The 57,122-nt window shown below is 45.5% G+C and carries 57 protein-coding genes (2 of these 57 running past the window's edge); 32 read left to right on the forward strand and 25 right to left on the reverse strand.

What is annotated here, in order from left to right:
- A protein-coding gene (locus tag L3V37_RS08960) for a type II secretion system protein N (protein ID WP_237306178.1) crosses the window boundary here: on the forward strand, positions 1–234 show its 3' portion. 528 nt of this gene lie to the left of the window's left edge; 234 of the gene's 762 nt are visible here — the last part of the coding sequence; the start codon falls outside the window, past its left edge; its stop codon occupies positions 232–234.
- Between the two features lie 291 nt (positions 235–525).
- Here the strand turns inward: L3V37_RS08960 and cysQ are convergent, their stop codons facing one another.
- From cysQ to L3V37_RS08980, 4 genes are all read right to left on the reverse strand, one after another.
- The gene (gene cysQ, locus L3V37_RS08965) at positions 526–1,353 is read right to left on the reverse strand and encodes a 3'(2'),5'-bisphosphate nucleotidase CysQ (protein ID WP_005379308.1); all 828 of its coding nucleotides are present in this window, start codon (positions 1,351–1,353) and stop codon (positions 526–528) included.
- Positions 1,354–1,397: 44 nt separating this feature from the next.
- On the reverse strand, positions 1,398–1,967 hold the full coding sequence (nudE, locus tag L3V37_RS08970) for an ADP compounds hydrolase NudE (protein WP_005379309.1): 570 nt from the start codon (positions 1,965–1,967) through the stop codon (positions 1,398–1,400).
- Between the two features lie 176 nt (positions 1,968–2,143).
- Positions 2,144–2,728: a Fe-S biogenesis protein NfuA gene (nfuA, locus tag L3V37_RS08975; protein ID WP_005379313.1), complete on the reverse strand. Its 585-nt coding sequence runs from the start codon at positions 2,726–2,728 to the stop codon at positions 2,144–2,146.
- Positions 2,729–2,825: 97 nt separating this feature from the next.
- Positions 2,826–3,551: an amidophosphoribosyltransferase gene (locus tag L3V37_RS08980; RefSeq protein WP_042522603.1), complete on the reverse strand. Its 726-nt coding sequence runs from the start codon at positions 3,549–3,551 to the stop codon at positions 2,826–2,828.
- Positions 3,552–3,635: 84 nt separating this feature from the next.
- On the opposite strand from L3V37_RS08980, the gene bioH reads away from it, so the two are divergent.
- Positions 3,636–4,403 carry a pimeloyl-ACP methyl ester esterase BioH gene (bioH, locus tag L3V37_RS08985; protein WP_237306179.1) on the forward strand — a complete coding sequence of 256 codons (768 nt, stop codon included), beginning with the start codon at positions 3,636–3,638 and terminating at the stop codon, positions 4,401–4,403.
- A gap of 124 nt (positions 4,404–4,527) precedes the next feature.
- The gene (locus L3V37_RS08990; RefSeq protein WP_005379316.1) at positions 4,528–4,992 is read left to right on the forward strand and encodes a hypothetical protein; all 465 of its coding nucleotides are present in this window, start codon (positions 4,528–4,530) and stop codon (positions 4,990–4,992) included.
- Positions 4,993–5,096: 104 nt separating this feature from the next.
- On the opposite strand, the gene L3V37_RS08995 is transcribed toward L3V37_RS08990, so the two are convergent.
- On the reverse strand, positions 5,097–7,418 hold the full coding sequence (locus L3V37_RS08995; RefSeq protein ID WP_017820698.1) for a Tex family protein: 2,322 nt from the start codon (positions 7,416–7,418) through the stop codon (positions 5,097–5,099).
- 229 nt (positions 7,419–7,647) lie between these two features.
- On the opposite strand from L3V37_RS08995, the gene L3V37_RS09000 reads away from it, so the two are divergent.
- From L3V37_RS09000 to envZ, 5 genes are all read left to right on the forward strand, one after another.
- Positions 7,648–9,528 carry a RimK/LysX family protein gene (locus L3V37_RS09000; RefSeq protein ID WP_237306180.1) on the forward strand — a complete coding sequence of 627 codons (1,881 nt, stop codon included), beginning with the start codon at positions 7,648–7,650 and terminating at the stop codon, positions 9,526–9,528.
- 117 nt (positions 9,529–9,645) lie between these two features.
- Positions 9,646–10,137: a transcription elongation factor GreB gene (gene greB / locus L3V37_RS09005; protein ID WP_237306181.1), complete on the forward strand. Its 492-nt coding sequence runs from the start codon at positions 9,646–9,648 to the stop codon at positions 10,135–10,137.
- A gap of 105 nt (positions 10,138–10,242) precedes the next feature.
- Positions 10,243–10,638 (forward strand): DUF1090 domain-containing protein, encoded by a 396-nt coding sequence (locus tag L3V37_RS09010; RefSeq protein ID WP_237306182.1) that lies wholly within the window; start codon positions 10,243–10,245, stop codon positions 10,636–10,638.
- A gap of 129 nt (positions 10,639–10,767) precedes the next feature.
- Positions 10,768–11,487, forward strand: a complete 720-nt coding sequence (gene ompR, locus L3V37_RS09015; RefSeq protein ID WP_005379333.1) for a two-component system response regulator OmpR — start codon at positions 10,768–10,770, stop codon at positions 11,485–11,487.
- A 102-nt stretch (positions 11,488–11,589) separates the two neighbouring features.
- Positions 11,590–12,882: a two-component system sensor histidine kinase EnvZ gene (envZ, locus tag L3V37_RS09020; RefSeq protein WP_017820700.1), complete on the forward strand. Its 1,293-nt coding sequence runs from the start codon at positions 11,590–11,592 to the stop codon at positions 12,880–12,882.
- A gap of 71 nt (positions 12,883–12,953) precedes the next feature.
- Here envZ and L3V37_RS09025 read toward each other — a convergent pair whose 3' ends face one another.
- The 13 genes from L3V37_RS09025 to L3V37_RS09085 all read right to left on the reverse strand — a co-directional run bounded on the left by L3V37_RS09025 (position 12,954) and on the right by L3V37_RS09085 (position 29,007).
- Positions 12,954–14,342 carry a uracil-xanthine permease family protein gene (locus tag L3V37_RS09025; RefSeq protein WP_237306184.1) on the reverse strand — a complete coding sequence of 463 codons (1,389 nt, stop codon included), beginning with the start codon at positions 14,340–14,342 and terminating at the stop codon, positions 12,954–12,956.
- A gap of 233 nt (positions 14,343–14,575) precedes the next feature.
- The gene (recG, locus tag L3V37_RS09030; RefSeq protein ID WP_237306185.1) at positions 14,576–16,657 is read right to left on the reverse strand and encodes an ATP-dependent DNA helicase RecG; all 2,082 of its coding nucleotides are present in this window, start codon (positions 16,655–16,657) and stop codon (positions 14,576–14,578) included.
- Between the two features lie 253 nt (positions 16,658–16,910).
- Entirely contained in the window at positions 16,911–17,594 is a 684-nt protein-coding gene (gene trmH, locus L3V37_RS09035; protein WP_237306187.1) for a tRNA (guanosine(18)-2'-O)-methyltransferase TrmH, read from the reverse strand.
- Positions 17,595–17,646: 52 nt separating this feature from the next.
- The gene (spoT, locus tag L3V37_RS09040) at positions 17,647–19,767 is read right to left on the reverse strand and encodes a bifunctional GTP diphosphokinase/guanosine-3',5'-bis pyrophosphate 3'-pyrophosphohydrolase (RefSeq protein ID WP_005394948.1); all 2,121 of its coding nucleotides are present in this window, start codon (positions 19,765–19,767) and stop codon (positions 17,647–17,649) included.
- Between the two features lie 39 nt (positions 19,768–19,806).
- Positions 19,807–20,079, reverse strand: coding sequence for a DNA-directed RNA polymerase subunit omega (gene rpoZ, locus L3V37_RS09045; RefSeq protein WP_005379346.1), 273 nt, complete (start codon positions 20,077–20,079; stop codon positions 19,807–19,809).
- A 181-nt stretch (positions 20,080–20,260) separates the two neighbouring features.
- Complete coding sequence (gmk, locus tag L3V37_RS09050) at positions 20,261–20,884, reverse strand: guanylate kinase (RefSeq protein WP_237306188.1); 624 nt, start codon at positions 20,882–20,884, stop codon at positions 20,261–20,263.
- A gap of 484 nt (positions 20,885–21,368) precedes the next feature.
- Entirely contained in the window at positions 21,369–22,583 is a 1,215-nt protein-coding gene (locus L3V37_RS09055) for a lipopolysaccharide assembly protein LapB (RefSeq protein WP_237306189.1), read from the reverse strand.
- Between the two features lie 11 nt (positions 22,584–22,594).
- Positions 22,595–23,227 (reverse strand): energy transducer TonB, encoded by a 633-nt coding sequence (locus L3V37_RS09060; RefSeq protein WP_005394943.1) that lies wholly within the window; start codon positions 23,225–23,227, stop codon positions 22,595–22,597.
- A gap of 4 nt (positions 23,228–23,231) precedes the next feature.
- Positions 23,232–23,639, reverse strand: a complete 408-nt coding sequence (locus L3V37_RS09065) for a biopolymer transporter ExbD (RefSeq protein WP_005379359.1) — start codon at positions 23,637–23,639, stop codon at positions 23,232–23,234.
- Positions 23,640–23,664: 25 nt separating this feature from the next.
- Positions 23,665–24,192 carry a MotA/TolQ/ExbB proton channel family protein gene (locus L3V37_RS09070; protein WP_005379363.1) on the reverse strand — a complete coding sequence of 176 codons (528 nt, stop codon included), beginning with the start codon at positions 24,190–24,192 and terminating at the stop codon, positions 23,665–23,667.
- Between the two features lie 9 nt (positions 24,193–24,201).
- On the reverse strand, positions 24,202–25,563 hold the full coding sequence (locus L3V37_RS09075) for a MotA/TolQ/ExbB proton channel family protein (RefSeq protein ID WP_054574186.1): 1,362 nt from the start codon (positions 25,561–25,563) through the stop codon (positions 24,202–24,204).
- Between the two features lie 3 nt (positions 25,564–25,566).
- A complete protein-coding gene (locus tag L3V37_RS09080) occupies positions 25,567–26,331 on the reverse strand; it encodes a DUF3450 domain-containing protein (RefSeq protein WP_237306190.1) in 765 nt (254 codons plus the stop codon).
- A gap of 72 nt (positions 26,332–26,403) precedes the next feature.
- Complete coding sequence (locus L3V37_RS09085; protein ID WP_237306191.1) at positions 26,404–29,007, reverse strand: TonB-dependent siderophore receptor; 2,604 nt, start codon at positions 29,005–29,007, stop codon at positions 26,404–26,406.
- Positions 29,008–29,827: 820 nt separating this feature from the next.
- On the opposite strand from L3V37_RS09085, the gene L3V37_RS09090 reads away from it, so the two are divergent.
- The 6 genes from L3V37_RS09090 (at position 29,828) to L3V37_RS09115 (ending at position 36,102) form a co-directional block, all read left to right on the forward strand.
- Entirely contained in the window at positions 29,828–30,853 is a 1,026-nt protein-coding gene (locus tag L3V37_RS09090; RefSeq protein ID WP_005379368.1) for an ABC transporter permease subunit, read from the forward strand.
- Between the two features lies 1 nt (position 30,854).
- On the forward strand, positions 30,855–31,898 hold the full coding sequence (locus L3V37_RS09095; RefSeq protein WP_005379369.1) for an ABC transporter permease: 1,044 nt from the start codon (positions 30,855–30,857) through the stop codon (positions 31,896–31,898).
- A 38-nt stretch (positions 31,899–31,936) separates the two neighbouring features.
- Complete coding sequence (locus L3V37_RS09100) at positions 31,937–33,763, forward strand: extracellular solute-binding protein (protein ID WP_237306192.1); 1,827 nt, start codon at positions 31,937–31,939, stop codon at positions 33,761–33,763.
- Between the two features lie 9 nt (positions 33,764–33,772).
- Positions 33,773–34,630 (forward strand): ABC transporter ATP-binding protein, encoded by an 858-nt coding sequence (locus L3V37_RS09105; protein WP_237306193.1) that lies wholly within the window; start codon positions 33,773–33,775, stop codon positions 34,628–34,630.
- A gap of 35 nt (positions 34,631–34,665) precedes the next feature.
- Complete coding sequence (locus L3V37_RS09110; RefSeq protein ID WP_005379372.1) at positions 34,666–35,505, forward strand: ABC transporter ATP-binding protein; 840 nt, start codon at positions 34,666–34,668, stop codon at positions 35,503–35,505.
- Positions 35,506–35,676: 171 nt separating this feature from the next.
- Entirely contained in the window at positions 35,677–36,102 is a 426-nt protein-coding gene (locus L3V37_RS09115; RefSeq protein WP_047103769.1) for a phosphate-starvation-inducible protein PsiE, read from the forward strand.
- A 54-nt stretch (positions 36,103–36,156) separates the two neighbouring features.
- On the opposite strand, the gene L3V37_RS09120 is transcribed toward L3V37_RS09115, so the two are convergent.
- Positions 36,157–37,023, reverse strand: a complete 867-nt coding sequence (locus L3V37_RS09120) for a YicC/YloC family endoribonuclease (protein ID WP_005384776.1) — start codon at positions 37,021–37,023, stop codon at positions 36,157–36,159.
- 184 nt (positions 37,024–37,207) lie between these two features.
- On the opposite strand from L3V37_RS09120, the gene rph reads away from it, so the two are divergent.
- A complete protein-coding gene (gene rph, locus L3V37_RS09125; RefSeq protein WP_017634994.1) occupies positions 37,208–37,924 on the forward strand; it encodes a ribonuclease PH in 717 nt (238 codons plus the stop codon).
- A gap of 104 nt (positions 37,925–38,028) precedes the next feature.
- Entirely contained in the window at positions 38,029–38,670 is a 642-nt protein-coding gene (gene pyrE / locus L3V37_RS09130; protein WP_005384778.1) for an orotate phosphoribosyltransferase, read from the forward strand.
- An 84-nt stretch (positions 38,671–38,754) separates the two neighbouring features.
- Here pyrE and L3V37_RS09135 read toward each other — a convergent pair whose 3' ends face one another.
- From L3V37_RS09135 to coaBC, 3 genes are all read right to left on the reverse strand, one after another.
- On the reverse strand, positions 38,755–39,705 hold the full coding sequence (locus L3V37_RS09135) for a Kdo(2)-lipid IV(A) acyltransferase (protein WP_237306194.1): 951 nt from the start codon (positions 39,703–39,705) through the stop codon (positions 38,755–38,757).
- A 6-nt stretch (positions 39,706–39,711) separates the two neighbouring features.
- Positions 39,712–40,302 carry a nucleoid occlusion factor SlmA gene (slmA, locus tag L3V37_RS09140; RefSeq protein ID WP_005379386.1) on the reverse strand — a complete coding sequence of 197 codons (591 nt, stop codon included), beginning with the start codon at positions 40,300–40,302 and terminating at the stop codon, positions 39,712–39,714.
- 171 nt (positions 40,303–40,473) lie between these two features.
- Positions 40,474–41,673 carry a bifunctional phosphopantothenoylcysteine decarboxylase/phosphopantothenate--cysteine ligase CoaBC gene (gene coaBC, locus L3V37_RS09145; protein WP_017820705.1) on the reverse strand — a complete coding sequence of 400 codons (1,200 nt, stop codon included), beginning with the start codon at positions 41,671–41,673 and terminating at the stop codon, positions 40,474–40,476.
- A 193-nt stretch (positions 41,674–41,866) separates the two neighbouring features.
- Here coaBC and L3V37_RS09150 point away from each other — a divergent pair, with 193 nt between their 5' ends.
- From L3V37_RS09150 to L3V37_RS09185, 8 genes are all read left to right on the forward strand, one after another.
- The gene (locus L3V37_RS09150; protein WP_017820706.1) at positions 41,867–43,540 is read left to right on the forward strand and encodes a methyl-accepting chemotaxis protein; all 1,674 of its coding nucleotides are present in this window, start codon (positions 41,867–41,869) and stop codon (positions 43,538–43,540) included.
- A 114-nt stretch (positions 43,541–43,654) separates the two neighbouring features.
- On the forward strand, positions 43,655–44,329 hold the full coding sequence (gene radC / locus L3V37_RS09155) for a DNA repair protein RadC (RefSeq protein ID WP_237306195.1): 675 nt from the start codon (positions 43,655–43,657) through the stop codon (positions 44,327–44,329).
- A gap of 302 nt (positions 44,330–44,631) precedes the next feature.
- A complete protein-coding gene (gene rpmB, locus L3V37_RS09160; RefSeq protein WP_005384783.1) occupies positions 44,632–44,868 on the forward strand; it encodes a 50S ribosomal protein L28 in 237 nt (78 codons plus the stop codon).
- Between the two features lie 13 nt (positions 44,869–44,881).
- The gene (gene rpmG, locus L3V37_RS09165; RefSeq protein WP_004410866.1) at positions 44,882–45,052 is read left to right on the forward strand and encodes a 50S ribosomal protein L33; all 171 of its coding nucleotides are present in this window, start codon (positions 44,882–44,884) and stop codon (positions 45,050–45,052) included.
- Positions 45,053–45,328: 276 nt separating this feature from the next.
- Positions 45,329–45,805, forward strand: a complete 477-nt coding sequence (locus L3V37_RS09170; RefSeq protein ID WP_025998646.1) for a hypothetical protein — start codon at positions 45,329–45,331, stop codon at positions 45,803–45,805.
- Between the two features lie 102 nt (positions 45,806–45,907).
- A complete protein-coding gene (mutM, locus tag L3V37_RS09175; RefSeq protein ID WP_237306196.1) occupies positions 45,908–46,717 on the forward strand; it encodes a bifunctional DNA-formamidopyrimidine glycosylase/DNA-(apurinic or apyrimidinic site) lyase in 810 nt (269 codons plus the stop codon).
- A gap of 86 nt (positions 46,718–46,803) precedes the next feature.
- Positions 46,804–47,286, forward strand: a complete 483-nt coding sequence (coaD, locus tag L3V37_RS09180) for a pantetheine-phosphate adenylyltransferase (protein ID WP_017820709.1) — start codon at positions 46,804–46,806, stop codon at positions 47,284–47,286.
- A complete protein-coding gene (locus tag L3V37_RS09185; protein ID WP_237306197.1) occupies positions 47,273–48,208 on the forward strand; it encodes a glycosyl transferase family 90 in 936 nt (311 codons plus the stop codon). The genes coaD and L3V37_RS09185 overlap by 14 nt, the downstream gene beginning before the upstream one ends.
- A gap of 31 nt (positions 48,209–48,239) precedes the next feature.
- On the opposite strand, the gene L3V37_RS09190 is transcribed toward L3V37_RS09185, so the two are convergent.
- Genes L3V37_RS09190 through L3V37_RS09200 form a run of 3 tightly spaced genes read right to left on the reverse strand, consistent with a single transcriptional unit; the run spans position 48,240 to position 50,883 of the window.
- Positions 48,240–49,028: a glycosyltransferase family 2 protein gene (locus L3V37_RS09190; protein WP_053808663.1), complete on the reverse strand. Its 789-nt coding sequence runs from the start codon at positions 49,026–49,028 to the stop codon at positions 48,240–48,242.
- Complete coding sequence (locus L3V37_RS09195) at positions 49,025–49,792, reverse strand: glycosyltransferase family 2 protein (protein WP_005395793.1); 768 nt, start codon at positions 49,790–49,792, stop codon at positions 49,025–49,027. Before L3V37_RS09195 ends, L3V37_RS09190 begins: the two co-directional genes overlap by 4 nt.
- Before the next feature lie 35 nt (positions 49,793–49,827).
- On the reverse strand, positions 49,828–50,883 hold the full coding sequence (locus L3V37_RS09200) for a glycosyltransferase family 9 protein (protein ID WP_237306198.1): 1,056 nt from the start codon (positions 50,881–50,883) through the stop codon (positions 49,828–49,830).
- A 107-nt stretch (positions 50,884–50,990) separates the two neighbouring features.
- Between L3V37_RS09200 and L3V37_RS09205 the strand changes: the two genes are divergently transcribed.
- The 8 genes from L3V37_RS09205 to L3V37_RS09240 form a co-directional block, all read left to right on the forward strand.
- The gene (locus L3V37_RS09205; protein ID WP_005395798.1) at positions 50,991–51,398 is read left to right on the forward strand and encodes a diacylglycerol kinase; all 408 of its coding nucleotides are present in this window, start codon (positions 50,991–50,993) and stop codon (positions 51,396–51,398) included.
- 11 nt (positions 51,399–51,409) lie between these two features.
- Positions 51,410–52,120, forward strand: coding sequence for a 3-deoxy-D-manno-octulosonic acid kinase (locus L3V37_RS09210; protein ID WP_237306199.1), 711 nt, complete (start codon positions 51,410–51,412; stop codon positions 52,118–52,120).
- 144 nt (positions 52,121–52,264) lie between these two features.
- Positions 52,265–53,329: a dTDP-glucose 4,6-dehydratase gene (gene rfbB / locus L3V37_RS09215; RefSeq protein WP_237306200.1), complete on the forward strand. Its 1,065-nt coding sequence runs from the start codon at positions 52,265–52,267 to the stop codon at positions 53,327–53,329.
- Positions 53,329–54,195 carry a glucose-1-phosphate thymidylyltransferase RfbA gene (gene rfbA / locus L3V37_RS09220; RefSeq protein ID WP_237306201.1) on the forward strand — a complete coding sequence of 289 codons (867 nt, stop codon included), beginning with the start codon at positions 53,329–53,331 and terminating at the stop codon, positions 54,193–54,195. Before rfbB ends, rfbA begins: the two co-directional genes overlap by 1 nt.
- Entirely contained in the window at positions 54,196–54,609 is a 414-nt protein-coding gene (locus L3V37_RS09225) for an FdtA/QdtA family cupin domain-containing protein (protein WP_005489486.1), read from the forward strand.
- Positions 54,596–55,117, forward strand: coding sequence for a GNAT family N-acetyltransferase (locus tag L3V37_RS09230; RefSeq protein ID WP_017634982.1), 522 nt, complete (start codon positions 54,596–54,598; stop codon positions 55,115–55,117). Before L3V37_RS09225 ends, L3V37_RS09230 begins: the two co-directional genes overlap by 14 nt.
- Entirely contained in the window at positions 55,117–56,226 is a 1,110-nt protein-coding gene (locus L3V37_RS09235) for a DegT/DnrJ/EryC1/StrS aminotransferase family protein (protein WP_237306202.1), read from the forward strand. Before L3V37_RS09230 ends, L3V37_RS09235 begins: the two co-directional genes overlap by 1 nt.
- Positions 56,226–57,122, forward strand: partial view of a glycosyltransferase family 2 protein gene (locus L3V37_RS09240; protein ID WP_130544843.1) — the 5' portion only. The gene runs 36 nt beyond the window's last position; only the first 897 of its 933 coding nucleotides appear in the window; the start codon lies at positions 56,226–56,228; the stop codon falls past the right edge of the window. Before L3V37_RS09235 ends, L3V37_RS09240 begins: the two co-directional genes overlap by 1 nt.

Raw genomic sequence — 57,122 nt, forward strand, 5'->3', positions numbered from 1 at the left:
GTAATTGCCAATATAAACTGTCAGGATAGTGTATTGACGGCAACTGGTGAGCAGAGCAGCGAACAAGTCTCTGCGGCGTTCTCAGCAGAGCTGATGCCTAATCAACGATACTCAACCAAAGCGTGGTTCAAACCTGGAGCAGAGTTCCCATCCAGCATGGGGGAGCAATTGAAATGGTTGGGTAAGCCGAATGCTCAAGGTCAATATGAGTTTAATTACCAAGGGCGCTTCTAACCAATCGTGACAAAATCCAATATCTTAAAAGAGCTGCTATTGTGCAGCTCTTTTTGCTTTTGGATCATCGTAAGCTAAAACCTCTATTCGCTGTACATTCGATCTTGATTGGGAATGAGTGAAAGTTTAAAGCCTTGATTTTTTTCTTTCGTTCAGCTTTGCAAGCAATTGGAACATAGTAGGCCAAATACTCCAAGTGCTGTACAGAAGGTCAAAAAGAAAAGGCCACGAAGATATTCGTGGCCTTTCTATTGCTAGAATTTTGTGCTCTAAATTTTACCGATAGGGCGCTTAATCTTTGCGTTGTAAAATCTCATTCCAAGGTAAATCCGCATCACCAAGAACAATAAAGTTTGGGTTTTCTAGTGTTTCCCGCTCGTTATATGACAGCGGTTCTAATTGCGTGCTGAGAATACGTCCGCCAGCTTCTTCAACAATGCATTGTGTCGCAGCGGTGTCCCACTCACCTGTTGGACCTAGTCGGAGATAGCAATCTACCGCCCCTTCCGCGACGAGGCATGCTTTCAATGCTGCAGAACCGAGCGGTATTAAGTCGTAATTCCAGGCGCTACTCATACGGTTAGTAATACGATTGATGTCTTGGCGACGACTAATAGCAATTGCGATGCTTTGCTCTGGCTGTTCGTGTTTGTGTGTATGGATTTTGACACTGTCCGACATGTCGGGAATTTTCCAGGCGCCTTTGCCATTATAAGCGTAGTAAGTCACGCCAGATACAGGGCCGTAAACGACGCCCATGGTTGGTCGATTGTTGTCGACCAACGCAATAATAGTGGCAAAGTCACCACTGCGAGCGATGAATTCTTGAGTACCATCAAGAGGGTCGACTAACCAATAACGTTCCCACTGAGCGCGTTGCTCTAAGCTTATGTCTGCGTCTTCTTCTGACAACACGGGAATGTCAGGCGTCAGATCACTCAAGCGTTCAGTGATGAACTTGTGAGCTGCAATATCTGCACTTGTTACGGGAGTTTCGTCACTTTTGGTGTAGGCCTCGTATTGCTTCTTTTCATATATTTCGAGGATCATTTGCCCAGCACTGCGGGCAATCTCGATGACTTGAGGAAGTAGGTGAGATAGATCTTTTGTCATTGGCATAAGTGATAGTCCTTACTCACAGTGTTATTCGGTTCTAATGACCGTTATTGGTTATGCTTGTGAGTGGTGTTTGGTAAGTGTTTCAGTGCCAACATTAGCGCTGTGATGCTTCGTGCTTCACAGAAATCCATGTGAGTTAATAACTCTTCGGCTTGCGCAAGTGGCCAACGCACAATTTCCAGTGGTTCAGGCTCATCGCCTTCTTGCTTCTCTGGATAAAGCGCCTGTCCTAAAAATAGAGTCATTTTGCTCGAAAAGTAAGATGGCGCGAGGATAACTTGTTTCAACGGGGTTAACTGATTACAGCCAAAGCCGATTTCTTCTTTTAACTCACGATCCGCAGCTTGGTGTGGTGTTTCTCCTGGGTCAATCAGCCCTTTTGGGAAACCTAGCTCGTAACGTTCAGTTCCAGCGGCGTATTCACGCACCAGTAATAAATCGCCTTGTTCTGTTACAGGGACTACCATTACAGCATCTCGTCCACTTGGCTTCATACGCTCATAAGTACGGTGCTCACCATTGGAAAAACGAAGGTCGAGCGCTTCCACAGCAAACAGTTTGGATTTTGCAACCGTCTGGCATGAGAGTATCTCTGGTGGGGTTCGTTTCGGCATGACGCTGGCTCCTTGGTGTCGTTGGCGTTTACGAGATGCGTAAGATTCTTAATATATGAGAACTCCGCCTGAGTTTCTAGCGGATTTTACGAGTCGAGCTAAGCATCTCAGCATCACCTCAGTATCGATACAAAAATGGGAGACCGAAGCCTCCCATTTTCTGACAGTGTTTACTCTTAGTAGTAAGAGTGATCACCACGGTCATGTTCTGTTGCATCACGAACTGCGGTTAGTTCACCAATGAACTGGTTTAGCAGTTCTTTCTCGATGCCTTCTTTAAGTGTTACGTCAACCATAGAACAGCCATTACAACCGCCACCAAATGCAACAATCGCAACACCGTCTTCAGTGATCTCAACCAAGTTTACGTGACCACCGTGGCCAGCAAGTTGTGGGTTCACTTGAGTTTGGATAACGTACTCAACGCGCTCAACCAGTGGTGCGTCGTCCGCAACTTTACGCATTTTAGCGTTAGGTGCTTTTAGCGTTAGCTGAGAGCCCATTTTATCGGTAACAAAATCGATTTCAGCGTCTTCAAGGAATGGCAGGCTTAGCTCATCCACGTAAGCTGAAAAACCGCTGTAAGAGAGTTCAGTGTCGGTCGATTCTACTGCTTCTGGTGGGCAGTAAGACACGCCACACTCAGCGTTTTGTGTACCTGGGTTCACAACGAAAATACGAATGTTAGTGCCTTCAGGTTGTTGACCTAAAAGGTTAGCGAAATGCGTTTGCGCAGTTTCTGTAATAGTAATATTTGACACGACGAATACCCGAGTAAATTTGTAGGTTACTGCTGCTATTCTACTCTTGTTGACGTATGGGTCTAGTCTTTTTGATGCTAAGGCATGGCGAAGCGATCTAGAGAGAACGAGGAGCAGGTGTTCTGCAGATGCAGTAAATATCGATGCTTTCTACGCCAACTTCAAGTAGTAAATGACATAATTGTCGGACGGTACTGCCTGTGGTGACTACATCATCGACGATGGCAACATGGGAAGAGTGAGGTTGCTTATTGAGAATAAACGCGCCTTTTAAGTTTTGTTCACGGCTTGTTTTGGTATTACCACGCTGTGATTGGGCGAGCTTTACTCGACGAAAGACCTTCGCATCAAAATTAGTCTGCAATTGCTTGGCGAGGTGTCGGGCTAAAACATCACTTTGATTAAAACCCCGGCGCAGGTAACGCTGCCAGTGCAATGGCACACTGGTAATGATTGGAGCTGGCGTGGTGATGCGCTGTGCCAGTTGCTCGGTTAATGCTTTTACATGCCAAGACTCTCCGTGATCTTTAAAGCGTTGTACTTCCCGCGAAAGGGGAAAGTCGTAATCGCCTAACGTGTATAGCCTTTGCCATGGCGGTGGCTTTGAAAGACATTCACCACAAATACTATCCGTACTCATTTCTTCTTTCTGTAATGATAAACCGCAGCGTTGACATCGTTTTACCGGAGTTAGGTATTTTAAACAGTGCTCGCACCAGCGCAGAGTATTTGTGTGGCTTGGTGTTTGAATAGGGAACCGACACAGGCCGCATTGACTGCTCAATACGCGATGCATGATGTTTTGCCAGTGATGAGATAACATAGCGTTTATTCATGGTGATATTTTACTCAGCCTAACGCTTGGCTGAAGCCGTAGGGAATAAAATAAGTGGGAGAGATTGAGAGCATGAGCACGAAATTACACTGGCAGTCATTTGGTCAGGGACCAGATTTGGTGTTACTTCATGGGTGGGGCATGAATGGTGCGGTATGGCAGCAGACAGTCGAGTCTCTTCAACCTTATTTCCGAGTTCATGTGGTTGACCTTCCGGGGTACGGACATAGCGCCGAATCTCATGCTGAAGATTTAGACCATATTGCTAACTTGGTGGTGCAAGGTGCGCCAGAGAAAGCGATTTGGCTTGGTTGGTCCCTCGGAGGTTTAGTGGCGACGCATGTGGCATTAAATATGCCCGAGCGCGTGGCTAAGTTGATTACGGTTGCCAGCTCACCTAAATTTGCCGCAGAAAAACCGTGGCGTGGCATTCAACCGAATGTACTGAGTGCGTTCACCTCTCAGTTGCTAGAAGATTTCTCACTGACCATTGAGCGCTTTATGGCGTTGCAAGCGATGGGCAGCCCATCAGCGCGTAAAGACGTTAAACAGCTCAAGCAAGCGGTACTATCGCGCCCTCAGCCAAACCCTGAATCGCTGTTGGTTGGGCTAAACATCCTTGCTGATGTGGATATGCGCGATGCGTTGACGTCTCTTGCTGTTCCAATGTTGCGTCTTTATGGCCGTTTAGATGGGTTGGTGCCAATTAAAGTAGCTAACGATTTAAGTGAACAGTTGCCTCATACCCAGCAGTTTGTTTTTAATCAATCCTCTCATGCGCCTTTTATCACCGAACATGACGAATTTTGTGTTCAAATCCGAGAGTTTGCTCACGATTGAGCAAGTACGAGCGGAAATACCTCAAGTTGTTTAAAAAGTGGTCGATATAAAGGCTGGTGAGGTTTTATTAGCCAATAAAGCTAAGCCATATTGACGAGTTGGGCGACTCTGAGGAGGGTTCGCAATGATTGTGTCACCGACCAACGTAAGTGTGCCACTGATCGCCCCATCCGTGAATGTGCAGACGGAACAAGCAGCTCGCGACAATAAAGTCCGAGAGCCTGTAACGCCAACGGTCGCATTGGCCAAAACCAATGCAGAGCGAAAAGTAAAAGGTGACGACAAGCGCCGACGTCAGTCTTCTTGGGATCCTTCAGAGCATCCTGATTATGATATGGAAACGGAAGTCGACACGCGTTATCAAGAAGAGCCGGAAGATACACTAGAACGGCTTTTTAGTTTGCTTGCGCTCAAATCGTATAGTGAAGACCAGGGGAAAGGCTACGCGATCCGCTTTCGCTTACCAAAGCGCATTTTGGATGCTGCGATCAATGAAGGATTAATGGAAAAGCGCAGGAAGGTGATCAAGTTTCATTATGGTCATGCAGTCGCTCCCCATACCCCGTCAGAAGTGATAGCAGTATTATGACGACTCAATATCCTACTCAAACAAAAACGCTCCAAGCAGGTTGACTGATTGGAGCGTTTTCTTTTTAGTTATGAAAGCTCGTTAGCGGTGAAGCCTAGGTAAGATTACTTTTTCGCTTTAGCAAACGCTGCAGCAAATGCACCGCCCATCGCGCTGTTCGATGACGAATCATCACGGCGAGGCTGACGACGCTGCGGTTGGTCATTACGACGTGGCGCTGCTGATGAGCGTTGGCTGCGGTTGTCTTGACCCGGTTCGTCGTTCATACGCATCGATAGACCAATACGCTTACGCTGCACGTCAACTTCCATCACTTTCACTTTGACTATGTCGCCCGCTTTCACCACTTCACGTGGGTCAGACACATAACGATCTGTCAGTGCAGAAATATGCACAAGACCATCTTGGTGAACGCCGATATCAACGAAGGCACCGAAGTTGGCTACGTTAGACACCACGCCTTCTAGAATCATGCCCGGTTCCAAGTCAGATACCGAGTTTACACCTTCTGCAAACGTCGCCGTTTTGAATTCTGGACGTGGGTCACGACCCGGCTTATCCAGCTCTTTGATGATGTCTGTAATGGTTGGAACGCCGAAGTTATCGTCGGTGTAATCGACGGCATGCAGACCTTTAAGGAAGCTTGAATCACCAATCAGTGCTTTGATATCTTTGTTGTTCTTCTCAGAAATCGCTTTGACCACTGGGTACGCTTCTGGGTGAACCGCAGACGCATCAAGAGGGTTCTTACCATCCATAATACGCAGGAAGCCCGCACACTGCTCGAACGCCTTAGGACCTAAACGAGGTACTTTCTTCAAGGTTGTACGTGCTTCGAAGCGGCCGTTCTCATCGCGGAAGTCGACAATGTTCTGCGCGATGGTGCTTGATAAGCCGGCTACGCGCGTCAGTAGCGCCGCAGAAGCAGTGTTCACATCAACACCAACCGCGTTTACACAATCTTCCACAATCGCATCTAGGCGTTTTGCCAACATAGATTGGCTTACATCGTGCTGGTATTGACCCACACCAATAGATTTAGGATCAATTTTCACGAGTTCAGCCAATGGATCTTGCAAACGACGTGCAATCGACACTGCACCACGCAGTGATACGTCCATATTCGGGAACTCTTTTGCTGCAAGCTCAGACGCTGAGTAAACCGATGCACCCGCTTCACTTACGATGATCTTCTGAACTTTCAGGTTGCCACGTTTGATGACGTCTGCGACAAAGCTGTCGGTTTCACGTGAAGCCGTGCCGTTACCAATCGCAATCAAATCTACGTTGTACTTACGCACCAACTGATCAACGATTTGTGCTGACTTGTCGTATTGTTTTTGTGGTGGGTGAGGGTAGATGGTTTCGGTGGCAAGCACTTTACCTGTTGAGTCGACAACCGCGATTTTTGAACCTGTACGCAGACCTGGATCTAGACCAAGTGTTGCACGAGGGCCAGCCGGTGCTGCCATCAACAAGTCTTTTAGGTTAGTGGCGAATACTTCAATCGCTTCGATTTCAGCGCGCTCTTTCATTGCGCCCATTAGCTCGGTTTCCATGTGCATCGATACTTTGATGCGCCATGCCCAGCTGATCACTTGCTTACGCCAGGTATCCGCAGGTGCGCTGCTAAGTGTCACGCCATAATGGTCGGCGATAATCGTTTCGCAGTAAGACTGACGAGCGCCTTCTTCCTGTTCTGGATCAGCATTCATTGCCAATGTCAGGAAGCCTTCGTTACGGCCACGCAACATCGCCAGTGCTCGGTGCGATGGCACTTTGCTTAGGGGCTCGTTGTGGTTGAAGTAATCTTTAAACTTCTCGCCTTCTTGCTCTTTACCTTCAACGACTCGTGAGACCAGTTCCGCATTGCGATTTAAGTGGTTGCGAATTTTTTCCAGTAAGTTTGCGTCTTCTGCGATGCGCTCCATGATGATCGCGCGAGCGCCATCCAATGCAGCTTTGGTGTCTGCGATGCCTTTGTCTGCATCAAGGTATTTGCTTGCTTCGCTTTCTGGCTCGGTTTGTGGGTGATTCCAAAGCTGATCTGCGAGCGGCTCAAGACCAGCCTCAATCGCGATCTGACCTTTCGTACGACGCTTGGGTTTGTAAGGTAGGTATAAGTCTTCAAGACGAGTTTTGCTGTCTGCCTGCGCGATCTCTTGTTCTAGCTCTGGCGTCAGTTTGCCTTGCTCTTGGATTGATTTGAGGATGGTTTGACGGCGATCATCCATTTCACGAAGGTAAGACAGACGGCTGTCCAAAGTACGCAGTTGGGTATCATCAAGGCCCCCCGTCACCTCTTTGCGGTAACGTGCAATAAAAGGGACAGTGTTGCCATCATCAATTAGGGTGACAGCGGCGTTGACTTGCTCTGGGCGAACATTCAGTTCTTGAGCAATCATGCGACAGATAGCTTGGCTCATCCGTGTTTTCTCTTTTAATTCAGTTTTGGTTGTATAGAACATTGGGGTCGTTCGAAGAATTTGCAATGTTTTAAATTAACGAGGCAAAAATTTACCGGGCGCTGGTGGACATCAGTCAGATTTATGTCAAAACTGTAATTAAATTGAGAACTTATATCCGCAGTTATCGACTAACCTAATTCCACGGTTGTTGATATCACTAAATGTACCTCGGCTTATACGGATAATCATGATGAAAAAAATGTCTTTGGCGTTAGCGCTTACGAGTGCCTTACTTGCCGCCCCGCTTAGTTGGGCGCAGTCTATCTCAGGAACCACACAAGCTCCCGTTTATCAGCTCGATAACAAATTGGTACTAGGGCGTGTGGAGAGCGTCTACTACGGTGATATTCCAGAACTAAAAGCAGTGCCATTTATTGGCAAGATTGATACTGGTGCAGATACGACATCGATGCATGCAGAAAATATTCATGTAAGCAGTGCGCACCCTAAATTTAAGCACCTAAAAGATAACAAGTTGATGTGGGCGGTCATAAATGAACTTGGTGGTACCGAAATAAATTATGAAGGGGATAAGTTTAAATCTTACCAAATGAAAGTGAGATACACCCTTCAGCATCCATACACCGGTAAAGTCATTGAAATTGAAGATGACTTGGAAAGAGTGAGCGCGATTCGCAGTCGAACAAGCAAAAAGCCCATCCTACGCCCGACAATAAAAATGCCGATGACAATCGCTGGTCACACCGTTGATACGGAAGTGAACCTGACCAAGCGTACGCAATTCTCTTCTCCTATCTTGATTGGTAAAACCTATCTCGATGATAACGCATGGGTCTTTGCTGGTTACGATTATCTTCAAGAGCAGCCAAGCGCAAGAATGATTGGCAAAAAAGAGACGGTTGAAGTCGAAGGTGTGCCATATAAGATCAGCATCTCAACTTCTAGCCGTTATACCAACGTCCATGCACTGGACATCAAGGTAGACAAAAAGCGTAACGAAGTCTCTTTTATGTTAGAGGGCGAGAATGGCAAGCGTCACCCAATGACATTACCCTTGGTACGAATGCTGAAAACGACCAAAAGCGAGCGTCCTTTAGTCTATTTACCCGTCAAAGTCGGCGAAAATGAAACTCAACGTTGGTTGGTGTATCTGCGTGATCGCAGTAAGTTCAGTTCGCAAATTCGCTTAGGTCGGGACGTTGCGAGTCAGCACTTTGTTATTGATACGGACAGAGAAAATCTATTGGGTGGCGTAGAAAAAACGTTCAAAAGCGCACTCAAATCAAAACCTCTTGTCGTTTCACCAGAAGAACAGGTCACCATTGATGGTTATACCGTCCCTGCTTACCCCACTTTTACTGTGAAAACGCCATTACTGCGTGTAAATGGGTTTGAAGTAACAGAAAAAGGTAAGGATGAGTCCGTCACGTTTTATTTAATGAACGATGAGGGGAAAGAAGAAAAAATCACCAAACCAGTGTTGAAAAAGCTCAAGGTTGGCAGCGCGGTGCGCCCTGTTGTTGAAGGAGACTTTCTTCTCGGTAGGAAAGACACATCAATGAAGTTTGCGCTCGATGTGCTTGATGAGGGTGACACTCAACCCTTTTTCGTCTTTGGTCATGACATAGCCAAGGGTGGTGTGTTGCTGAACACTCGCGCAGACCATCTACTAGATGCAAGGCCACTTTTCAAAGCTGGCCATATCGAAGTGGCTGAAGTTGAGGGGATGTCTTTCCCTGTGAAGTTAGACACGGGTGCAGATGTAAGCTCAATCAATGCTAAGAACATCAAGCAGTTTAAGAAAGACGGCAAAGACATGGTGAGCTTTACCTATGAGAACGATCTTGGCATGAAACAGGCGTTTACCAAGCCTGTTGTTGATGTCATGCGTATTAAAGCTAAGAAAGGCGAGAAAGCGAACGTACGCCCTGTGGTTGAAATGCATGTTAAGCTTGGCGAATTAGAGAAGAAGATCCGAGTCAACTTACAGGACCGAGGTCGCTTCCATTACAGCATGATTTTAGGTAAAAACTTCCTAAAACATGGCGCGGTTGTTTCGAGTGATACGAATTACATCGTGACGCAAAAACCGGATTACGAAAAGTAACACTCTGGCCGCCTTATCACCTTGATACCCAAAGCCTGAACAACATTGGATCTTTGGGTATATCATCTCCTTAATGCTGCCAAAGAGCAGCATTTTTTAGTTGAGATAGGAGTTAATTTGAAAACTAAGCTGATTACACGAGAAGGTTACAACAAACTCAAACAAGAGCATGATTACCTTTGGAATGAAAAGCGCCCGGAAATCACCAAGATCGTCACTTGGGCTGCGAGCCTGGGCGATCGCTCAGAAAATGCGGACTACACCTTCAATAAACGTTTACTCCGTCAGATCGACCGTCGTGTCCGCTTCCTTCGTAAATTCCTGCCAGAAGTCACGATCGTTGACTATTCTCCGCAACAAGAAGGCAAAGTCTTTTTTGGTGCATGGGTGGAAATAGAAAATGAGGCAGGAGAAGTGAAAAAGTTTCGTATTGTCGGGCCTGAAGAGATTTATGGCGATGCGAAAGACTACATCTCTATCGATTCACCTATGGCGCGAGCGATGTTGAAAAAACAAGTGGATGAAGAGTTCACGGTACGCACCCCAGAAGGTGAAAAAGAGTGGTTCATCAACTCAATTGAATACACTCAACCGACCTCGGAAGACTGAGGCTTTATCACCGATTCAAGTCTTATGAAGTTCACTAGATGTGACTTGGGTCTCAACGTCAGAATATTTGGTATAAAGGCATGGTGCCTTTCTCGGAGAAGTAAAATGAACAAAGCAGTCATGTGTAGTGCTGCACTAACAATAGGTTTCTCACTTTCAGTTTTTGCTCAAGATGAAGTGAAAGGCTGTGACGCTAAAGAGTTAGCGGTAGAGCAGCAGCTCGAGTATGCAAAAGCGCAAGGTAATAAACATAGAATTAAAGGCTTGGAGCAAGCACTTTCCGCTATCCAGAATGAATGCTCGGAAGGTGAGCTGCGCCAAGAGCTGCAAGCAGAAGTGGAAGAAAAGATTAAAGAAGTTGAGGAGCGAGAGGAAGAATTAGTCGAAGCTCAGCATTCAGGTAAAGCAGACAAAATTGAGAAAAAACGTCACAAGCTGGCTGAGGCACAGCAAGAGCTGCTTGAGGCCAAACGTGAACTGGAATGGAATTATGGTCAATAGTAGGTGCTGAAAATACCTGCTAGAGAGAGAATAAAGCGCTTAAGATAAAAAGAGTAACAATTTGCTTGAGCACGTTAGGAAAAACAGTGATACATTTTCGACAATAGACGCTTCTGAAAGGATGTTTCAATGCAAGAAAATCATAAAATTTTAGTGGTTGATGACGATGCTCGTTTACGTGCTCTATTGGAGCGTTACCTTTCTGAGCAAGGTTTTCAGGTACGAAGTGTCGCCAATGGCGAACAGATGGATCGCCTACTAACGCGCGAAAACTTTCACTTAATGGTGCTAGACCTAATGTTGCCAGGTGAAGACGGTTTGTCGATTTGTCGTCGTCTACGCCACGCGAACAATATGTTGCCAATCTTAATGCTCACCGCGAAAGGTGATGAAGTGGACCGCATCGTAGGTCTTGAGGTAGGGGCGGATGATTATTTGCCAAAACCGTTTAACCCACGCGAATTGTTGGCTCGCATCAAGGCCGTATTACGCCGCCAAACTGTAGAGTTGCCGGGTGCACCAAGCACGGAAGAAAAAGTGGTGGAGTTCGGGGAGTTCCGACTCAATCTAGGCACTCGCGAGATGTTCCGCGGTGACGAGGCAATGCCACTCACCTCTGGAGAGTTTGCTGTCCTAAAGGCGCTCGTGATGAATGCACGTGAGCCAATGTCACGAGACAAATTGATGAACATGGCGCGTGGCCGTGAATATTCTGCAATGGAACGCTCTATTGACGTACAAATCTCACGCTTACGTCGCATGTTAGAAGACGATCCGAGCAAGCCGCGCTACATTCAAACTGTGTGGGGCCTAGGTTATGTTTTCGTCCCAGACGGCAAAGAGGTGTAATCTCTTCACTCCATAGCCAGCACTTGGCTATAGCAACTTCAGCCTTCATTACCTTCCCTTTGAAGGCTGAAATTTCGCGATTAGGACCATTAGGAACGTTCCATGCGCATCCGAAGTTCACTGACACAATCTATTCTGCTGTTCATCTCTTTGCTTCTCGCGAGCCAAGTTTTCTCTTACTACGCCGTTTTTAACTACGCGTTGATGCCGAGTTTGCAGCAGTTCAATAAAATTCTCGCCCATGAGCTCAATTTAGTGCTTGATGATGAAGGACCTTTAAAGTCTGATGCACCGTTAAGGCGTCAATTATTGGAAAGACTAGGGGTGACGGTTCATAGTCTCGACAGCGATAAGGCGATTGAATTCCATCACGCAATGTCGATTGATTTGATGTCTGAAGAAATGAGCCAAGAGCTGGGTTCGCCTACAGAAGTACGCTTATTGCTTGGCGATGAAAGTTACATTTTGTGGATGCACATCGAAAAGTTGCCGAACTCCATCATTCGTATTCCGTTATCTGAGCTGCAAGAAGAAGATTTTGCACCGCTGTTTCGTAACAGTTTGATTATGGCGCTGCTGATCATTGCTGGTGGTTGGTTGTTTATTCGTTTGCAAAACCGTCCACTTTTGGCTTTAGAGAGAGCCGCGAAAGACGTCGGTCGAGGTGAGATCCCGCCCCCCTTAGCAGAGAAAGGCGCATCGGAGATTCGCTCTGTAACTCGAGCCTTTAATCAAATGTCGAAAGGTATTCAAGAGCTAGAAGAGGACCGAGCCTTATTAATGGCGGGGATTAGCCATGACTTACGAACACCTCTGACGCGTATTCGCCTAGCGACAGAAATGATGTCTCCTGAGGACAGCTATCTTGCTGAGGGGATCATTAGCGATACGGAAGAATGTAATGAGATCATCAGTCAGTTTATGGATTATCTCAAACCGGTGAACCAAGAATCGTTTGAAGCGGTTGATATCAGTACGATTGCCAGTGACGTCGCCAGTTCTGAAGGTGGCTATGAGGTTGAAATTGAAACAGATCTTAATCTTAACTTGCCGCCAGCCAAAGGAAGTGCGATTGCGATTAAGCGGGCGATCAGTAACTTAGTTGTGAATGCGCTACGTTATGGTAATGGCTGGGTCAAAATCAGCACTGGTGTGACAGCAGATAAGCAGCTAGTGTGGATTTCAGTAGAGGACAACGGACCGGGTATTGAGCATTCTCAAATCGCGAGGTTATTTGAACCCTTTACGCGTGGTGACACCGCTCGCGGTAGTGAAGGCACTGGGCTAGGGTTGGCGATTGTGAAGCGTATAATCAGCCAACATTCAGGCTCTGTGGTGATGCGTAATCGCAGTGAAGGCGGTTTAATCGCTCAAATCAGCTTTCCTACCAAGTAAGTCGATGGCCTGCACCCTTTAAACAAAAAGCCCAACCTAAATAGGTTGGGCTTTTCTTATTCTCAATAATCTTAAGACTCTTTCACTTCCTGAGGAAGTTCATCTTCGTCTTCCAGTTTCTCTGGCAGAAGTAGATTTAAAATGATCGCTGTGATGCCACCTGCTGCAACACCAGTTGAGAAAATACTCTTAATAAATTCTGGCATAAATTGCAGGATCTCTGGTTTTTGTGCGATACCAAGTCCCATTGAGAAGGATAAGGCCATGATCAGAATTGCGCGGCGATCGAGCTCAACACGAGAGATAATACGCACACCAGCGGCAGCAATCGTACCAAACATGACAATCGTTGCGCCGCCAAGTACTGGCTCAGGAATCAGCTGAACAAAGCTAGCGACGCCAGGAAACAAGCCAAGAATCACTAACATGCCTGAAATAAAGTAACCCACGTAGCGGCTCGCGACTCCTGTTAGCATGATGATGCCGTTATTCTGGCTAAACGTTGAGTTCGGGAAGCTGTTGAAAACGGCTGCGATTGCAGAGTTTAAGCCGTCTGCTAACACACCGCCCTTAATGCGTTTCATGTACACTGGGCCTTTTACTGGCTCACCAGACACTTCAGATGTTGCGGTAATATCACCGATGGCCTCTAGTGCGGTAATAAAGAAAATCAGTACCAGCGGAATGAACAGAGACCAGTCAAACGATAAGCCATATTGCATTGGTACGGGCAGTGCTACGATCTCGGTTGCGCCTAGCTGAGAAGTATCTACCATCCCCATAAAGTACGCCATGATGTAACCCACTAGCATCGCAATCACGATTGAAGCCACACGGAAGTATGGGTTTTTCGAGCGGTTTAAAATCACAATTAATCCAAGTACCGTCCCAGCCAGAGCAAGTTTGTCTAAGCTGCCGAAGGTTCCTTCATTTAATGCTGCGTAGCCACCGCCCATTGATACTAAGCCGACTTGAATCAGTGTGAGGCCGATAAGAGTGACGACGATGCCTGAAACGAGCGGAGTGATGATTCGGCGGGCATGCTCCAATACGCGAGATAGGAAAATTTCTGCAAATGATGCGACTAAAATCGTACCAAAAATTGCTGCCATCATGGTGCTGATGTCTGCTCCACCGGCTTTCAGCGATAGGCCTGCACCAATAATAGGACCTAAAAAGTTAAAGCTGGTACCTTGAACAGAGAGCAAACCAGAGCCAATTGGGCCAAAGGTGCGAATTTGAATAAACGAAGACACGCCTGACGCAAATAAAGACATGCTGATGATGGTATTCGTTTGGTCTGCAGGTACACCCAAAGACTGACAGATGATCAGTGACGGAGTGATAACCGCGACGAACATCGCCAATAAGTGCTGAAGTGCGGCAAAAATAGTTTGAGGCAAAGGTGGTCGATCATTGAGTTGATAAACCAGTTCCGAAGATCGGTTTGAAGTTGTCATTGTTTGTCTCGCTAGTCGCAATATATTCCCAGATCTCGCTGAATGGGAGAGCAGGGTGGAGTTGACGTCGTTACCTGTGATTGCTGTTAATCAGAGTCAACTCAGGTTGGTGGAGTGTGATTCAACACACTTAAAAAATTTGTGCGCGATTATAGAGAGATTTACTCAAAAAGCAAACGTTTGCTTTGTTTTTGGCGTATTAAAAAACGAGCCATTTGGCTCGCTTTCAATCATTACGCTTTGGAGTAAATATCCCGCTCACCCAACCAGCGACCGATAATCGCTGTTGCGTTAGACGGGTAATTGTCATGAATATGACGCGCAATGCGCTGAACTTCGGGAATCAGGCGTTGATCTCGAACTAAGTCTGCGATTTTGAAATCAGCAAGACCTGTCTGCTTTGTACCCAATAGTTCTCCAGGGCCACGAATTTCTAGGTCTTTCTGCGCAATGACGAAGCCATCGTTACTTTCACGTAGTACTCCGAGACGTTTTTGCGCGGTTTTTGACAGCGGAGAGTGGTACAGCAGCACACAATGGCTAGCAACGGAACCTCGGCCCACGCGACCTCTTAACTGGTGTAATTGTGCCAAACCAAGACGTTCAGGGTTTTCTATGATCATCAAGCTAGAGTTTGGCACATCCACACCAACTTCAATCACTGTCGTTGCGACCAGCAAATGCAGTTTATTGTCTTTGAAATCTTGCATCACCGCTTGTTTCTCTGCCGGCTTCATTCGTCCGTGTACTAGACCAATTTTTACGTCCGGTAGCTTACGTTGAAGCTCTTCTGCGGTATCTGCCGCGGCTTGCGCTTCTAATACTTCCGACTCATCAATCAGGGTACACACCCAATATGCCTGCTTGCCTTCGTTTAAGCAGGCATTTCGGACACGCTCGACGATGTCGTCACGTTTTGTATCTGGAATGGCAACGGTTTGAATCGGCGTTCGACCCGGTGGTAGCTCGTCAATCACGGAAGTTTCCAGATCGGCGTAAGCGGTCATGGCTAAGGTGCGAGGAATAGGCGTCGCCGTCATGATCAACTGATGTGGGTAGGCGCCTTGTTTTGCGCCTTTTTCACGCAATTCTAATCGCTGATGGACACCGAAGCGGTGCTGTTCATCAATGATGACCAAAGCAAGGTGATGAAATTCAACGTGCTCTTGGAATAGCGCGTGAGTACCCACTACCATTTTTGCTTCACCACTGGCAATACGAGCCAACTCGGCTTCCTTTGCCTTACCTTTGAGTTTGCCCGCTAACCAACCGACTTGAATGCCCATTCTCTCAAACCAGTTTGCGAAGTTGATAGCGTGTTGCTCGGCCAATAGTTCGGTTGGCGCCATGAGTGCCACCTGATGGCCATGCTCAATGGCTCTAACTGCGGCCAAAGCGGCAACCAACGTTTTCCCCGAACCAACATCGCCTTGCACTAATCGCATCATTGGGTGCGGTTTTTCTAGATCGGCTTCAATCTCTTGTACGACTCGGGTTTGAGCGTTTGTAGGAGAGAAAGGCAGTTGGGCTAAAAGCTGCGTTTTTAGTTTATTACAAGGACCGAGAGGTAGCGCTGAATCCTTCTGACCTTTGCTACGCGCCGCCAGCATCGATAAGTTTTGTGCGAGCAATTCTTCCATGATCAAGCGGATTTGGGCAGGATGTTTGCCTTCGTCAAACTCATCTAAATTAATGGTTGGTGGTGGGCGATGAATGGTGTGCAGCGCTTGCGACATCGTGATTTGATGGTCATACAACCCCGCTGGAAGTAATTCCTGCACTGCGGTTTTATCAAGCAGGGCTAAAGCTTGTTCGGTAAGGTTGCGTAATGTGATTTGACGCAATCCATCGGTGGTGGGATAAACAGGGGTTAAGCTCTGTTCTACATCGGGCTTTTGCTCACTGACGTAAAACTTGTAGTCAGGATGAACAATTTCCAAACCCATGCCACCGCGCTTAATTTCACCGTAAGCATGCACTAACTTACCTTGCGTGAAATTGTTCTTCATGGCTGCGGTAAAGTTGAAAAAGCGCAGCGTGATAGTGCCATTACCGTCGCTGATTTTTACCGTTAGCATTTTGCGCTTACCGAAGATGGTGTCGACTGCCATGACCTTACCTTGCACGGCCGCCCAAAGGCCAGCATGCAGTTTGGCAATAGGGTAAATACGAGTACGATCTTCGTAGCGTAACGGAAGGTGAAACAGCAAATCTTGAACGCTATGTAAGCCAACTTTGGCGAGTTTTTCTGCGACTTTCGCGCCAACTCCAGAAAGGGAGGTTAATGGGACGGCAGATAACATTTGGGCGGACATAGAGGGCTCAAGAAAATGGTTAACATAGCAGTATGTTAACCATGGAGCTGTGTTTTTGTACAGGAAAAAATAGTCATGCTTTAGTTAGTGTCATGATTTGACTGATAACCTATCATTCCGGGGAGCTTTAGCGACATCAGGATTCTATTTCCAACAAGTATGTCGCTGAAGTTAACACTATTAGCATCTGTATATTTGAGAATTAGATCCTGAACCACGCTCCTTCGCCGCTGTTTAGAATGACGAAAGTCTTTTACTTGCTTTGCATCTCTTGCCACCACGCGTCATCGGCGATGATTTGACCTTCTTCATCGAGTGGTGGGTAAACAAGCCCTTTTCGTTTCGCGACCTTTGCCAGAACAGGGTGACCACGTTCAAAGAGAATACGGTTGATTGTCTCTTTAGGCAGAGCGCTTTCTTCTCGGTCGTACATGCCTGCGGCTTCACGTTGACGTTGCGCTTCATACAAAATTACGGCACTGGCAACCGATACGTTTAGTGACTGCACCATACCCACCATCGGGATAATAATGTCTTGCTCGGCAAGCTGTTTGGCTTGCTCCGAAGCGCCAACCTTTTCGCTGCCTAAAATGATTGCCGTTGGTTTGGTGTAGTCGATTTCGCGAAAATCGACGGCGGTGTCCGAAAGATTGGTCACCAAAACCTGCATACCTTGCGCTTTGAGTTCGGTAATCGCAGTTTCAATCGAGTCGTGAGTATCCACTTCCACCCAGTTACGCGCGCCAGCTGAGGTATGGCTCAGCGTACGCATTTTATCAGGCCAAATGGCATGAACTTTGTGTAAACCTGTCGCGTCAGCGGTGCGGATCACGGCAGAGACGTTGTTTGGCTTATGCACTTCTTCGAGACAAAGTGTCAGATCAGTTTGGCGAGTTTTTAGGACTTGGTGAATGCGGTTGTAACGTTCTAGGTTCATATTTATTGAGGTATAAAAAATCGCCACCTAACAGAGTAGGTGGCGATAGAGGTTAGTTCTTTCTGCGTCTGACTCGGGTTGCTTGAGGCATTGCCTTAATCTTACGCATGATGCCAGCAAGGTGGACGCGATCTTTCGTTGTCAACAGCACAGTCACAGTGTATAGACGACCATCACGCTCTTCCGTTGAAAGACCATGAATGTTTGACCCTGTTTTCGAGATCACGTTGGTCAGTTCTGCAAGAGCACCTTGGTTGTTAAGCATGTCGACTTTAAGTTCAGCAATGAACTCTTTATCGTAGTCGTCAGACCAAGCGACAGCCATATAACGGTCTGGCTCTTTCTGATAACCGCGAACGTTTGGACATGTTTCTCGGTGAACCACTAAACCACGACCAGGCGATACGTGAGCAATAATGTGATCATCTGGGATTGGATGACAACAATTTGCAAACGTCAGCAATAAGCCTTCTGCGCCACGAATCGGAAGCTTCTTCTTCGAGTCCGTTGGGATTGAGCTTGTTGTCGTGAGCTCTTCGGTATCACCAAGGAGACGACGTGCAATCACAATGCTCATCAACTCACCCAAACCAATAGCAGCCAATAAATCATCGATGCTTTCTAGGCGAAGATCATTCAAGACTTCTTGGATATTTTCTGGATAAATTGAATCAATCGAGTGACGACCAAGTGCGTGATTAAGTAGGCGACGACCTAAAGTAATCGACTCTTCACGACGCATCGTTTTCAGTACTTGTCGAATCTTAGTGCGGGCACGAGAAGTCACGACATAGTTTAGCCATGCCGCATTCGGACGCGCACCAGGGGCACTGATAATTTCCACCGTCTGACCGTTTTTCAATGCCTTACTCAATGGGTAAGGGTTACGGTCAACACGAGCACCAACACAAGAGTTGCCTACATCGGTATGTACGGCATAGGCAAAGTCGACAGCCGTTGCGCCTAAAGGTAATTCAACGATACGACCTTTTGGTGTGAAGACGTAAATCTCATCTGGGAAAAGATCGGATTTTACGTTTTCAATGAATTCGAATGAGTTACCCGCGCTTTGTTGTAGTTCCAACAGGCTTTGCATCCAACGCTGAGCTTTCACTTGCGCAGTGGTGCCAGACTTGTCGCCTTTGTCTTTGTAAGACCAGTGTGCTGCGACACCTTTGTCCGCCATTTGATCCATATCTTCAGTACGGATCTGAACTTCAACAGGTACACCGTGTGGACCAACCATGGAAGTGTGTAGCGATTGGTAGCCGTTCGCCTTTGGTACCGCGATGTAATCTTTCATGCGACCAGGACGTGGCTTATACAAGCTGTGTACTTGGCCTAAAACGCGATAACAAGTATCAGCGGTATCAACAACGACTCGGAACGCATAGATATCCATGATGGTGTGAAAGCGCTGTTCTTTGGTTTTCATCTTGTTATAGATAGAGAACAGGTTTTTCTCACGACCAACGACGCGAGCATTCAAGCCGAAATCTTGCAGACGGCCTTCTATTTCGCTGTGAATGCGTTGGATCATCTCTTTACGATTACCACGTGCGGCTTTAACCACTTCTTTCAGTACGCGGTAGCGGTTGGGATATAGCGCCTCAAAGCCCAACTCTTCGAGTTCGGTTTTGATATTGTGAATACCAAGACGATGAGCGAGGGGCGCGTAAATTTCTAACGTTTCACGAGCAATACGACGCTTTTTATCTGGTCGAAGCGCGCCAAGCGTACGCATGTTGTGCGTGCGATCAGCCAGTTTGATCAGAATGACGCGGATATCTTGCACCATGGCCAGAACCATCTTACGAAAGTTCTCAGCCTGAGCCTCTTTCCTATCGCGGAATTTGAGTTTGTCCAGTTTAGAGACACCATCAACCAATTCTGCGACAGTGTTGCCGAATTTCTCTTCGAGATCTTCTTTGGTTACATCACAGTCTTCAATGACGTCATGCAGCAAAGCAGCTTGGAGGGTTTCGATATCAAGGCGCATTTCGGCCAAGATACGAGCCACAGCGACAGGGTGGATGATGTATGGTTCACCGCTAGAGCGGGTTTGCCCTTCATGGGCATCTCTCGCTACCACATAAGATTGACGCAGAGCCTCAATCTGAGGCTCTGTTAGGTATTCTTGGGCAACGTCTTTGAGGCTATCGAATAGATACAAATTATAGGCCCGGGAGGTTGTTGAATTCTAAAGTCAGAATTAACGGTTGTGAGCGATGCTGCTTACTGCCGCTAGCTCTGCCGCTTCTTGCTCTTGCTGCTCTTGACGTTCACGAGCGTCTAGAACTTCTTTAGTAATTAAACCTTCTTCGATTTCGCGTAGAGCGATAACCGTTGGCTTATCGTTCTCTTCTGGCACTAGTGCATCTTTACCGCCAGTTTGCATTTGACGAGCGCGGCGAGCCGCAATCAGTACTAGGTCGAAACGGTTGCCAACTTTTTCAACAGCGTCTTGAACAGTTACGCGTGCCATGAGGACTCCAAATAGTTAACTAAAATTTTAGAATGACGAGAAAGTATACAACCTAACTACTTTATTTACTAGCAATTAGACAAGCCACCGTTTGTGGACTTTCTCAGGTAGTTTATTGTGTTTTTCGCACTGGGCAAAAAACGGGAAATTCTTTATGTTTTACAGCGTGACTTTTTTGAAGTTACTCTGCTAACAACGCGTCAAGCATACCTTTATATTTAGCAGCTTGCTTTTCTTCCTTCAATCTCTCTGCGCGTAAGATGGCTTTAAAGTCCATCAAAGCGGTATCAAAATCGTCGTTTACGATCACGTAGTCGTATTCGTTGTAATGAGAGATTTCCGACTTGGCTTCAGCCATACGTTTTGCGATCACTTCATCGCTATCTTGACCACGAGTGTTCAAGCGACGCTCTAGCTCACCGTTTGATGGTGGCAGGATGAAGATGCTTTTGGCTTCAGGCATTTGCTCACGGATTTGACGTGCGCCTTGCCAGTCGATATCTAGAAAAACGTCGATACCTTTATTTAGCGTTTCTTCAATCCATACACGAGATGTACCGTAATAATAACCAAACACTTCTGCGTATTCTAGGAAGTCACCTTTAGCGATCAGGGCTTCAAACTCATCTTTCGCTACAAAATGGTAGTGGACACCATTTTCTTCACCAGGTCGCATGTTGCGCGTGGTGTGAGACACAGACACTTTCATTGCGTAGGTTGGGTTGCGTTCCAACATCGCTGAGATCAAGCTAGATTTACCTGCGCCGCTAGGTGCAGATACGATATAGAGAGTACCTTTGCCCATTGTACTGTTCCACTTTTGATTGGATTGATTGAGTGCCGAAGGAAAGTTCGACATTCTTATAACGATAGCACTGGCATTGAGAAATCAACCACCAAAGGGGTGGATATTGGTGATAATCCCGCCAGAAAAATGGAGGCGAAGAGTATCATGATCTCTATTTTGTTACCAGTTGATCTTTCTGTCTGTGATCGTCTCTGATGAAATAGTTACTTACGCCAGAGTGTTCCTAAACAGCGAAGAAGGAGCGTGATACAGGACTTACCATCCGCGCACTCTGTTATTAAAACCATTTCTACAACCGTTTAGTGTGCTGATTTTAGGTTTAGAGTCCCGATTTGGCTTGCGTGAGTGACTCTGGTTAAAAATAGGGGTTAATAAAGATAAAACGGAAAAAAGGGGAAGCTTTCACTTCCCCAGGCGTGCGACTGACTCACACTTAATCTTCGGAACAACTTTACCGTTGCACGTTGCTACTTTTCAGCGACTAGCCTTGTGACTCTAAGAAGTTTATCCAAGGGTCAGCTACCGCTTTCATATCAGGTGATTGAGCAGCACTCTTCATTGCTTTAAGGGCATTACTTGGCTGGTTGAGCTCAAAATAAGCCATCCCTCGAATGTAGTTCAGTTCACCTTTATCATCACGTTTGGCGTCAGCAGCTGCATTCTTCGCAAACTTGGCTGCTGCAGAGTACTGCTTATCCAAGATCATCAAACGAGCAATCTTGATCTGCGTTTTGGCTTTTGGTGCTAATTGGTAAGCCGCTACATAGGTTTCAATCGACTTATCCAGCTCTTGAGCTTGTTGCCAGAAAGATGCTAGCTTTTCTAAGTTTTCAGCATTGCGCTCAACATGACCTTCTTCCATCGACGTTTGCATTATTTTAGCCGCACGGAAAGGTACACCTTGATAAGCTTGGAAGTTTACTAAACGTAGATACTCTTTCTCTCCCTCTAAAAGACCCATTTTATGGGCCATTTCTAAGGTCGAAAGGGCATTACGCTCTTGCTTGAGTTCCATGTAAATGCCAGACAATTGAGTCCAGTAACGCTTATTTTTCGGGTACTTAGTGGTTAAGATTTTTAGCACGCCAGCAACATTTTTGAATTGCTTTAATTCATAGTGAGCAGACATCAACAGTTGATACCAAGATTCACTAGGGTTCTTTGTCATTGCAATTGCCTTTTTGGTTGGCGGAATTGCGTTGCGATAATCTTCTAGTTGAATGTAAGCACTTGCCAATGTGATATAAGCATGTGCTTGAGGTTTTTCCTCTGTTGTTTCAGCAATCTTGAACCACTCGTTCATTGTATTAACGGATTTCTTAAATTTGCCTTCTGCTAGATAAAGTTGTGCAAGGCTATAACGAACCTGTTGAGCTACGGGTACTGGCAAAGCATCTAACTTGAGTGCTTCAGTAAAGTATTTCGCTGCTTTTGGGTAATCGTCCTTTAAAGAATACAGAAAGCCCATCTGTTGTAGTAATACGGCACGGTCGTATTTCTTTTTCTTGGTACTTCCCAAGGCAGAGTTCAGTTTAGAGATAGCATCCGAGTATTTCTCAGTTGCAATCAGTTCCTGAACTTTGTTCACGGTTCGGAATGTTCTGTCAGACAACTCAGGAGTATTGGCAAAAGCAGGCGCGCCATATGCGCCTGAGATAAACACCAGAGAAGCCAACAACTTAGTATATGCTTTCATATTGCGACTCCTTAGTTCGTAGAGAACTCGATTTCCTGAGAAAGACGAGAGCTAACCGCTTGGCCATCAACCATTTTTGGTTTGAAAGTCCACTTTGATACAGTTTTCTTCGCCGCTTTACCCAAGCCCAACTTACGTGGAGATTCTTTTAAGACTTTGACGTCTTGTACGCCACCACGTTCGTTAACCGTAAACTCTACGAGTACGATACCTTTTTCTAATCCCGATCTCGCTGCTTTACGAGGCATTTGAGGCTGGAATGTCGCAAGAGGAACTGGGCCTCCGCTACCTGCCAACTTAGCACCACCACCTTGGGTGTAGTGTCCAAGCACTGAACCACCGGTTACGTTAACTGGAAGATCAAGTTTTGGCATGTCCATTGGGATTTGATCCATCACCGGTTTTACCGTTGCCGTTACCTTCATTTCTGGCGGTGGTGGCGGACGCTTAGGCGGTGGTGGCTTTGGAAGTTCGCGTTTTTTCTCCTGTATTTTTTCGTCTGGTTTAATGCGAATAAACTCGACCATACGCAGGTCATCATTCGACACTAACTCGTGGCGCTCTTTGTTTACTAGCTTGTCCATCCCCCAGAACAACCCGAGGGAGACAATGAGCGCCAGTGCAATTGAGGCCAGATACCGCATAAGCTTAATCCTTATTGGTTGCGGCAATGGAGATGCTTTCTACACCTGCCATTTTGATCTGGTCCATAACCTTCACGACTACGCCAGCATTTGCTTCTGTGTCGGCTTGGATAACAACTGCGCCATCAGGGCTTTCTGCACGAAGACGTTCAATATTCGCGCGAACCGCGTCCACTTCGATGCGACGTTTATCAACCCAAACATCACCCGCCGCACCAACTGCGACCATGATGTTACCTTTTTTCACGGTTTGCGCAGAGCTTGCCGTCGGGCGGTTTACTTCTAGACCAGCTTCTTTTACGAACGATGTTGTTACGATAAAGAAGATCAACATGATGAATACGATGTCGAGCATCGGTGTCATATCGATAGCGGTTTCATCACTGCTATCACTGCTATAGCGTCTTTTCATGACCTATACCTCTAATTCCATTTACTCAGGCAATATGCTTTAGCTTATCTTCCAGCTTTTGCGTTGTGACTTTGGCTAAATGATCAAGACGTGAACTAAAGAACAGTCCTGATAGAGAAGCCACCATCCCGGCTAAAGTTGGGATTGTTGCCTTTGAGATCCCCGAGGCCATTGCTCGAGGGCTTCCTGTTCCTGTTACCGCTAAGATGTCGAATACTTGGATCATGCCAACAACGGTGCCGAGCAAACCCAGTAAGGGACAAAGCGCAATCAATACTTTCACGATTGGCAGGCCCTTTTTATTCTCAATGTCCTGACGAGAAACAATTTCTTGTCGGATCATCTTAGCGTTCCAGCTCTGGTGCTCTGATCGCCCCTGCCATGAGCCAACGGCTTTTTTCATGGCTTTTGGAGCGACGGCAGCAAAATAGAACCAACGTTCTAACAATACTGCCCAAAGCATAAAGCTGAGGATGAAGATGGCGACGAGTACATCGCCACCCATTCCCAAGAAGCGCCTAATTGATTCAAGTTCTCCAACTAACCACCACATAACGCCTCCTTAGCTTTCGGCTTTATGTAGTTTTTCCTGATAGCGAGCGATGAAGCCTGCACTCTGTTCTTCAAGAGTTTGAACCAAACGACGACCTTTACTGTGTACGATGGTGTAAAGGAACAGCAATGGAATTGCGACAACCAGACCTAGCATCGTAGTAACAAGTGCTTCAGAGATACCGCCAGCCATTAGCTTAGGATCACCTGTACCAAATAGTGTGATTGCTTGGAACGTACCGATCATACCCATAACCGTACCCAGTAGACCTAGAAGTGGTGCTACAGAAGCGAACAGTTTGATTGAGCTGATAAAGCGTTCAATGCTCGGTGCGTTACGTAGGATGATTTCGTCCAGTTTCGCTTCAAGATCTTCAAGGTTGTCACCTTTGTGTTCTTGGTAAGCTTGGATAACTTCACCCAGAGGGTTACCAGGAATCACGGTTTCTGATTTCGCTTGCTTACGCATTTTACCGCCAATCACTTGAAGGCGTAGGAAGCAAACTAGAGCAATGATAGCGCCAACTGCACCCATACCAAGGATGACGTAACCTACAATGCCACCTTGATCAATACGTTCTTGAACGGTAGGGCTTTGTACAAGTAGAGACAGAATTACACCACGGGATGGGTCAATAAACAGTGGCTCATAGCTGTTTGACGCTGACTCAAAGCCCGCAACATGACGTGTAATATTGGTGCGAGGCTGTCGAGAGAGTTCTTCGAACTTACCTGTTTGAGGTACATAAGTAACGTACTTACCATCGGCAATCGCGTTAAATTCACCGACAAGAGTAACATCGCGAACCGCTTCTTTACCTTCGCCATAAACAACCGTTGCTTGGGTTGTTGCTGTCTCGCCTGAGGCAACCACTTGTTGAAGAATGGTATGCCAGAATGCTTCTAGCTCTTGTGTTGATGGCAGTTCTTTGCTTTCAGCCAGTTTCGTTAGTAGAGCGTCACGCTCTGGGAACTGAACAGCGTTTTGAGAGGCAGCAAATAAACCCTTAAACTCGCCCGCATATTGGCGGACCACACCAAACATTTCGCCCAAAGTACCAGAGCGAACACGTAAGGTTTCTGTTAGTTCAGTCAGCTGCTTATCGTTTTCATCAAATGTCGCTTTAAGTTGATCGCCCAGTGCTTGCTGCGCAGCTAGCTCTTCACGAGCCTGTTGCAATAATGCCGCTTGCTTATCGCGATTGTTCTTGAACTCAGCTTCACGGGCTTTGTTCTCTTTTGACTCAACGATGCTTTCTGATTTTACGTTTTTGAGTAGTTCAGATAGGTTTTTAGGCGTTTCTGCTTGTACGCCTGAAGCCATAAATAAGCTCGCTAGTAGACCAGCGGCTAGAGTTTTGAATCCTTTCATCTCTTATTCCTCCCCAGCAAATACAGGCAGTTTGATTAGCGCTGGTGGCGCTTGCTTCTTCGCGATACGAAGGCCTTGCTGTACCGCGATGCGGTAGCTTTCTGGTAATGTTTCCCATTGACGTGTTTGTTGGTTCCACATACCTGTCTCACCACCGTCTGGAGATTGGAATAGAAGTGCTGTGCGACCAATACGTAGGAAATCGTAAGTCACGGTTTCACCATTTCGGTCTAGGCTAGCTTTGTAAGATTCGATTGAGCGAGAGAAGCCTTCTTCAATTTGGTACGCTTCCATCACTTTACGGAATTTCTCTGAAGTTGTTACGTCGGCGCGATCCATGAGACGACGCAGTTCTTGAACTCGCTTATTACGCTCTTTTTTCTGGAAAGGCAGATCGAGAGTCACAAACTCGTCGAGTGCATCGATCATTTTTAATGTAAGTGGCACCACTTCTGTTGCCGTTTGATCGATTTGAGCAATTTGGTTATTTAATGAGTCCAATTCGCCTTGCTGCGATTGAACCATACGGTTAATTTGCTCGTTGTAGACTTTCATACTGTCGATTTGACGAAGTAAGCCTTTGTATTCTGCCAACATGCCTTCGGTGCTTTCGGCATAGTTGTCGATTTTTTGTTGCGAAGCCTGTGAAGACTTCGTTGCTTTTGCTTGGTTGGCGACGACGGTTCCAGAGTCAGCAGCCGCCGCTGCTCCACTTACCGTGAGAATCGCGGCAGTTACTGCACTTACGCCAAATTCCTTTAACGTCATAGTAGCATCCTTGTTAGTGTATAAAGTCAGTCGAATAGGGCGCAGGAAAGATACCTGCGCCAAAGGTTTTGATTAAAAGTTTTGAGAGTATTTCAAGAAGTAAACGCGGCCTTGAATGCTGTATAACTCTTCATCGTAAGTCACACCATCAGCTTCAAAAGCAGGGTCTTCGTCTGTTAGGTTACGCACACCTGCAGTAAACTTAGCATCCCATGGGGCTAAGTAGTTATATGCAATGTTCCATGTGGTTTGTGAAGATATATGGCCGATTTTTTTGTAGTCATCGTCAACATCTTGTGCCTGATCTGCAATGTGGTCTGCAGATAGATAGATGTCATGATCTTCTAGGAAGCTCAAGCCAACACCTGTATTGAAGCGGTACTCAGGCATGCCGTTACGACCTACTTGGTTGTTAACAGGGCCACCTACATATTCAGGCTGGCTAAAGTCTAAAACGTAGCTTCCCATGAAATCGTATCTAACAGTTGCATAATTAAAGTCATAGCGATATCCCAATTTCAAGTCTATGCCCGATGTATCAAGCGTTCCAAGGTTCTGAAGGCCTGCTGTCGCTTCGATAATCCGATCATTAGCATCACGAACAATATTTGGGTTTTTATTGCCAGAGCTACGCTCTTCGTCAATCATGCTTTGTAGCGTATTTAGAGTAATTACATCATCAATGCTAATGTTGTAATAATCCATTGTTACATCTAGATCTTCTATTGGTGAGAAACTTACACCAAAGTTAAATGATACAGATTTTTCTGCATCAAGATCTTCATTTGATGTTCGAGTCACATCGTATTGTGTTTCTGGACAATCTGCATATGAAATGCCATTTTGCGCACAGTAGGTGTAATCTTTCGCAAAGTCTGAAGAGTAGCTGTCTGCAGCATAAAGATCTGATAGTGTCGGAGCTCGGAAGCCAAGGCCAGCGCCTGCGCGGAACATCAAGTTATCGAGTGGTTGGTAACGGAAAGATACTTTTGGTGATACTTCGTGCCCGAAGTCGCTGTAGTGGTCGTAACGAGCCGCTAGGTTCATTTCCAGCTCGTCAGTAAACGCGATCAAAGATTCAGCATAAAGAGCGTATGTTTCACGATCTCCACCAGCAGAGTTACCTGCACTACCAATAATGTTACCTGCCTCACTTTGAGGGTCATATTTATCGAAGTAATCGTAGGTAGTAAATTCTGCACCGACATAGAGAGGAATTAGCACATCACCAACTTCCGCTACATCAAATTGAAGGCCACCAAAGAACTGATGCATTTCCATTTGAGTTTCTCGGCTTGTACCTGCAGAAAGCAGGCTTGTCGCGTCTGAACTAAACTCACCGTTTGCAAACTGACCAGACTCAACCAGTTGTGATGCTGCTGAACCAAATACGTAGCCAGTACCTAATTCTGAACTGTTAGAGAAGTTTAGGTGATATCCCGTTTCCCAAATAACATCACCCAAAGTGTCTGTGTAAAGTGTGCCATCTAGACCTGCTTTGAAATCTGCTTGGAAGTCTTTAACGTTGTTGTCACGCGTTCCTACATTGTTGAAACGGTAGTATACAGATGCTGGGCCTGCCGTTGGATCTAAGCCATTCTCCGCAAAGAAATCTGCGCCGCCATCTGTATTCGGATCTACAGAGAAGATGCCTGCTGCTGGAGCGAAACGACTGAAACTTTCGTTACGGTTTAAAAGCATTTGAGCATTGAAGGTAGTATCTTCAGTTACGAAAATATTACCGTTTACGAATACAGTATTTCGTTCTAGAGAAGCTGTTTGAGCAGCTTCTGACGTGTAGTCATAACCGCAGATATCCCCAAGACCAGGGTAGTTTGTTAGACCAACAAACCCTTTAGATGGGTCACATGATGCGTCAGTATTATAGCCGTTTAGTGCTTTTAACTGACCATCATGGTAGACGTTACGACCGTAGATACTAACGCCAGACATGTCGAAGTAGTTTGCGGAATCGGTGTTTGTTGAGCTGAGGTAATCACGATCGCGTTGATAAATTTCATCTTTACTGTCATGTTCAAATGAGAACATGATGTTTCCTTTTTCTCCACTAGTGCCCATGACTAGGGCAACGTTTTTCTCATCACCACCTTCTTGGCTTGGGATACCAGAACCAACGGTTACATTAATGCCGTCAAACTCTTCTTTCAGAATAATATTTACAACACCAGCAACTGCATCAGAGCCGTATACTGCAGAGCCACCGTCTGCCATGACTTCTACACGTTCTACTATTGCTGATGGGATTACGTTAATATTTGCGGCACCACCACCCATAGCTGCAGAGCCAGGAAGACGTTTACCGTTAATTAGAACGAGAGTACGCTCAGAACCTAGACCTCTTAGAGAGATGGTCGCTTGGCTTTGTGCTGAGCTACCTGAACGCTCGCTGTGTGAACCGAATGAGTTGAAAGAGGACTTGCGTAATACATCTGCAATAGACACATCACCGGCACGTTCAATCTCGGCTCTGCCAATTACAGCTACTGGTGTGCTTCCTTCCATAGATGCGCGCGTTAGGCGCGAACCAGTAACCTTCATCTTTTGAAGTTTTTCAACTTGTTGCTCTTCTGCCAGTGCTGTTGCTGGGGCTGCAACTGCTGCTGTCCCCAAAGCAAGGCTTATCGCAACAGATAAAGCGGTTGTGTTTTTATACATCCTTGTTGCTCCGATTATTATTATTTCCTATGTCTGGCCGCATAGCGGCCAAATGTGACGTTAATATTTCGTTAACGTTCGGCCAATGTATAACCGAGATGAAAAAAGGAAGTCAAACCAGTGGTAAACGGGGATGCTTAAATGTAAAAAAGATGTGAATAACTGGGCTTTGTTAAAAAGGCGGAATAAAAAACCGAATAAAGTTTATGAATCGATATTAAATTTCAATAAAACACCGTATTTTGTGTTTCTTATAAACTTTAATGACTTATCTTGCCTATGGTTTTTTAGTGGGTAATTGAATCTGGAAAAAGATATTTTTCCAGTGAATTGTTCTGAGATGAGTTTTATATCGAATCCATACTTTGTTAGCTCGAACTTATTAGGTGGTATCAAAATAAGATACCCATTGCGGTTAAAGGGCTCACTCGTATTTTTAGGTCAAATATAACCTTGGATTATGTGTCTATTTATGTGTGTAGGGTGCATTTTTATGTAGGGTTTTGGCTCTAAACAGCCTAGATTGATATTCTGTATGAATTATTTTTGTGGTTTTTTATAATTTTTTACAAAAACATTTCTGTTTTTCGACATCGAAGGAAGTTTGTCATGTTTTGGTTTCAAACACTTGAAGCTGATGTGGATTCAAGATAAATATGACGCTGAAATTATTGCAGTAGTAGAAAAGTCTAGCTCTTGAGGCGCAGGGAGTGTGCTTCAACAGTTTTAGTTACTACGAGATAAATATGCACCATTTTGGGCGGAAAATATCCTCTTTCACTCCGTTTGAACTGGACAGTAGACAAGGAGCAAGTTGTATATGCTGTCGTACTTTTTACGCCGTTTGGCGTTGGTTATCCCAACGTTTCTCGGGATAACTATTCTCATCTTTGCTATCACTCGTTTCGTGCCTGGCGGACCTGTTGAACGCATGTTGTCACAAATGCAGTCCCAGGGGGACGGCGCCGCATCAATGACGTCTGCGGGTGGTAATACGGCCCTTTCTGACGATCAAATCGCGGAGCTGAATGCGTTTTATGGCCTGGATAAACCTGTAACGGAAGCGTACGTCGAGTGGTTAAGTCGTTTGGTAATGCTAGATCTTGGCGAGTCGACGCGTTACTACGAGCCTGTCTCGGACATGATCGCAGAGCGTTTGCCAGTGTCGTTGTTTTATGGCGGCATGACCTTCTTTATTAGTTATTTTATCTCGATTCCTCTTGGTTACTATAAGGCGCTCAAGCACGGTTCTGTGTTTGATTCCGCTTCTTCAGTACTCATTTTCGTAGGCTACGCGCTACCAGGTTATGTGGTGGGTGTATTGCTGATCACGTTATTTAGTTATCACTTGGAATGGTTTCCGATGGGAGGCTTTGTCGGCGATGACTTCGACGATTACGAAACCTTCTTTGAACGCACTAAAGACATTATGTGGCATGCGGTGTTGCCTTTGATCTGTTACCTCATTGGTGATTTTGCCACGCTGACGATGACAATGAAAAATAACCTGATGGAAAACCTTTCCTCAGATTACATCCGCACCGCAATTGCGAAAGGATTACCTTTCAAAAAAGCAGTTCGTAAGCACGCGTTGCGTAACAGCTTAATTCCAATCGCGAGTCACTTTGGTAACTCTTTGTTGTTCTTCATGACCGGTGCCTTCCTGATTGAAGTTATCTTCAATATTGATGGCATTGGCTTATTGGGTTACGAATCAATCATGGAGCGTGATTACCCTGTTGTTATGGGTATTGTCGCCATTAATGCGTTGTTACTGCTCATTGGTAACATCATTTCAGATATTTGTGTTGCTTTAGTCGACCCACGTGTGAAGTTTGGAGCGTAACATGATTAAAGTTAGTCCATTAACTCAAAAGAAAATTCGTCACTTTAAAGAGATCAAACGAGGCTATTGGTCGTTTGTTGCTCTTTCTATCATGTTGATCCTTTCTCTATTCGCCGAACTTTTGATCAACAGTAAAGCGCTAGTCGTCAAGTACGATGGTAGCTACTATTTTCCTGTTGTCAGTGACGTACGTTTAGGTAGCGAATTCGGCCAAGAGTCATCCAGTGAAGCCGATTATCGTGTACTGCAAAAAGCGTTTGAGGCTGAAGGGGGCGACAACTTTGTTATTTTGCCGCTTGTGCCGTGGAACCCATACGAACAAGATTTTAGTGGTGATTTCCCGCCAACAGCACCTAGTGCCGAAAATAAGCATTATTTAGGTACAGATGTGATAGGTCGCGATATTTTGGCGCGACTCGTCTACGGATTCAGAACGGCGATGGGATTTGCGTTGCTTACGATGGCCATTTCCTACGCGATCGGTACTGCAGTCGGTTGTGCTATGGGTTTTTGGGGCGGTAAATTTGACTTGTTTGTACAGCGACTTATCGAAATCTGGTCAATGGTCCCGTTTTTGTACGTCATTATGATTCTTGTTTCAATCGTTCAACCGACGTTTGCTCTCTTTGTCGCTATTAACGTGCTTTTCACTTGGATGGGGATGACATGGTACATGCGGACCATGACCTATAAAGAAGCGGCACGAGAATACGTAATGGCGGCACGTGCTTTAGGGGCATCGACCGGACGTATCTTGTTTAATCACATCTTGCCAAATACGATGGTGATGATTGTAACCCTAGCGCCTTTCACTATTGCAGCTAACATCACAGCACTGACTGCTCTCGATTACCTAGGCTTAGGCTTGATGCCACCAACGCCAAGTTGGGGTGAACTACTGCAACAAGGTAAGTCAAACTTAGATTCGCCATGGATTGTTGCGTCAGTAGTGACTTCTATTGTTCTGGTTCTGGTAATGGTGACCTTTATTGGTGAAGCCATTCGAGCGGCTTTCGACCCGAAAAAATTCACACGCTATGTTTAAGCGAGCATTGTGAGCAAAACATAAAAAAGGGAAGTTTTATGAAGAAATTATTTTTAGCGTCCACGCTGAGCGCCCTGAGTTTTGGTGCAATGTCAGCAACGCTTCCGACTGACTTAAACTGGCAAACAAACTGGGATGAGCCTCAATATGGTTCGCCAGAAGCGAAACGTGGAGGGACTTATCGCACCTTTATGTCAAGTTTCCCGCAGACGTTACGTAGTGTTGGCCCAGATGCTAATGCAGGGCTACGTTCTTTTATTTTAGATGAAACACCAGGCTTGGTGGTCCGCCACCCAGATACTTTAGAGTTTACCCCTGAGCTTGCTAACGAGTGGGCGTTAGCAGGTGACAACAAAACGGTCTATTTCAAACTCAACCCTGAAGCCAAATGGTCGGACGGCAAACCTGTGACTGCCGACGATTTCGTTTTCATGCTGAAATTTTATCGTTCCAAAGACATCTTGGAACCTTGGTACAACGATTACTACAACAAAACGATTGCGGATGTTATCAAGTACGACACTCATACGTTTGCTGTTAAGGCGGCGAAAGAGTTCAATCCGGAAGAATTGCTGTTACGAATGGGGGCGCTGCGCCCACGTCCCGCACATTTTTATGCTAATCCTTCAAAAGATGAAAATGGTGACGGTATACATGACAACTTTGTCCGCTACTACAATTTTAAAAGTGAACCAACGACCAGTGCATACTACCTAGATGACATTAAAAAAGGTAAAAGTGTTACCTTCAAACATGTCGGTGAAGACTGGTGGGGTTACAGCAATAAGTATTATCAACATCGTTATAATGTCGACAAAATCCGCATCACAGTGATTCGCGACAGTGATATCGCGATGAAGCACTTTGAGAAAGGGAAGCTGGACGCATTTGGTCTTGTTTTACCAAGCTTATGGCATGATAAATCGAATACGGAACCTTACCAAAAGGGATACATTCAAAAGTTCTGGGGTTACAACCAATTCCCAGTTGGGGCTGGTGGTGTATGGATGAACACCGCGATGCCTTTGCTGGATGATTTAAACATTCGCAAGGGCATTACTTACGCGATTGACTTTGATGGCATGATAGAGAATGTCATGCGTGGCGACTACTCCCGTAAACCGAACCCGACCGGTTATGGTCATGGTAAATACACCCTACCAGATGCTAAGGCACCGAAGTTTGATCCCGCAAAAGCGGCTGAGGCATTCGAAGCCGCAGGCTTTAACAAAATTGGTTCTGATGGTATTCGTGTTAATGATAAAGGTGAGCGCTTAAGCTTCGAGCTGACCTACGGAACACCTGTTCATACTCCTCGTATTGCATTTTTGCGTGAGCAAGCCAAGCTAGCAGGGCTGGATATTGAGCTCAAGTTAGTTGATGGCTCATCCATGTTCAAATACGTACGTGAGAAAAAGCACGATTTGGCTTTCTTAGATATGGGTACGTCTGAGATCCCAACGTATTGGGAGTACTTCCATTCAGTCAATGCGAACAAGCCGCAAACTAACTCTTTCACAAACTACAGCACGCCTGAACTGGATGAAAAGATCATCGAGTATCGTTTTGGCATGGATATGGATAAAAAGATCCAGCTAGGTCATGAGATTCAGCGTGACATCATTGATGCTCACGTTATCGTCCCAGGCTACATGGTTCCTTATGTCCGCTATGGTCACTGGCGCTGGTTAAAGTTTCCAGATAAGCCAATGAATCGCATGACAGAGGCGCTGTTCAGTGGTGCAATCATAGGCGATGGCACTTACTGGATTGATAGTGATATCAAAAAAGAAACGAAACAAGCGATGAAGTCAGGCAAAGTTTTTGAACCTGTTGTTGTCGTAGATGACACTTATAAGCTGTAAGGATTGGTTATGGAAAACGATGTAATCCTAAGTGTTAAAGATCTCGAAGTTGAATTTACCACCGATGATGGGCCAGTGAAGGTTCTGCATGGTGTGAACTTTGATGTGAGAGCTGGACGTACACTCGGTCTGGTAGGAGAGTCAGGTAGTGGTAAGAGCGTAACCTCAATGTCGATCATGGGGCTATTACCTAAGCCATATGGCAACATTATCAAAGGTGAAGTGAATTATCGCGGCACCAACCTAGTTGATTTGCCTGCGGAAGAGATGTACGCCATGCGTGGCGATCGCATTTCGATCATCTTCCAAGACCCGATGACGGCGCTCAACCCAGTGCACACCATTGGTCGTCAAATATGTGAAGTGCTTGAGCTCCATCGACCTGAGTTCGACAAAAAGGAGCGGGAGGCGTACTCGATTGAAATGCTGGCAAAAGTAAAAATTCCAATGCCAGAGAAGCGATTGAATGAGTATCCCCATAACCTATCTGGTGGTATGCGCCAGCGTGTCATGATCGCGATGGCATTGGCCTGTAAGCCGGATATTCTGATTTGTGATGAACCGACTACAGCGTTGGATGTTACGGTTCAGGCGTCTATCCTTGAACTGATGAACGAGCTTCAGGAAGAAACGGGCATGGCGATGATATTCATCACTCACGATCTCGGGGTTGTGGCAGAAGTGTGTGATGATGTTGCCGTGATGTATGGCGGGCGTATTGTCGAAAAAGCAGAAATTTTTGAGTTGTTTGATAACCCACAGCACCCATATACAGAGCGTTTGATGGGGCTGATGCCGAGCTTAGATAATGAGCCAAAGCAGATGATCGATATCAAGCCTATTGATGCCAGTATGTTTGCCAGTTAACTGAGCAAAGTGAACCAGTCATAAAAGAGGATGTTATGGCAAAAGAAGTATTAAGAATTGAAAATCTTAAGCAGCACTTTGTTTCTGGTAAAGGGCTGTTCAAGAAAGGCTACACCATCAAAGCGGTAGACGGAGTTTCACTGTCTGTTTCTGAAGGTGAAACACTGGGGCTAGTTGGTGAGTCAGGTTGTGGTAAAAGCACCCTTGGTCGCACGATCTTAAAGTTATACGAGCCAACGGAAGGTAAGATTTTCTTTGAAGGTAAAGACATCACAAAATTGTCTGTGAAAGAGATGCGCTCGCTGCGTAAAGACATGCAAATCGTCTTTCAAGACCCAATGGAGTCACTCAATCAGCGTCATACCATCGGTATGATTCTGGAAGAACCGTTTGTTATTCATAAAATTGGCACGCCAACAGAGCGTAAACAATGGGTAAAAGAGCTTTTAATCAAAGTGGGATTACCAGAAACGGCAGTAAACCGTTATCCACATGAATTTTCAGGCGGACAACGGCAGCGTATCGGTATTGCTCGCGCGATTGCATTGAAGCCTAAATTACTGATTTGTGATGAATCGGTATCTGCGTTAGATGTGTCGGTACAGGCGCAAATCTTGAACCTATTGCTACAACTGCAACAAGAAATGAACTTGGCGATCATATTTATCTCTCACGATCTCTCGGTGGTGAAACATGTTTCTGACAAAGTTGCCGTGATGTATTTTGGCAAAGTGGTAGAAGCAGGCAGCGCTAAAGAAATTTATGCAAACCCGCAAAACGAATACACCAAAAAACTCCTATCTGCGATTCCGATCACTCACCCTAAATATCGGAAGAAAAAGCGCGTAGCTGAAAAAAAGCAGCAAGTGGCGTAAGTGATGCCACAGGTCCTATAACACAAAAGCGCTCCGCCAAAAAATAAGCGGAGCGTTTTTATAAGCAAATGCCAGGACTTGGAGTCGATTTGCACTGATGTTTATTCTGATTGATTGAAGATCGTTGCATGCTAAACTCAAGGCCTATTTTCTTTGTTTGGATAATGGACCATGCCGTCGAATTTACCGAAATCCTTTAGTCGACCTTTCCTGAAAATCTTCCATATTTTGGAGGCGGTGTTATTAGTCTCTATTACCTTGGCGACGTTGTACGCCATGATGCAAGAGTTTGTGCACGTATTTGTAGAGAAGCGTGTCTTACTCACAGATATTCTTTTGATGTTTATCTATCTGGAAGTGCTCGCCATGGTGCAGCAGTTCGTGATGAACGGTAAAATTCCGGTACGCTATCCTATCTACATCGCGATGATGGCGATCGCCCGCTACATCACTCTCGGAATGAAAGAGTTGGATGCGGTTTTGGTTGTGTGGTTATCTCTGGCAGCGTTTATCTTAGCTGCGGCTACTTTGCTGATCAGAATTGGACACCATTATTGGCCCTACGTTGATAACAGAACCTTGGAAAAAGACGAATAAAAGAAAGCCCCGCACTAGCGGGGCTTTCTGTTTCAATACTCGATGACTTTTAGATCATTCAATGTTTTGGATCTGCTCACGCATCTGTTCAATTAGAACTTTCAGTTCAACGCCCGATGCGGTGATGTCGGTGCTGATGGATTTCGACGCTAGCGTGTTCGATTCACGGTTGAACTCTTGCATCATGAAATCTAGACGACGACCGACTGCGCCACCTTTCTTCAGGATGTTTGTTGTTTCTTTTACGTGAGAATCAAGACGGTCTAGCTCTTCTGCTACGTCTGATTTCTGTGCCAGAAGGATTAGCTCTTGCTCAACGCGAGATGGGTCTAGCTCTACTTTCGCATCTTCAAATTTAGAGAACAGACGCTCACGTTGCCACTCTAGTATTTCTGGCATGCGTGCGCGCACTTTCACAACTTCTGATGTGATCGCTTCTAGGCGTTGCTCAATCAGCGCCTTCATGTTCTCGCCTTCACGAGCGCGCGCTTCAATAAATTCATCCATTGCGCCATCAAACGCTTCTAGTAGCACTTTATTTACCGCATCCATGTCTTGCTCTGGCGTTTCCATTACCCCCGGCCATTGCATGACTTGAAATGGATTGATTCGGCTCAGTTCACCAGTCATGTGCATGACTTGTTCAGCGGCTTTAATTACCTGGCTAGCAAGCGCTTCATTGATGCTAAGCTCACCTTTTGCGGCAGGGTTTGCTTCAAAACGCAGATTACATTCTACTTTGCCTCGCGCTAAACGCTTACGAAAGCGCTCACGTAAAACGGGCTCTAACCCGCGAAATTGTTCTGGCATGCGGAAGTATGTTTCTAAATAACGCTGGTTCACGCTGCGGATTTCCCATACCGCAGAGCCCCAATCGCCTTTTACTTCTTTGCGTGCATACGCTGTCATACTGTAAATCATCGAATTTTCCTGTCTTCATTTTTTGAAAATTACTTCAAGAGTGTATCACGCTGCGTCGATAGGTGCGCGGGATGTATGGATTGTTTATGTTGTGCCAGCGGCGTAACCTATGAATCCGGAATCGATTCCGTTATAATCTTCGCCCAACCAAATCGTCTTCTCCTCATATTTAAGGTAGATGCCCATGCGTCCAAACGATCGCAAGGCGGATCAAGTTCGCCCTATCAAAATTACTCGTAACTACACAGCTTACGCTGAAGGGTCAGTGCTAGTTGAGTTCGGTAACACCAAAGTGTTGTGTAATGCGACCGTCGAAGAATCTGTGCCACGTTGGCTAAAAGGTCAAGGTAAAGGCTGGGTTACAGCTGAATACGGCATGCTACCTCGAGCAACACATTCGCGTACTCGTCGTGAAGCGGCAAGTGGCAAACAAGGCGGCCGTACGATGGAAATTCAGCGTCTTATCGCGCGAAGCCTACGCGCTGTTGTCGATCTAAAAGCCATGGGTGAGTTCATGATCACCGTTGACTGTGATGTTATCCAAGCTGACGGTGGTACGCGTACTGCATCCATCAGCGGTGCAAGTGTTGCAATGGCCGATGCGTTCCAACACCTAGTGGATAGCGGTAAGCTAAAAGCAAACCCAATGAAAGGCCACGTAGCGGCAGTTTCAGTTGGTTTGCTAGGTGATGATGTTCTGTGTGACCTTGAGTACGTTGAAGATTCAGCGGCAGACACAGACATGAACGTAGTAATGACCGAAGAAGGCAAGATGATTGAAATTCAGGGCACCGCAGAAGGTGAACCGTTCAGTCACGAGCAGCTGATGGCTCTGCTAGAGTCGGCGAAAGTCGGCATTACGGAAATTGTCGCAGCGCAGAAGGCGGCGTTAGCCAATTGATTTAAATAGCTCCCATTATGGGGGCTATTTTTTTATCTCGACAATAGAGAAATGAATGATTGTCGAGAAGAGACACAAGAAACCAAGGACATAGAGAGAAAATAATGAAAGCATACCAGCGTGAATTTATTGAGTTTGCACTTGAGAAAGAAGTTCTTAAGTTTGGTGAGTTTACTTTGAAATCTGGCCGTAAAAGCCCGTACTTCTTTAACGCTGGTCTTTTCAATACTGGTCGTGACCTAGCGCGTCTTGGTCGTTTTTACGCAGCAGCGCTTGCTGATTCTGGCATTGAGTTTGATGTGCTGTTTGGCCCGGCGTACAAAGGTATCCCAATCGCGACGACAACAGCAGTCGCGCTGGCGGATCATCATGACGTCGACACGCCTTACTGCTTCAACCGTAAAGAAGCGAAAGATCACGGCGAAGGCGGTAACCTTGTAGGCTCTGCGCTTGAAGGTCGTATCATGCTAGTAGATGACGTAATCACAGCAGGTACTGCGATTCGTGAATCGATGGAAATCATTCAAGCAAATGGCGCAGACCTTGCTGGTGTGTTGGTTGCGATTGACCGCCAAGAAAAAGGCAAAGGTGAGTTGTCTGCGATTCAAGAAGTGGAGCGTGACTTTGGTTGTGCAATCATCTCAATCATTAGCCTGACTGACCTTGTGACTTTCCTTGAAGAGAAAGGCACAGACAAAGAGCATCTAGAAGCAGTCAAAGCGTACCGCGCAGAATACGGCATTTAATTGGTTACTTTTTCTGAAAAAGTAAAAAGGGCAGATGGATATTCATCTGCCCTTTTTTGTTTTTGGATTCATCGCCGTGACCACTTACTTATAGCGAATGCCTTTCTCGACATGCTCATCTTGCATGGTTTTATAGCGTTTATGGAGCCACATCCATTGCTCTGGAGCGCGTAGAATGACTTCTTCCACATACTTGTTCATATAAGCGGCAGCGGCGACTTCGTCTTTTTGTGGATAATCGGCTTCAATGCACTTATCGGCGATGATGTCGTACTTTCCTTCGTCATTGCGAAACCCTGAGCCTGGGATGATCGCACATTTTGAGGTATACGCCAGAATGCTCGTGCCTGTTGTCGTACACGCATCGTCTACGGCAAAGAAGGGCACAAATACTGATTTTTTGCGACCGTAATCGTGATCCGGTAAATAGAACAGACGCTCACCGCTGCGTAAAACACGAATCATCTTTTTTACATCTTTACGATCAATCAGTTTATTGCCGTTATGTGTCCGTCCCCAATACTGGATAAAGTTATAAGCAGGATTATTATGCGGACGAAACGCGCCGTACCCGGCCACGCCTAACACGGCGAAAGCACGCGCAGTGATCTCTAGATTTAGAGCATGGACACAACAAAGTAGGACGCCTTTACCTTCTTTGGCTTTTTCACGCAGTGCGCCGAGATCTTTCTCGACGATCAGGTTTTTAAAGCGCCAAGTCGGCCAGAACCAAGTGATTCCGGTTTCTATCAGTGCCATACCGGTATTTTTGAAGTTCTCTTCAACAATATGTTGAATCTCTTCAGGTGTTTTGTCTGGAAAGGCCAATTCTAAGTTACGCTGAGCAACGTGGACACGCTTTTTACCGCAGCGCATGCCAAGTTTACCGAGTGAACGACCTAATGAAAGCAGCAGCCGATAAGGAAGAATATTGACGAGGATGGCCAACAGACCAAAACCAAGCCATACGCCCCAGTTACGAGGGTGAAGAAGTGAAAGAGAAAACTCGGGCTGCGTGTATTTGTCTTTACTCATAGTCTTTTACTTTATTTGTGCACTCAAAAGCGCCCAGTACTCGTCAAAGTTTGCAGTCGGCTGGTATTTAAAGTCGCTACGCACAAAGCGGTTTAGGCTCCCCTCAACTTGTCCCAGAATTTGCGCGGCTAGGATCCGCTCTTCGACAGGGAAAGACTTCCCTTCACGAATCTTACGTTCACGCAGGATTTGGCGCAATTGTGTTTCTATACGCTCAAAGAGTTGATTGATGCGTTCACGTAGACGTTCATTTTCAAACATTAGAGCATGACCCGACAAAATGCGTGTCAGACCTGGGTTACGTTCAGAGAACGCCAAAATAAGGTGCATCACCATACGAATACGCTCTAGTGTATCTTTTTCGTCGTCTAGAATACGGTTGATACGTGTCATCAAGGCTTCTTCAATGAACTCAATCAACCCTTCGAACATGCGCGCTTTACTTGGGAAATGACGATACAGCGCGGCTTCTGAAACGCCGACTTGCTTGGCCAGTTTTGCCGTAGTAATGCGTGAAGCGCCATCTGTTGATTCAAGCATTTCTGCCAATGCTTGTAAGATCTCTTCACGACGGTTGGATTTTTTACTGCCGGCCATTAGTTACTTCCTTTCAAAATACAAAGTTGAGCGGAGGGGATTATAAGACGCTATTTCGCCTCAAACTAGACCACTAAGGGTGGAATGGGAGATTTAACACCCTTAGTTGTCATTTTTGTACCAAATTTATGCCAGCTTTTGTAAAAAATTGGCAGGGTTTTCAAACGTTAGTTACATCAATTGATGCATTTTTTCGAGAATTTTAAAGCTCAATGCTTCTTTTGATTCTAAAGCGAGCGCAAGTTCACCTTCAGGCCAGTAAAGGGTAATCGCGTTGTCGTTGCTGTTAAATCCTTGCCCTGCAACCGAAACGTCGTTTGCACAGATCATATCGAGGTTTTTCTTTGTTAACTTGCCTCGAGCATAGGTCTCTACATCATTGGTTTCAGCCGCAAAACCGACGGTAAACGGACGCTTCTCCGTCATTGCTGCCACAGATGCAACAATATCAGGATTTTTAACCATATTAATGACCATTTCGTCGTTGTCTTCTGTCTTTTTCAACTTTTGAGACGCGATCGTTTGTGGGCGGTAGTCGGCAACGGCAGCGCAGCTAATAAAGGCATCATGCTGGTTTGCATGTGTCATAACGGCTTCGTGCATCTCTTGGGCACTGGAAACATTTATGCGCTCAACACCTACGGGCGTATTTAAACTGACAGGACCGCTCACGAGGGTGACTTTTGCTCCCATCTGCGCTGCGGCGCTCGCCAATGCATAGCCCATTTTCCCGGAGCTATGGTTTGTAATGTAACGCACTGGATCAATCGCTTCGCGAGTTGGTCCGGCGGTAATGAGTATCGACTTACCTTCTAGCAATTTTGGTTGAAAGAACTGTTCACATAGATGTACTAGCTGCATTGGTTCCAGCATTCGACCTGGTCCTACATCACCACAGGCTTGCTCTCCTGCCGCAGGGCCCCAGATGTGCATACCACGACGCGCTAACGTAGCGATGTTCTCTTGGGTTGCGATATTGCGATACATCTGTTGATTCATCGCAGGAGAAACAGCAACAGGGGAATCCGTCGCGAGCACGAGCGTAGTAAGTAAATCGTTCCCCATGCCTGCGGACATGCGCGCGATTAAGTCCGCGGTCGCGGGCGCTAATAGCACTAAATCTGCCCATTTGGCCAATTCAATATGGCCCATAGAGGCTTCCGCTGCTGGGTCTAGTAAACTGTCCGAGACAGGACGGCCCGAAACGGCTTGCATGGTTAAAGGGGTAATGAACTCTTTTGCGGCTTTCGTCATTACAACTTGAACTTGCGCTCCTCTCTCTATGAGGCGACGGGTTAACTCCGCACATTTATACGCAGCAATACCGCCACTGATGCCGAGTAGAATTTTCTTTCCTGCTAGTGTTTGCATGTGAGATCTCCAATTTGATGACCGGATTTTAACACAATTCAAAGTCTGACCGCCCGAGCATATATAACGAGAAGATAATTCACATCAAACTCCAGAGTATTAATCTGACCGAGGAAGGGAAAATTCTCGCCTACCTCACAGACAAGTTGCGCGGAGTTTGCAAGTCTGAAAAGAAAAAGAGGTAGTGGAAACCATGGTGTTGAAAAGTCGAAACAAATTGCTGCTGATAACCCTAATTCCGCTGTTGTTGATCACCACGTTGATCTCAGTGGTGTATTACATCAACAGCAGTAAAAGTTTGGAAGCGGAGCTGGCAAGAGACAGACAAGAGCTCATCGAAACGAAGAAGAAAGAGCTACAAGCCTACATGATGATGGGCGTGACGGCGATAAAACCGTTATACGACGCGGATGTAAATGGAAGTAATAAAGAGGCAGCAAAAGAAATTCTGAAAGCCATGCGCTTTGAAAGCGATGGCTACTTTTTTGCCTACGACTCTCAAGGTGTGAATACGTTGCACGCCATCAAACCTGCATTAGAGGGTAAAAACCTTTACGACTTAAAAGATGAAAATGGGGTCGCAGTTATTGCGGGCTTGATTGACGCTTCTCAAAAAGGGGATGGGTTCCTCTATTTCTCGTGGCACAAACCGACCATTGACGCACAAGCGCCTAAGTTGGGCTATGCAGAATATCTATCGAAATGGGACTGGGTTTTAGGTACTGGCGTTTATATTGATGACATCGACCAGCAAGTTGCGATGCACAGAGAGTTAAAGACTCAAGAGCTAAAAGAGCATACATTATCTGCCGTGTTGATTTCCGTTATTGGATTGATCATTACCAGTGTTCTCACCAGTATCGTGGTGTCTAAAGGCATTCAGCCATTACAACATGTCGCGGCTTCATTAAAAGATGTTGCCGCAGGCGGCGGTGACTTAACGGCTCGTTTAAAAGTCGAAAGTCAGGATGAAGTCGGTGAAGTGGCGGCCGCGTTTAATGAGTTTATGGATAAGCTGCACCCACTGATGCAGGACATTCATCGCTCTGCGACGACAGTACAGACCGTTTCTCAAAGCCTGAACACTCAGACCAGCCAAGCGAGCGGTCAAATGCAGGATCACTGTTTAGAGACGGACAAAGTCGTGACGGCAGTGACGCAAATGAGCATGACTGCCAAAGAAGTAGCCAGCAATACTAATGCGACCGCGCAGGCAATTGACGATGCCAACAGTCAAGTCACCGCCGCTCAGCATGAGGTCGAGCAAGCAATAGAAGGCATTACCGAACTCGTGACGGAGATAGACAGCACGTCAGATGCAATTTCTGAGTTGAGTTTACAGACCGAAAAAATAACCAAAGTGCTGGATGTGATTGGCGAGATAGCCGAGCAAACGAATTTGTTGGCCCTAAATGCGGCGATTGAAGCGGCTAGAGCCGGTGAGCAAGGTCGAGGGTTTGCCGTCGTTGCGGATGAAGTGCGCTCGTTAGCCAGTCGTACGCAAAATAGTACTCATGAAATTGGCGACATGCTCAAGCAGTTACAAAATGGTGTATCAAGAGCGGTCAGTACGATGTCGGTAAGCCAAAAACGAGGTGTCAAAACGGCGGAAGAATCTGCGCTCATTCAGCAATCTCTTTCTGGTGTTCATCATTCTATCGGAACAATTCGAGATATGGGTATTCAAACCGCGTCTGCCGCAGAAGAACAAAGCGCGGTTGCAGAAGACATCAACCAAAATTTAGTGGCTATTCAACAGATCGTGAACAACATTAATGAGACGTTGCAGCATGCCGAGTCAATCAGCACGCAGCTATCACAGTCTGGAACGGAAATTCACGGCTTGGTTGGCAACTTTAAACTCTGATGAACTGTTAAGTTGCATGGAAAGCACTGATGGTACGAAGAAAGCGAAAGTCATACTCGACTTTCGCTTTTTGTTTTGTGGAATAGGGACACTTTCCATATAAAGAGACATCAGATGATACTGAAAGCTTTGCCAAATGAGTCCATGCCCAGAGAGAAGCTACTGCAACGAGGGCCGCAAGCTTTGACCGATGCCGAACTGCTGGCCATCTTCTTGCGCACAGGCACCCGCGGAATGAACGTGATTGAGCTTGCAGACTTCCTTATTCAAGACTTTGGTTCGCTCAGACAACTATTTTCAGCATCAGAAGAAGAGTTTTGTCGTCACAAAGGATTGGGGCAAGCCAAGTATGTTCAATTGCAAGCGGTACTAGAAATGACACAACGTTACTTGGCGGAGACGCTAAAGCGTGGTGATGCCTTAACCAGCCCCGACCACACTAAGTTATATCTGTCTTCTATTTTAAGGGATCGGCAAAGAGAGGCTTTTTATATTCTTTTTCTCGATAACCAGCACCGAGTGATAAAAGATGAAATTTTATTTGAAGGAACGTTGGATGCAGCGTCGGTGTATCCGAGAGAAGTTGTTAAGCGTGCTCTGCATCATAACGCGGCGGCTTTGATTTTGGCGCACAATCATCCTTCAGGCGTTGCTGAGCCGAGCCAAGCTGACAGAAGGATTACAAGGCGTCTCACCGACGCATTAGCATTGGTGGATATTCGTATTTTGGACCATTTCGTCATCGGAGATGGGGAAAGTGTCTCTTTTGCTGAAAGAGGCTGGATGTAACTGTGCGTTTTTTAGGTTGTTAGTTGCTAAAAATCTGCTATCATCCACGCCACTAAATTTTTAACTGAATTCAGCTTGGACTGCTAAAAAAATCTGCTGTCTAAAAAAAGATCACGAAAACCTGTAAAAAGGATCTGTTCGGGTCTTGAGCAATGCATATCAAGTTAGTATAATGCGCGACCTTTGATAGCCTTGTATGGATTTTCCATAGCGGTTCTTAACCTCTAACTTCTTTTCGAGAGATAGAGAGGTTCGGCCACCAAGGTTGATATCGAGCTGAAACGATTTTGGAGAAGACATTCATGTCACGAGTATGCCAAGTAACTGGTAAGCGTCCAGTAACGGGTAACAACCGTTCACACGCACGAAATGCTACTAAGCGTCGTTTTCTGCCGAACCTACAAACTCATCGTTTCTGGGTAGAGAGCGAAAAACGTTTTGTTAAACTACGTCTATCTGCTAAAGGTATGCGCATCATCGACAAGAAAGGTATTGATACTGTTCTTGCAGACATGCGTGCACGTGGCGAAAACGTTTAAGAGGAAATAAGCAATGGCAAAGAAAGGCGTTCGTGAGAAAATCCGTCTAGTATCTTCTGCAGGTACAGGCCACTTCTACACAACTGATAAGAACAAGCGTAACATGCCAGGCAAATTTGAGATCAAAAAGTTTGATCCAGTAGTTCGCCAGCACGTTATGTACAAAGAAGCAAAAATCAAATAATTGGTTTCAGTCTCTTTGATGAATTGAAAAACCCAACTTTCGAGTTGGGTTTTTTATTACCTGAATAAAAGTGCTGAAGATAAAGTGTTCAGTACGTCATCGGATTATAAAGTACTGCTGAAGTTATTTTACTGGTCCGACTCTATACTCGAATTTTTGATTGATCGCTCTCTGCCGCTTCGTTACCACTTCCCTACACACTTGCACACCGTTGTTCTAGTCAAGCTCAATACTCTTTGGTAATTTACTCATAACGATAAGAGAGTAGAGATGGTTATGCGTGTGAGTCCGGCTCGTCGCCGCCGATGGAACAATATTCTTATTCTGGGCATTATCGCATTTATAGTGATCTTAAATGCGCCAATGTGGATCAAAACTTACCTATTAACAGATCAAGCAGACCCTTACCCAAATGTACTTCGCTCCGACTATACGGTGGAGTCTTTGTACTATAGTGGCTGGGAGTTCGAGCTGCATGATGGACGGTGGCAATCCAACATCAAAGTTGATGCACCGATCAGTGAACTTGTATCACGCTGGCAATCATTGGAAGGGACCGAGCTTACCTCAGAACAGTACGATCATTTAAAACCTAACCTGGCGGTACCTGAAACGGTAGAAGTTTGGTATCAGGATCTCGAAGAGCCGCAGCGGGTGACTTTCTTTCGTTTACCTGATTTTTGGCTATTTAAAACCTGGCAAGACAAATGGGTCGCTATCTCCGTCGATGAAAACTACCTTATGCCAGAGTAGAGCCTTTTTGCGCCTATACCCCTAATAAGCTTCCCTATTTATCGTTTTTCTTTTCGATTATGCTAGCAGCGAGAACTATTAGCCGGTGAATTGGAGAATCTAATGCCTGAGTTGCCAGAAGTTGAAGTCAGTCGTATGGGAATTAGCCCCCATATGGTTGGACAAACGATCCAGTCGTTTACTTTTCGAACGCCTAAATTGCGCTGGGATATTCCTATAGAGCTTAAAAAATTGGAAGGGCAGGTGATCCGTGCGATTAGCCGTCGCGCGAAATACTTACTGATCGAGACAAACACAGGTACAGCCATTGTTCACTTGGGCATGTCGGGGTCTTTACGTGTTCTAGACGCCGACTTTCCGCCAGCAAAGCACGATCATGTGGATCTCAAACTAAGCAGTGGAAAAATACTGCGTTATAACGATCCGCGTCGTTTTGGGGCATGGCTGTGGTGTGCTCCTGGTGAGTCACATGCTGTACTAGCAAACATGGGGCCTGAGCCTTTAACTGAAGAGTTCAATGCAGAATATGTAGTGGAGAAAGCTACAAATAAGCGTGTTGCCGTCAAGCAGTTCATCATGGACAACAAAGTCGTTGTTGGTGTCGGGAACATCTACGCGAATGAGTCGTTGTTTAAATCTCGAATTCACCCTTCAAGGCCCGCAGGTAAGTTGACTTCTCAAGAGTGGGGGTTACTTGTTGAAAATATCAAAATGACACTTGAGATTGCCATTACGCAAGGTGGGACTACGCTGAAAGATTTTGCGCAAGCCGATGGAAAGCCGGGTTACTTTGCACAAGAGTTATTGGTTTACGGAAAAGCCGGAGAGCCATGCCCAGAGTGCGGCGAACGACTTCAAGAGCTAAAGATTGGCCAACGTAATACCTTCTTTTGTAGTGAGTGTCAGAAGTAAGTCGAGCTATTATCGAGCTTAAGTTGTTGTAATCTTGCGTTCGAGCCTCAATAATTCAATCAGTTTCGAATAACTTAGTAAATTATATGAAAGTCATTTATCCGGGCACTTTTGATCCAGTGACTAATGGTCACCTCAATCTAATAGAACGTACTCACGAAATGTTTGATGAGGTTGTGATTGGCGTAGCCGCAAGCCCATCGAAGAACACTATGTTTTCATTGGAAGAGCGCGTTGCACTGATGCAGGACGTTGTAGCGCATTTACCTGGTGTGACGGTAAAGGGGTTCTCCGGGTTATTAGTGGATTTCGCGAGAAATGAGAAAGCTAAGGTTCTTATTCGTGGTTTACGAACAACGGTAGACTTTGAATACGAGTTTGGACTGACCAACATGTACCGAAAGCTATTACCAGGAATCGAGAGCGTATTTTTAACTCCTGAAGAAGAGTTTGCGTTTTTATCGTCGACTATCGTGAGAGAAGTCGCGATTCATGGCGGAAGTATCGAACAATTCGTTCCCAAGCCAGTAGCCATCGCGATTGGGGAAAAACTCAATGAAAGACAGTAAGTTCCCTTATTATTTCTCAAACGCTCTCTCGATACTTATCCCTCGCTTTGTATATCGAGCACAAGCCAAGCGTTTACTTTCGAATCTGACCGAAGCAGAGCAGCAACGCTGTATTGAGCGGGTGAACTATTACAATAAGTGTGAAACGCCGTTTTCAGTTGATAGCCGAGAACAAAGTTACTCGACCATCGATACATTCAAAAAAACGAAAGGCTGGACGTATTTTTTCGATCTTCGCCAAGTTGTACGCTATTTCCCTTCCAGTTTTGCGTTTAACTACATCAACGGCGATGTTACACACATCCCCAATGTACCGAGCTTTATAAAAAGCCGCCCTATTTTGGGTAACAACCAAAATTCAGTGGTGTTGAAACTTAATCAAGTTCGTCATTTTAAATTTATTGATGATCCTGTTCGCTATCAAGATAAAAAGGACATGGTAGCGTGGCGCGGCGTGGGTTTTCAGCCGCATCGTAAAAAGGTGATTCATGCGTTTTACAACCATCCGCAATGCAATATTGGCCAGACCCGCCCGGTAGAAGGGAAACCATGGGAAAAGGGCTTTATGAGTATTGAAGAGCAACTGCAGTATAAGTTTTTGCTCTGTATAGAAGGCAATGATGTGGCCACCAACCTTAAGTGGGCTATGTCGTCTAACTCCTTGGTTATTATGTCAAAGCCAAAATATGAGACTTGGTTTATGGAAGGTAAGTTAGAGGCAGGCGTCCACTATGTTGAAGTGAAGGATGACTATTCGGATTTACCCGAAAAGATGGATTATTACCTAGCGAATGAGCAAGAAGCATTAGCGATCATTGAAAATGCGCATCAGTGGGTTGAGCAGTTCAAAGATAAACGTAAAGAGCGTTTGATCTCATTGATGATTGCCGATAAGTACTTCGCTTTATCTCAGCAACAATAAAAAAGGGGCGAAACGCCCCTTTTTTATAATCTTAAGCTTCTAGAAATTGATCAACACCATTCTCACAGCGTTTAAGCTTGTTTTTAATGGTGTTCTCTAAAATCTCGTCATTTTGTCCGAGTGACGCACGAGAGTTTTCTACGTGGTACAAGTGGTAGCCTACACCTGCGAATTTTAGGTAAAGACGTGACTTACCCGCATTCAACATGCGATGAACAAACTCGCTGTCTTCGCGTCCCCATCCAACAAAATCTTGGTTGAAGCCATTCACCTCGATGACATCTTGTCGCCAAAACGCCATGTTGCAACCGCGAGTGGCTTTATCGTTATTGCGCTCGTAAGAGAACCATTTCGATAGCAAAGCGTTGGTGATGCAGTTTTTACGATTGCGAATGCCTTTGCTGAAGATAGAAGGCACTAAGCCGTTTTCCATGATGGCCTTGCTGCAGTTTTCATCCGTTAACACACGTCCACCCTGCACAAACCAATTTGGCTTTGCGACTTGCTTATGTGATTCAATAAACGTTTGGGACAGCACCATGTCGCCATCAATCATGATGAGGTAGTCACCTGATGCTTTGGCGATCGCACGGTTGCGGCTCATTGAAAGTTGAAAGCCATTATCTTCGTGCCAGCTATGAATAAGTGGTACTGGAAAGCCGTCACGCAGTTGGTCGATCATTGCTTTGGTATCGTCTCGAGAACCGTCATCTGCAACAATTACTTCGTCAGGCAAAACGGTTTGACGTTTCACGCTTTCTAACACCGCTTTTAATGCTTCTTTCCAGTTGTAAGTGGTGATAATTAAAGTCGTTTTCATGATTTTTTTGCCTGTTCACGTAAGTAGAGATCGATATATTTTACAAAAGTAGAGTGCATGCTTAGCCAAGCTAGAATGAAGCCATGCTTGCCATCAAGGAAGCCTCGTTTGAGAACATACATCTTCAAAAAGCTAGCAAGAGCGTGAACGATAGCGGTCGTTAAACCCGCTTTCTTTTTACCTTCACGTTCATCCGTCCAGGCCTTAAGGTAGCCAGTGGTTTTATTGATGTAATGATGAAGGTGCTCGTAAGTATAGTGATGCAGTCGACCATCCAGCTTTTCAGTTTGATAGTTTTTCTCATCAACTTTTTCATGAACGAGCGAATCATTATATTGTGTATATTCGGTGCGATATAAGCGCACAATCCAGTCTGGAGACCAACCAGAATGGTAGATGAACTTACCAAACGCTGAGCTTAGTCGATTAAGTTTGTATAAAACGTTCGGCTTATTGGCTGATACCGCGTGTAAGATACTTTCTTTTAGCTCTGGAGTGACTTGTTCGTCCGCATCAAGCCACAAAACGTAGTCTGCCGTAACGTATTGCTGCGCCAGTTGGCGCTGTTTACCGAATCCTGGCCAATCTAGATTGGTGTAAAACTTATCTGTGTATTGTCGGGCGATTTCTTCGGTGCGATCGGTGCTGCCCGAGTCTAGAAGGACAATCTCATCGACCCAATCTTTTACTGTGTCTAGACAAGCTTGTAAGTGCTTCTCTTCATTTTTTACAATTAAGGCAACGGCTAAGGTTGGTTTGGACAAGGTCATTTCCTTCTTAACAAATCAAGACAGTAAGTTTACTGGTATTGAGGATACAAATCTTCTAAGACTTGATCGAACATGCTCATTACTTGAGTGCTGGTAATGCGGTTCATTGCCGTTTCATCTTTAGCGCGAGTTCGCCAGCTTAACTCGTGACTGCTTTTGCCTGTTTCCGCAAAGATCGTTTCTTCATAAACCGAGACAACGTATTTTAGGTAGCGGTAAGGTCCCACTCGCATCGGATTATGGTGTGCATAGAGCCCGATGATTGGCGTTTTCATGGCATTCGCCATGTGTGCTGGTCCGGTATCGGGGGCGATGACCATTTCAACCTTATCTATTAACGCAAGCATTTGCAGAATTGAACTTTGTCCAACTAAATTTAGACACGGTTCTTCCAAGCGAGATTGAATGGCTTCTGCCAGATCCAATTCTACCTGAGCAGGGCTGCCTGCCAGAATCACGTTCCAGCCTTTTGCTCTGGCGTGATGAATCACATCCACATAACCTTCCGCGTTCCAGTTTTTATAAGCTTTGCTCGCACCAGGCACAATCAGCAGGTTAGGTTTACTACGAGAAATATGAGACTTTGCCCAAGCTTGGTCGTGGTCTGAATAAGAAAGTACCCAGTCTAGTTCTGCCTTTGGTACCCCAATTTGATGGGCAAAGGCCATTAAGCCATCTGCGACATGCAGAGATTGCGGGGAAGGCACTTTGACATTGGTAAATAGTGTTTGAAAGTCCTGGCTTCTATCAGAAGAGAAACCAAGTTTGTATTTTGCTTTAATGCCCAACGTTGCGACACTCGCTCGAATCGCGTACTGCATATGCAATAGCGCATCAAACTCTCTGCCTTTCAGCTGTCGCCAAAGCGATTTGTAGCCATCAAGTCCCACTTTTTTATCAAAAACAATCACTTCTACACCATCGATGGCGGCTAATAACTGGGCTTCAAGTTTACCCGTTATCCAAGTAATCTGGGTCGAAGGCCAGTGTTTCCGAATAGCTTGAATGGTGGCGATAGTATTGCAAACGTCTCCGATAGCGGACAAACGCAAGACGCATAGTGACGATGGGGCAGAAGTGAACATAATTATTGTCTGATTCGATGAATAGAGGCAGGTAAATTATGCAGACATCCCCAATAAATGTAAAATACACGGCTCGAATATAGCTAAGTACTGATAAGTGTTCTGCAATGTCAAAGACAACACCACATCAATCGCAAGAATCTGGCAAGCCGGGTAACACCGGACTAAAGCGCATCGTTAAAGCGACGGGTTATTCGATCCAAGGATTAAAAGCGGCTTTTAAGCATGAAGCTGCCATTCGACAAGAGTTGGCTCTGTTGAGTATCGCCGTGATTTTGGCTTGGCTAGTGGATGTCGGCATGGTTGAGCGTATCTTAATGATCGGGGTCGTGGTATTAGTCTTGATTGTAGAGCTTGTAAACTCAGCGATTGAGGCGGTAGTGGATCGTATCGGTATTGAACGGCATGAACTCAGTGGTCGAGCTAAAGATATAGGCTCTGCTGCCGTTATGGTTGCTTTGGCGTTTGCTGCATTTACTTGGTTGTATATATTAGCCAGCCGGTATTTAGGCTAGAGGGTGAGCGTATGACTCAACAGTATAAAAACAACAACCAAGTGATCTGGTTTGATGACGAGATCATTACAGATCCTAGCCAACCGATATTTGATGCGGAATACTGGCAGTCCTCCGACAAGGTGGTTGGCAGTGCGACGGGGCGAGGCACTACATGGTTTATCCAACTAGAGAACATGCAAGCGGCACTACGTCATTACCGTCGTGGCGGTTTGTTTGGGAAGTTAGTTAACGATCATTATTGCTTCTCTGGCTGGGATAACACCCGTTGTGCGCAAGAGTTTCAGCTTTTGTTGGCGCTAATTGAGGCTGGGGTGCACGTTCCTCGTCCTATTGCAGCAAGAGCCGTAAAGTCAGGACTCTTCTATCAAGCTGATTTATTAAGTGAGCGAATCCCAAACGCCAGAGATCTGGTTAGTATCTTGCAAGAACAGTCTTTATCGGTAGAAATGTATCAGAAAATAGGGCAAGAAATTGCCAAGATGCATCAGGTTGGCGTTAACCATACCGATTTGAATATCCACAATATCTTGATCGACGACAAAGATAAGGTATGGATTATCGATTTTGATAAGTGCCGTTTTGAAACTTCTGGTGACTGGAAGCATCAAAATCTAAATAGACTTCTGCGTTCATTTAATAAGGAGCGTTTAAAGCGACAGATTATTTGGCAAGAATCCGATTTTGAACATTTTCAGGACGGTTATGCTTCTCAATCTTAATTGAGTTTTTTATCATTTTATGTTGATTGCTCTAAGTAAGCCTTCTTGAGTCTAACGATGCTCGAGTGAGTCTATAAACTACAATAATCATAAAGTATTCATGTGTATCTGATGGCACAAAAATTAACGTAGGTAACATTTGTAATGAAAATATTAGTAACCGGTGGAGCAGGCTTCATTGGGTCAGCTGTTGTCCGACATATCATTCGTGACACCCAAGATACCGTCATCAATTTAGATAAACTGACCTACGCAGGGAATCTAGAATCACTGGTTGATGTCTCAGAGAGTGAACGTTACTACTTTGAGCAAGTAGATATCTGTGACCGAGCTGAACTAGATCGCGTGTTTTCAGAGCATCAACCCGATATGGTGATGCATTTAGCGGCTGAGTCTCATGTCGATCGCTCTATTGATGGTCCTGCTGCTTTTATTGAGACCAACGTGATGGGCACTTACCATCTGCTCGAAGCGGCCCGTCAATATTGGTCGGGCTTAGATGAAGCGCGCCAATCGGCATTCCGTTTTCATCATATTTCTACGGATGAAGTGTATGGCGATCTAGAGGGAACGGATGATTTGTTCACCGAAACCACCTCATACGCGCCGAGCAGCCCATATTCTGCATCTAAAGCTTCGAGCGATCACCTGGTTCGCGCTTGGCAACGGACTTATGGCTTACCAACACTTATCACGAATTGCTCCAACAACTATGGCCCGTACCACTTCCCAGAGAAGTTGATCCCTCTGATGATTCTAAATGCCCTCGATGGCAAGCCGTTGCCTGTGTATGGTGATGGTATGCAGATCCGAGATTGGCTGTTTGTGGAAGACCATGCTCGCGCGCTTTACAAAGTGGTCAACGAAGGTGAAGTCGGTGAAACCTACAACATTGGTGGTCACAATGAAAAAGCGAATATTGAAGTCGTGAAAACCATTTGCTCGCTACTTGAAGAGCTGCGACCAAACAAACCTGCAGGTGTTGAGTCTTATGAATCTTTGATCACGTATGTGAAAGATCGCCCTGGTCATGATGTGCGCTACGCAATTGATGCCACCAAGATTGCTCAAGAGCTTGGCTGGACGCCAGAAGAAACGTTTGAAAGCGGTATTCGCAAAACCGTCGAATGGTACCTAAACAACCCACAATGGTGGCAACGTGTGCTTGATGGTTCATACAGTTTAGAGCGATTAGGAGCGGGCGAATAATGAAAGGCATTATTTTAGCAGGTGGCTCGGGCACTCGCCTTTACCCTATTACACGCGGTGTCTCTAAGCAGTTACTGCCGGTTTATGACAAACCAATGATTTACTACCCGTTGTCAGTACTTATGCTTGCGGGCATTCGTGAAATCTTGATCATCACCACGCCAGAAGACCAGGAGGGTTTTCAGCGCCTATTAGGTGATGGCTCAGAGTTTGGCATTGAGTTGCAATACGCGATTCAGCCAAGCCCAGATGGCTTAGCTCAAGCCTTCATCATTGGTGAAGAATTCATTGGCGATGACTCAGTATGTTTGGTGCTGGGTGACAACATCTTTTATGGGCAAGGGTTCACTCCGAAGTTGCAGCAAGCCGCTGCTTTAACGGAAGGTGCGACGGTCTTTGGCTATAAAGTGAAAGATCCTGAGCGCTTTGGTGTGGTGGAATTTGATGAAGAGATGCGAGCGCTATCGATTGAAGAGAAGCCATTCAAGCCAAAATCCAATTACGCCGTGACCGGACTGTATTTCTACGATAACCGCGTCGTGGACATTGCCAAAACTATTCAACCGTCTCATCGTGGCGAGTTAGAAATTACGAGTATTAACCAAGCTTACTTAGAGCAAGGGAATTTGACGGTTGACGTGCTAGGGCGCGGCTTTGCGTGGTTAGACACGGGGACACATGGCAGCTTGCTTGAAGCTGCTCACTTTGTCGAAACGATCGAGAAACGACAAGGTTATAAAGTGGCTTGCTTAGAAGAGATTGCTTATCGCCGAGGGTGGTTAACACGAGATCATATTCAAGCTGCAGGAAAAGCCTTATCTAAAAACGATTATGGCCGCTATCTTCTAGAGTTATTGGAAGAATAAATGTCAAATATACCGCTAATATCTTTTCAGAAAATGGGTGATGAGCGAGGTTCACTAATCTCGTTAGAGCAACACAAAAACATTCCGTTTGATATCAAACGTATTTACTACATTTTTGATACACAAAGCGGTTTAGCTAGGGGCTTTCATGCACACTACGACTTAGAGCAAGTCGCTATCTGTATGAAAGGTAGCGTGACTTTCGTCATTGATGATGGCACCACGAAAGAGAAAGTGACGCTTTCATCTCCCGATGTAGGACTGCATATCAAAGGCTTAAAATGGCGTGAGATGCACGACTTTTCTGAAGATTGTGTGCTAATGGTTGTCGCTAGTGAATTGTATGATGAAGCCGATTACATACGCGATTATGCTGAATTTTTGAATGTGGTAAACAAACATGCTGAAAAGTAAGACAATACAACTTCGCCTTGTTCAAGAAGATGATGCAGAGTTTATAACTCAGCTTCGAGGTGATGAAAAATACAATACACACTTGTCCAAATGCGATACGAGTGTTGAAGCACAAAGATTATGGATAAGAGCGTATAAAGAGGACGAGCAACAAAAGAAGCAGTTTTACTTCATTATAGAGAGGCTAGATGGAACCAAATGCGGAACAGTTAGACTTTACGACTTTAAAGGTGTTTCTTTTTGTTGGGGAAGTTGGATCCTGAATCATGAAAAAACACGTTACGCTGCCCTCGAAAGTGCTCTTTTAGTTTATCAATTTGGCTTTGATGTGTTGGGTTTTAAAAAATGCCACTTCGATGTTCGCAAAGATAACCATGCGGTAAACAAATTCCATGAAAAGTTCGGTGCTCGACTCGTTGGCGATACAGACTTGGATTATCTTTATGAAATATACCCGTCAGATATTGAGCCAATGAAATTGAAGTGTGAAAAAATCCTAGGTAGATAATGAACGTTAATTTTTTAGAGCTAAAGCGCTTAAATGCCGAGTACGAAGACGAATTGAAACAAGCCTGTGCACGCGTGATTGAATCTGGCTGGTATATCCTTGGCAAGGAAACGGAACAGTTTGAACAAGCATTTGCTGACTACTGTGGTGTTAAACACTGTGTAGGCGTTGCGAATGGCTTAGATGCTTTAACACTGACGCTAAAGGCTTGGCGAGAACTAGGCAAAATAAACAAGGGTGATGAAGTTATCGTACCGGGTAACACCTATATCGCGTCGGTACTGGCCGTCACCGAAGCGGACTTGGTTCCGGTGTTTGTGGAGCCGGATGAGCAGACGCACAATATCAGTCCTGAAGCGATTGAAGCGGCGATTACAGAAAAGACGAAAGTCATTTTGCCGGTGCACCTGTACGGCCAGTTGGCCGATATGCCAGCGATTATGGCGTTGGCAACAAAACACAATCTTCTCGTGTTGGAAGACAGCGCCCAGTCTCATGGTGCGACACTTGATGGTAAGAAGTCTGGAGCATGGGGTGACGCCTCAGGTTTTAGCTTCTATCCGGGTAAAAACCTAGGTGCGTTAGGCGATGGTGGTGCTATTACGACCAACGATGATGAGCTGGCAGAAACTTTGCGTGCCCTTCGTAACTACGGGTCTCATGTTAAATACCAGAATCTTTATCAAGGTCTGAACAGTCGTTTGGATGAAATTCAGTCGGCGATGTTGTCAGTGAAACTGAACTACCTTCCAGCGCAGACGAAAGCGCGTCAGGAGTTGGCGGCATTTTACTTACGTGAAATCAACAACCCGAATATTATCTTGCCGGAAGTGACAGAGCCTGAGGCACATGTATGGCATTTGTTTGTGGTGCGAACTTCACACCGAGATGCATTGGTTAAGCATTTATCAGAGCATGGTATTCAAACACAAGTACATTACCCGATAGCGCCGCATAAACAGCAGGCTTATAAAGAGTTTGGTCATCTGTCATTAGCGTTGACTGAGCAGTTACAAAATGAGGTGCTGTCATTGCCAATGTCGTCCTACTTGAGTGAAGATGAGAGTCAAAAAGTAGTCGATGCAATCAACTCTTTTAAGGTTGAGTAATGACACAAGAGCATGTGCAAGTATTAGAAGACGTGGTTTATGTCTTCTTTTGTTATAAACAATCTCGTTATCTTGAGAAAACATTGCCAGCGGCATTGAACCAGACCGTGTGGCCAAGCCAATTATTGATCTTGGATGACTGTTCACCTGATGATAGTCATAAAATAATTCTATCGCTTTTAGAGTTTGCGCCTAAAGGATTAAATATTGAATATCGCCACAATAAGCAAAATGTTGGTTTAGTTAGCCAAATCAACTCTTTGCGGGGGCAATACCAAAATAAGCTTATTATTGTACAAGCTGGCGATGATATAGCGATGCCGAGCCGAGTTGAGGAAACTTATGAAGCCTGGTTGAAAAATGGCAAACCAAGCTTAATTATTGGTGGTTACGACAAAATTTCCGAGCAAGGCGATATCATTGAGCCATTTGAATCGATCAAGCAGAACAAAAAGCCGTACACACTCGAAAATATTATTAATAGAAAGTGTGCAGTAGATGGTTGTTGCGCCGCTTTTACCTCTGATGTACTGAACGAGTTTGCTCCTTACAACAAAGACATCATCAATGAAGATCGCATCAATGTCCTTCGAGCCTTTTTGTTAAATGGTATTCATCATGAAAACAAAAAATGGATCCAATATCGATTGGGTGGCATATCAACGTTCGCAAAAGAAACACGTGAAGAAAGGTATGACAACACAGTAATTAATGCTCAGCGTGAACTGCAAGATCTCAAAATGAACTTGCGAGATGCAGAGAGTAAAAACGCCACTAAAGTTGTGAGTGCGATTAAAAAGCGTATGTGTACCGCTGAGTTTATGGCATCACTTTCACAATCAAAGTCTGCTTTGTACAGCGAAGCGATTTGTTATTTTGTTAAAACGCTGGATTAT

The organism is Vibrio sp. D54 (genome assembly GCF_021728075.1).
GTDB classification, from domain to species: domain Bacteria; phylum Pseudomonadota; class Gammaproteobacteria; order Enterobacterales; family Vibrionaceae; genus Vibrio; species Vibrio alginolyticus.

What these genes read in the sequence shown, in the direction of transcription:
- cysQ (WP_005379308.1), bottom strand. Translation starts at nt 1,353, where the DNA reads ATGCCAATGACAAAAGATCTATCTCACCTACTTCCTCAAGTCATCGAG.
- nudE (WP_005379309.1), bottom strand. Translation starts at nt 1,967, where the DNA reads ATGCCGAAACGAACCCCACCAGAGATACTCTCATGCCAGACGGTTGCA.
- L3V37_RS08980 (WP_042522603.1), bottom strand. Translation starts at nt 3,551, where the DNA reads ATGTTATCTCATCACTGGCAAAACATCATGCATCGCGTATTGAGCAGT.
- bioH (WP_237306179.1), top strand. Translation starts at nt 3,636, where the DNA reads ATGAGCACGAAATTACACTGGCAGTCATTTGGTCAGGGACCAGATTTG.
- L3V37_RS08990 (WP_005379316.1), top strand. Translation starts at nt 4,528, where the DNA reads ATGATTGTGTCACCGACCAACGTAAGTGTGCCACTGATCGCCCCATCC.
- L3V37_RS08995 (WP_017820698.1), bottom strand. Translation starts at nt 7,418, where the DNA reads ATGAGCCAAGCTATCTGTCGCATGATTGCTCAAGAACTGAATGTTCGC.
- L3V37_RS09000 (WP_237306180.1), top strand. Translation starts at nt 7,648, where the DNA reads ATGATGAAAAAAATGTCTTTGGCGTTAGCGCTTACGAGTGCCTTACTT.
- L3V37_RS09010 (WP_237306182.1), top strand. Translation starts at nt 10,243, where the DNA reads ATGAACAAAGCAGTCATGTGTAGTGCTGCACTAACAATAGGTTTCTCA.
- ompR (WP_005379333.1), top strand. Translation starts at nt 10,768, where the DNA reads ATGCAAGAAAATCATAAAATTTTAGTGGTTGATGACGATGCTCGTTTA.
- envZ (WP_017820700.1), top strand. Translation starts at nt 11,590, where the DNA reads ATGCGCATCCGAAGTTCACTGACACAATCTATTCTGCTGTTCATCTCT.
- L3V37_RS09025 (WP_237306184.1), bottom strand. Translation starts at nt 14,342, where the DNA reads ATGACAACTTCAAACCGATCTTCGGAACTGGTTTATCAACTCAATGAT.
- recG (WP_237306185.1), bottom strand. Translation starts at nt 16,657, where the DNA reads ATGTCCGCCCAAATGTTATCTGCCGTCCCATTAACCTCCCTTTCTGGA.
- trmH (WP_237306187.1), bottom strand. Translation starts at nt 17,594, where the DNA reads ATGAACCTAGAACGTTACAACCGCATTCACCAAGTCCTAAAAACTCGC.
- rpoZ (WP_005379346.1), bottom strand. Translation starts at nt 20,079, where the DNA reads ATGGCACGCGTAACTGTTCAAGACGCTGTTGAAAAAGTTGGCAACCGT.
- gmk (WP_237306188.1), bottom strand. Translation starts at nt 20,884, where the DNA reads ATGGGCAAAGGTACTCTCTATATCGTATCTGCACCTAGCGGCGCAGGT.
- L3V37_RS09055 (WP_237306189.1), bottom strand. Translation starts at nt 22,583, where the DNA reads ATGAAAGCATATACTAAGTTGTTGGCTTCTCTGGTGTTTATCTCAGGC.
- L3V37_RS09060 (WP_005394943.1), bottom strand. Translation starts at nt 23,227, where the DNA reads ATGCGGTATCTGGCCTCAATTGCACTGGCGCTCATTGTCTCCCTCGGG.
- L3V37_RS09065 (WP_005379359.1), bottom strand. Translation starts at nt 23,639, where the DNA reads ATGAAAAGACGCTATAGCAGTGATAGCAGTGATGAAACCGCTATCGAT.
- L3V37_RS09070 (WP_005379363.1), bottom strand. Translation starts at nt 24,192, where the DNA reads ATGTGGTGGTTAGTTGGAGAACTTGAATCAATTAGGCGCTTCTTGGGA.
- L3V37_RS09075 (WP_054574186.1), bottom strand. Translation starts at nt 25,563, where the DNA reads ATGAAAGGATTCAAAACTCTAGCCGCTGGTCTACTAGCGAGCTTATTT.
- L3V37_RS09080 (WP_237306190.1), bottom strand. Translation starts at nt 26,331, where the DNA reads ATGACGTTAAAGGAATTTGGCGTAAGTGCAGTAACTGCCGCGATTCTC.
- L3V37_RS09085 (WP_237306191.1), bottom strand. Translation starts at nt 29,007, where the DNA reads ATGTATAAAAACACAACCGCTTTATCTGTTGCGATAAGCCTTGCTTTG.
- L3V37_RS09090 (WP_005379368.1), top strand. Translation starts at nt 29,828, where the DNA reads ATGCTGTCGTACTTTTTACGCCGTTTGGCGTTGGTTATCCCAACGTTT.
- L3V37_RS09095 (WP_005379369.1), top strand. Translation starts at nt 30,855, where the DNA reads ATGATTAAAGTTAGTCCATTAACTCAAAAGAAAATTCGTCACTTTAAA.
- L3V37_RS09100 (WP_237306192.1), top strand. Translation starts at nt 31,937, where the DNA reads ATGAAGAAATTATTTTTAGCGTCCACGCTGAGCGCCCTGAGTTTTGGT.
- L3V37_RS09105 (WP_237306193.1), top strand. Translation starts at nt 33,773, where the DNA reads ATGGAAAACGATGTAATCCTAAGTGTTAAAGATCTCGAAGTTGAATTT.
- L3V37_RS09110 (WP_005379372.1), top strand. Translation starts at nt 34,666, where the DNA reads ATGGCAAAAGAAGTATTAAGAATTGAAAATCTTAAGCAGCACTTTGTT.
- L3V37_RS09115 (WP_047103769.1), top strand. Translation starts at nt 35,677, where the DNA reads ATGCCGTCGAATTTACCGAAATCCTTTAGTCGACCTTTCCTGAAAATC.
- L3V37_RS09120 (WP_005384776.1), bottom strand. Translation starts at nt 37,023, where the DNA reads ATGATTTACAGTATGACAGCGTATGCACGCAAAGAAGTAAAAGGCGAT.
- rph (WP_017634994.1), top strand. Translation starts at nt 37,208, where the DNA reads ATGCGTCCAAACGATCGCAAGGCGGATCAAGTTCGCCCTATCAAAATT.
- pyrE (WP_005384778.1), top strand. Translation starts at nt 38,029, where the DNA reads ATGAAAGCATACCAGCGTGAATTTATTGAGTTTGCACTTGAGAAAGAA.
- L3V37_RS09135 (WP_237306194.1), bottom strand. Translation starts at nt 39,705, where the DNA reads ATGAGTAAAGACAAATACACGCAGCCCGAGTTTTCTCTTTCACTTCTT.
- slmA (WP_005379386.1), bottom strand. Translation starts at nt 40,302, where the DNA reads ATGGCCGGCAGTAAAAAATCCAACCGTCGTGAAGAGATCTTACAAGCA.
- coaBC (WP_017820705.1), bottom strand. Translation starts at nt 41,673, where the DNA reads ATGCAAACACTAGCAGGAAAGAAAATTCTACTCGGCATCAGTGGCGGT.
- L3V37_RS09150 (WP_017820706.1), top strand. Translation starts at nt 41,867, where the DNA reads ATGGTGTTGAAAAGTCGAAACAAATTGCTGCTGATAACCCTAATTCCG.
- radC (WP_237306195.1), top strand. Translation starts at nt 43,655, where the DNA reads ATGATACTGAAAGCTTTGCCAAATGAGTCCATGCCCAGAGAGAAGCTA.
- rpmB (WP_005384783.1), top strand. Translation starts at nt 44,632, where the DNA reads ATGTCACGAGTATGCCAAGTAACTGGTAAGCGTCCAGTAACGGGTAAC.
- rpmG (WP_004410866.1), top strand. Translation starts at nt 44,882, where the DNA reads ATGGCAAAGAAAGGCGTTCGTGAGAAAATCCGTCTAGTATCTTCTGCA.
- L3V37_RS09170 (WP_025998646.1), top strand. Translation starts at nt 45,329, where the DNA reads ATGCGTGTGAGTCCGGCTCGTCGCCGCCGATGGAACAATATTCTTATT.
- mutM (WP_237306196.1), top strand. Translation starts at nt 45,908, where the DNA reads ATGCCTGAGTTGCCAGAAGTTGAAGTCAGTCGTATGGGAATTAGCCCC.
- coaD (WP_017820709.1), top strand. Translation starts at nt 46,804, where the DNA reads ATGAAAGTCATTTATCCGGGCACTTTTGATCCAGTGACTAATGGTCAC.
- L3V37_RS09185 (WP_237306197.1), top strand. Translation starts at nt 47,273, where the DNA reads ATGAAAGACAGTAAGTTCCCTTATTATTTCTCAAACGCTCTCTCGATA.
- L3V37_RS09190 (WP_053808663.1), bottom strand. Translation starts at nt 49,028, where the DNA reads ATGAAAACGACTTTAATTATCACCACTTACAACTGGAAAGAAGCATTA.
- L3V37_RS09200 (WP_237306198.1), bottom strand. Translation starts at nt 50,883, where the DNA reads ATGTTCACTTCTGCCCCATCGTCACTATGCGTCTTGCGTTTGTCCGCT.
- L3V37_RS09205 (WP_005395798.1), top strand. Translation starts at nt 50,991, where the DNA reads ATGTCAAAGACAACACCACATCAATCGCAAGAATCTGGCAAGCCGGGT.
- L3V37_RS09210 (WP_237306199.1), top strand. Translation starts at nt 51,410, where the DNA reads ATGACTCAACAGTATAAAAACAACAACCAAGTGATCTGGTTTGATGAC.
- rfbB (WP_237306200.1), top strand. Translation starts at nt 52,265, where the DNA reads ATGAAAATATTAGTAACCGGTGGAGCAGGCTTCATTGGGTCAGCTGTT.
- rfbA (WP_237306201.1), top strand. Translation starts at nt 53,329, where the DNA reads ATGAAAGGCATTATTTTAGCAGGTGGCTCGGGCACTCGCCTTTACCCT.
- L3V37_RS09225 (WP_005489486.1), top strand. Translation starts at nt 54,196, where the DNA reads ATGTCAAATATACCGCTAATATCTTTTCAGAAAATGGGTGATGAGCGA.
- L3V37_RS09230 (WP_017634982.1), top strand. Translation starts at nt 54,596, where the DNA reads ATGCTGAAAAGTAAGACAATACAACTTCGCCTTGTTCAAGAAGATGAT.
- L3V37_RS09235 (WP_237306202.1), top strand. Translation starts at nt 55,117, where the DNA reads ATGAACGTTAATTTTTTAGAGCTAAAGCGCTTAAATGCCGAGTACGAA.